This window comes from Borborobacter xinjiangensis (assembly GCF_047739745.1).
Classification (GTDB): Bacteria; Pseudomonadota; Alphaproteobacteria; order Rhizobiales; family Rhizobiaceae; genus Pseudaminobacter.
Genome location: NZ_JBLLVA010000002.1, coordinates 112,282 through 169,823, shown reverse-complemented (window position 1 = coordinate 169,823; position 57,542 = coordinate 112,282). Strand labels below are relative to the sequence as shown.

The 57,542-nt window shown below is 62.3% G+C and carries 49 protein-coding genes (2 of these 49 only partly in view); 14 read left to right on the top strand and 35 right to left on the bottom strand.

Annotated features, from left to right (window positions below; translation table 11 throughout):
* From ACLKMW_RS03000 to ACLKMW_RS02950, 11 genes are all read right to left on the bottom strand, one after another.
* Positions 1–562, bottom strand: the beginning of a protein-coding gene (locus ACLKMW_RS03000; protein WP_415722895.1) for a branched-chain amino acid ABC transporter permease. Its footprint begins 707 nt before the window's first position; only the first 562 of its 1,269 coding nucleotides appear in the window; it begins with the start codon at positions 560–562; its stop codon lies off the left edge, out of view.
* Positions 562–1,584 (bottom strand): branched-chain amino acid ABC transporter permease, encoded by a 1,023-nt coding sequence (locus ACLKMW_RS02995; RefSeq protein ID WP_415722894.1) that lies wholly within the window; start codon positions 1,582–1,584, stop codon positions 562–564. Before ACLKMW_RS02995 ends, ACLKMW_RS03000 begins: the two co-directional genes overlap by 1 nt.
* Positions 1,584–2,300, bottom strand: a complete 717-nt coding sequence (locus ACLKMW_RS02990; protein ID WP_415722893.1) for an ABC transporter ATP-binding protein — start codon at positions 2,298–2,300, stop codon at positions 1,584–1,586. Before ACLKMW_RS02990 ends, ACLKMW_RS02995 begins: the two co-directional genes overlap by 1 nt.
* Entirely contained in the window at positions 2,297–3,079 is a 783-nt protein-coding gene (locus ACLKMW_RS02985) for an ABC transporter ATP-binding protein (RefSeq protein ID WP_415722892.1), read from the bottom strand. Before ACLKMW_RS02985 ends, ACLKMW_RS02990 begins: the two co-directional genes overlap by 4 nt.
* Before the next feature lie 132 nt (positions 3,080–3,211).
* Positions 3,212–4,384, bottom strand: a complete 1,173-nt coding sequence (locus ACLKMW_RS02980; RefSeq protein WP_415722891.1) for an ABC transporter substrate-binding protein — start codon at positions 4,382–4,384, stop codon at positions 3,212–3,214.
* 251 nt (positions 4,385–4,635) lie between these two features.
* Entirely contained in the window at positions 4,636–6,261 is a 1,626-nt protein-coding gene (locus tag ACLKMW_RS02975) for an AMP-binding protein (protein ID WP_415722890.1), read from the bottom strand.
* 1 nt (position 6,262) lies between these two features.
* Entirely contained in the window at positions 6,263–7,420 is a 1,158-nt protein-coding gene (locus ACLKMW_RS02970) for an acyl-CoA dehydrogenase family protein (protein ID WP_415722889.1), read from the bottom strand.
* Position 7,421: 1 nt separating this feature from the next.
* On the bottom strand, positions 7,422–8,234 hold the full coding sequence (locus tag ACLKMW_RS02965; RefSeq protein WP_415722888.1) for an enoyl-CoA hydratase family protein: 813 nt from the start codon (positions 8,232–8,234) through the stop codon (positions 7,422–7,424).
* Entirely contained in the window at positions 8,227–8,721 is a 495-nt protein-coding gene (locus tag ACLKMW_RS02960) for a MarR family winged helix-turn-helix transcriptional regulator (protein ID WP_415722887.1), read from the bottom strand. The genes ACLKMW_RS02965 and ACLKMW_RS02960 overlap by 8 nt, the downstream gene beginning before the upstream one ends.
* Entirely contained in the window at positions 8,718–9,479 is a 762-nt protein-coding gene (locus ACLKMW_RS02955; protein ID WP_415722886.1) for an SDR family NAD(P)-dependent oxidoreductase, read from the bottom strand. The genes ACLKMW_RS02960 and ACLKMW_RS02955 overlap by 4 nt, the downstream gene beginning before the upstream one ends.
* Complete coding sequence (locus ACLKMW_RS02950) at positions 9,476–11,776, bottom strand: bifunctional salicylyl-CoA 5-hydroxylase/oxidoreductase (RefSeq protein WP_415722885.1); 2,301 nt, start codon at positions 11,774–11,776, stop codon at positions 9,476–9,478. Before ACLKMW_RS02950 ends, ACLKMW_RS02955 begins: the two co-directional genes overlap by 4 nt.
* A 167-nt stretch (positions 11,777–11,943) precedes the next feature.
* On the opposite strand from ACLKMW_RS02950, the gene ACLKMW_RS02945 reads away from it, so the two are divergent.
* Both ACLKMW_RS02945 and ACLKMW_RS02940 read left to right on the top strand, forming a co-directional pair.
* Positions 11,944–12,768: an alpha/beta hydrolase gene (locus ACLKMW_RS02945; protein WP_415722884.1), complete on the top strand. Its 825-nt coding sequence runs from the start codon at positions 11,944–11,946 to the stop codon at positions 12,766–12,768.
* Positions 12,769–12,806: 38 nt separating this feature from the next.
* Positions 12,807–13,043 carry an Lrp/AsnC ligand binding domain-containing protein gene (locus tag ACLKMW_RS02940; protein WP_415722883.1) on the top strand — a complete coding sequence of 79 codons (237 nt, stop codon included), beginning with the start codon at positions 12,807–12,809 and terminating at the stop codon, positions 13,041–13,043.
* A gap of 46 nt (positions 13,044–13,089) precedes the next feature.
* On the opposite strand, the gene ACLKMW_RS02935 is transcribed toward ACLKMW_RS02940, so the two are convergent.
* The 4 genes from ACLKMW_RS02935 to ACLKMW_RS02920 all read right to left on the bottom strand — a co-directional run bounded on the left by ACLKMW_RS02935 (position 13,090) and on the right by ACLKMW_RS02920 (position 25,325).
* Positions 13,090–13,854 (bottom strand): heme ABC transporter permease, encoded by a 765-nt coding sequence (locus ACLKMW_RS02935; protein WP_415722882.1) that lies wholly within the window; start codon positions 13,852–13,854, stop codon positions 13,090–13,092.
* A gap of 70 nt (positions 13,855–13,924) precedes the next feature.
* Positions 13,925–15,700: a glucan ABC transporter ATP-binding protein/ permease gene (locus tag ACLKMW_RS02930; RefSeq protein WP_415722881.1), complete on the bottom strand. Its 1,776-nt coding sequence runs from the start codon at positions 15,698–15,700 to the stop codon at positions 13,925–13,927.
* Between the two features lie 447 nt (positions 15,701–16,147).
* A complete protein-coding gene (locus ACLKMW_RS02925; RefSeq protein WP_415722880.1) occupies positions 16,148–24,706 on the bottom strand; it encodes a GH36-type glycosyl hydrolase domain-containing protein in 8,559 nt (2,852 codons plus the stop codon).
* Between the two features lie 274 nt (positions 24,707–24,980).
* The gene (locus ACLKMW_RS02920) at positions 24,981–25,325 is read right to left on the bottom strand and encodes a RidA family protein (RefSeq protein ID WP_415722879.1); all 345 of its coding nucleotides are present in this window, start codon (positions 25,323–25,325) and stop codon (positions 24,981–24,983) included.
* Positions 25,326–25,541: 216 nt separating this feature from the next.
* Here ACLKMW_RS02920 and aztA point away from each other — a divergent pair, with 216 nt between their 5' ends.
* The 5 genes from aztA to ACLKMW_RS02895 all read left to right on the top strand — a co-directional run bounded on the left by aztA (position 25,542) and on the right by ACLKMW_RS02895 (position 30,781).
* Positions 25,542–26,336: a zinc ABC transporter ATP-binding protein AztA gene (aztA, locus tag ACLKMW_RS02915; RefSeq protein ID WP_415722878.1), complete on the top strand. Its 795-nt coding sequence runs from the start codon at positions 25,542–25,544 to the stop codon at positions 26,334–26,336.
* Positions 26,337–26,345: 9 nt separating this feature from the next.
* Positions 26,346–27,212, top strand: coding sequence for a zinc ABC transporter permease AztB (aztB, locus tag ACLKMW_RS02910; protein WP_415722877.1), 867 nt, complete (start codon positions 26,346–26,348; stop codon positions 27,210–27,212).
* A gap of 21 nt (positions 27,213–27,233) precedes the next feature.
* Complete coding sequence (gene aztC / locus ACLKMW_RS02905; protein WP_415722876.1) at positions 27,234–28,187, top strand: zinc ABC transporter substrate-binding protein AztC; 954 nt, start codon at positions 27,234–27,236, stop codon at positions 28,185–28,187.
* Between the two features lie 108 nt (positions 28,188–28,295).
* Positions 28,296–30,368 (top strand): 3-hydroxyacyl-CoA dehydrogenase NAD-binding domain-containing protein, encoded by a 2,073-nt coding sequence (locus ACLKMW_RS02900; protein ID WP_415722875.1) that lies wholly within the window; start codon positions 28,296–28,298, stop codon positions 30,366–30,368.
* Positions 30,369–30,442: 74 nt separating this feature from the next.
* Complete coding sequence (locus ACLKMW_RS02895) at positions 30,443–30,781, top strand: protein tyrosine phosphatase family protein (protein WP_415722874.1); 339 nt, start codon at positions 30,443–30,445, stop codon at positions 30,779–30,781.
* A gap of 22 nt (positions 30,782–30,803) precedes the next feature.
* Here the strand turns inward: ACLKMW_RS02895 and ACLKMW_RS02890 are convergent, their stop codons facing one another.
* Positions 30,804–31,271 carry an Lrp/AsnC family transcriptional regulator gene (locus ACLKMW_RS02890; RefSeq protein ID WP_415722873.1) on the bottom strand — a complete coding sequence of 156 codons (468 nt, stop codon included), beginning with the start codon at positions 31,269–31,271 and terminating at the stop codon, positions 30,804–30,806.
* A gap of 130 nt (positions 31,272–31,401) precedes the next feature.
* On the opposite strand from ACLKMW_RS02890, the gene hppD reads away from it, so the two are divergent.
* Positions 31,402–32,514, top strand: a complete 1,113-nt coding sequence (gene hppD, locus ACLKMW_RS02885; RefSeq protein ID WP_415722872.1) for a 4-hydroxyphenylpyruvate dioxygenase — start codon at positions 31,402–31,404, stop codon at positions 32,512–32,514.
* A gap of 18 nt (positions 32,515–32,532) precedes the next feature.
* Here the strand turns inward: hppD and ACLKMW_RS02880 are convergent, their stop codons facing one another.
* The 3 genes from ACLKMW_RS02880 to hmgA all read right to left on the bottom strand — a co-directional run bounded on the left by ACLKMW_RS02880 (position 32,533) and on the right by hmgA (position 35,549).
* Positions 32,533–33,069, bottom strand: a complete 537-nt coding sequence (locus tag ACLKMW_RS02880; RefSeq protein WP_415722871.1) for a DinB family protein — start codon at positions 33,067–33,069, stop codon at positions 32,533–32,535.
* 15 nt (positions 33,070–33,084) lie between these two features.
* Positions 33,085–34,098, bottom strand: a complete 1,014-nt coding sequence (locus tag ACLKMW_RS02875) for a fumarylacetoacetate hydrolase family protein (RefSeq protein WP_415722870.1) — start codon at positions 34,096–34,098, stop codon at positions 33,085–33,087.
* 137 nt (positions 34,099–34,235) lie between these two features.
* Entirely contained in the window at positions 34,236–35,549 is a 1,314-nt protein-coding gene (gene hmgA / locus ACLKMW_RS02870) for a homogentisate 1,2-dioxygenase (protein WP_415722869.1), read from the bottom strand.
* A 143-nt stretch (positions 35,550–35,692) separates the two neighbouring features.
* Here hmgA and ACLKMW_RS02865 point away from each other — a divergent pair, with 143 nt between their 5' ends.
* A complete protein-coding gene (locus tag ACLKMW_RS02865; protein ID WP_415722868.1) occupies positions 35,693–36,139 on the top strand; it encodes a MarR family winged helix-turn-helix transcriptional regulator in 447 nt (148 codons plus the stop codon).
* A gap of 268 nt (positions 36,140–36,407) precedes the next feature.
* Here the strand turns inward: ACLKMW_RS02865 and tdh are convergent, their stop codons facing one another.
* From tdh to ACLKMW_RS02850, 3 genes are all read right to left on the bottom strand, one after another.
* Complete coding sequence (gene tdh / locus ACLKMW_RS02860) at positions 36,408–37,442, bottom strand: L-threonine 3-dehydrogenase (protein ID WP_415722867.1); 1,035 nt, start codon at positions 37,440–37,442, stop codon at positions 36,408–36,410.
* Positions 37,443–37,636: 194 nt separating this feature from the next.
* The gene (locus tag ACLKMW_RS02855) at positions 37,637–38,821 is read right to left on the bottom strand and encodes a glycine C-acetyltransferase (RefSeq protein WP_415722866.1); all 1,185 of its coding nucleotides are present in this window, start codon (positions 38,819–38,821) and stop codon (positions 37,637–37,639) included.
* 104 nt (positions 38,822–38,925) lie between these two features.
* Entirely contained in the window at positions 38,926–40,131 is a 1,206-nt protein-coding gene (locus ACLKMW_RS02850; RefSeq protein ID WP_415722865.1) for an acyl-CoA dehydrogenase, read from the bottom strand.
* Between the two features lie 205 nt (positions 40,132–40,336).
* On the opposite strand from ACLKMW_RS02850, the gene queF reads away from it, so the two are divergent.
* The 3 genes from queF to ACLKMW_RS02835 all read left to right on the top strand — a co-directional run bounded on the left by queF (position 40,337) and on the right by ACLKMW_RS02835 (position 42,979).
* Positions 40,337–40,798: a preQ(1) synthase gene (gene queF / locus ACLKMW_RS02845; protein WP_415722864.1), complete on the top strand. Its 462-nt coding sequence runs from the start codon at positions 40,337–40,339 to the stop codon at positions 40,796–40,798.
* A gap of 41 nt (positions 40,799–40,839) precedes the next feature.
* Positions 40,840–42,684, top strand: coding sequence for a DNA mismatch repair endonuclease MutL (gene mutL / locus ACLKMW_RS02840; RefSeq protein ID WP_415722863.1), 1,845 nt, complete (start codon positions 40,840–40,842; stop codon positions 42,682–42,684).
* 61 nt (positions 42,685–42,745) lie between these two features.
* Positions 42,746–42,979: a DUF2093 domain-containing protein gene (locus ACLKMW_RS02835; protein WP_415722862.1), complete on the top strand. Its 234-nt coding sequence runs from the start codon at positions 42,746–42,748 to the stop codon at positions 42,977–42,979.
* Here ACLKMW_RS02835 and lpxK read toward each other — a convergent pair.
* The 6 genes from lpxK to ACLKMW_RS02805 all read right to left on the bottom strand — a co-directional run bounded on the left by lpxK (position 42,976) and on the right by ACLKMW_RS02805 (position 48,630).
* Positions 42,976–43,998: a tetraacyldisaccharide 4'-kinase gene (gene lpxK / locus ACLKMW_RS02830; protein WP_415722861.1), complete on the bottom strand. Its 1,023-nt coding sequence runs from the start codon at positions 43,996–43,998 to the stop codon at positions 42,976–42,978. The genes ACLKMW_RS02835 and lpxK overlap by 4 nt on opposite strands.
* Positions 43,988–45,313 (bottom strand): lipid IV(A) 3-deoxy-D-manno-octulosonic acid transferase, encoded by a 1,326-nt coding sequence (gene waaA / locus ACLKMW_RS02825; protein WP_415722860.1) that lies wholly within the window; start codon positions 45,311–45,313, stop codon positions 43,988–43,990. The genes lpxK and waaA overlap by 11 nt, the downstream gene beginning before the upstream one ends.
* Positions 45,310–46,101, bottom strand: coding sequence for a lysophospholipid acyltransferase family protein (locus ACLKMW_RS02820; RefSeq protein WP_415722859.1), 792 nt, complete (start codon positions 46,099–46,101; stop codon positions 45,310–45,312). The genes waaA and ACLKMW_RS02820 overlap by 4 nt, the downstream gene beginning before the upstream one ends.
* Positions 46,101–46,352 carry a DUF4170 domain-containing protein gene (locus ACLKMW_RS02815; protein WP_415722858.1) on the bottom strand — a complete coding sequence of 84 codons (252 nt, stop codon included), beginning with the start codon at positions 46,350–46,352 and terminating at the stop codon, positions 46,101–46,103. The genes ACLKMW_RS02820 and ACLKMW_RS02815 overlap by 1 nt, the downstream gene beginning before the upstream one ends.
* Positions 46,353–46,484: 132 nt before the next feature.
* Complete coding sequence (locus tag ACLKMW_RS02810; RefSeq protein WP_415722857.1) at positions 46,485–47,288, bottom strand: 3'(2'),5'-bisphosphate nucleotidase CysQ; 804 nt, start codon at positions 47,286–47,288, stop codon at positions 46,485–46,487.
* Entirely contained in the window at positions 47,275–48,630 is a 1,356-nt protein-coding gene (locus ACLKMW_RS02805) for a TldD/PmbA family protein (RefSeq protein WP_415722856.1), read from the bottom strand. Before ACLKMW_RS02805 ends, ACLKMW_RS02810 begins: the two co-directional genes overlap by 14 nt.
* A 315-nt stretch (positions 48,631–48,945) precedes the next feature.
* Here ACLKMW_RS02805 and ACLKMW_RS02800 point away from each other — a divergent pair, with 315 nt between their 5' ends.
* Positions 48,946–49,362 (top strand): VOC family protein, encoded by a 417-nt coding sequence (locus ACLKMW_RS02800; RefSeq protein ID WP_415722855.1) that lies wholly within the window; start codon positions 48,946–48,948, stop codon positions 49,360–49,362.
* A 13-nt stretch (positions 49,363–49,375) separates the two neighbouring features.
* Here the strand turns inward: ACLKMW_RS02800 and ACLKMW_RS02795 are convergent, their stop codons facing one another.
* From ACLKMW_RS02795 to ACLKMW_RS02775, 5 genes are all read right to left on the bottom strand, one after another.
* Positions 49,376–50,218, bottom strand: a complete 843-nt coding sequence (locus tag ACLKMW_RS02795; RefSeq protein ID WP_415722854.1) for a patatin-like phospholipase family protein — start codon at positions 50,216–50,218, stop codon at positions 49,376–49,378.
* Positions 50,215–51,570: a M16 family metallopeptidase gene (locus ACLKMW_RS02790; protein ID WP_415722853.1), complete on the bottom strand. Its 1,356-nt coding sequence runs from the start codon at positions 51,568–51,570 to the stop codon at positions 50,215–50,217. The genes ACLKMW_RS02795 and ACLKMW_RS02790 overlap by 4 nt, the downstream gene beginning before the upstream one ends.
* A gap of 14 nt (positions 51,571–51,584) precedes the next feature.
* On the bottom strand, positions 51,585–53,009 hold the full coding sequence (locus ACLKMW_RS02785) for a M16 family metallopeptidase (protein ID WP_415723178.1): 1,425 nt from the start codon (positions 53,007–53,009) through the stop codon (positions 51,585–51,587).
* Between the two features lie 185 nt (positions 53,010–53,194).
* Complete coding sequence (gene rsmD, locus ACLKMW_RS02780; RefSeq protein ID WP_415722852.1) at positions 53,195–53,749, bottom strand: 16S rRNA (guanine(966)-N(2))-methyltransferase RsmD; 555 nt, start codon at positions 53,747–53,749, stop codon at positions 53,195–53,197.
* On the bottom strand, positions 53,730–55,724 hold the full coding sequence (locus ACLKMW_RS02775; protein ID WP_415722851.1) for a pseudouridine synthase: 1,995 nt from the start codon (positions 55,722–55,724) through the stop codon (positions 53,730–53,732). The genes rsmD and ACLKMW_RS02775 overlap by 20 nt, the downstream gene beginning before the upstream one ends.
* A 65-nt stretch (positions 55,725–55,789) precedes the next feature.
* On the opposite strand from ACLKMW_RS02775, the gene ACLKMW_RS02770 reads away from it, so the two are divergent.
* Positions 55,790–56,242, top strand: coding sequence for a nucleoside deaminase (locus ACLKMW_RS02770; protein ID WP_415722850.1), 453 nt, complete (start codon positions 55,790–55,792; stop codon positions 56,240–56,242).
* 38 nt (positions 56,243–56,280) lie between these two features.
* Here ACLKMW_RS02770 and ACLKMW_RS02765 read toward each other — a convergent pair whose 3' ends face one another.
* Together ACLKMW_RS02765 and ileS are read right to left on the bottom strand one after the other, a co-directional pair.
* Positions 56,281–56,958, bottom strand: a complete 678-nt coding sequence (locus ACLKMW_RS02765) for a hypothetical protein (protein ID WP_415722849.1) — start codon at positions 56,956–56,958, stop codon at positions 56,281–56,283.
* Positions 56,959–57,136: 178 nt separating this feature from the next.
* Positions 57,137–57,542, bottom strand: partial view of an isoleucine--tRNA ligase gene (ileS, locus tag ACLKMW_RS02760; protein ID WP_415723177.1) — the end only. It continues 2,591 nt past the right edge of the window; only the last 406 of its 2,997 coding nucleotides appear in the window; its start codon lies beyond the right edge, outside the window; its stop codon occupies positions 57,137–57,139.

Genomic DNA, 57,542 nt, shown 5'->3' with positions numbered 1-57,542 from the left:
GGCCAAGCGTGATACGGCCGATGAACCAGGCGAGGATTGCCGCGAAAAGACCCCCGACCAGCCAGCCCAACCAGACCGGCATGCCGAAGCCGCCAATGAATCCGGAATTCTGTTCGATCAATTCCGCTGCCGGGGTCAATGCCTCTTGCGCCATGAGATAGGTGACGAGCGCAGCCGCGACCGTCAGAACGGTACGGAGCTTCTTCGGCACGCCATAGCGATGGCTGCGGCTCAGGAGCACCGTGACCGCCCCTCCGATCAGGATGATCAGCGCCATGCGCATGAGCATGCCCGGCGCTTCGGATTGCCAGAATACCGGATTGACCGGAAACGAGACCAGCATCGAGCCGAAGGCAGCGATGGCAATGAACCCCATGATGCCCGCATTGAACAGGCCGGCGTAACCCCACTGCACATTCAGCCCAAGCGCCACAATCGCCAGGCAGCTCGCCTCGGTCAGCATCCGCAGCCCATAGGCGTTGCCCTGCCACAGGAAGATCAGCCCGACGATGACGGCCAGGCCGGCAAGCAGGGAAACCGTGCGCAGTTCGACCGCCCGCATCACAGCACCTTTCCTTTGAAGATTCCGTGCGGGCGCCAGATCAGAACGACGACCAGAATGACGAACGGCACCACGATCTTGTACTCGGTAGGCACGAAGGTGATGTTCGTGGGCAACTCCATCCAGTCAGCCACCAGCGGCTTCAGCGGCCGGAGCAGGATCGCCCAGTTGAACACGGCGATCGTCTCGGTATAGCCGACGATCAAACCGCCGACGATCGCGCCATAAGGCTGACCGATACCGCCGACGATGATGGCGGCCACGATGGGAAAAAGCAGATTGAAGCTCAAATCCGGCTTGAGGCTCACATCCATGGACAGGAGCGTTCCGCCCGCCGCCGCGAGGCTACCGGCGATGATCCAGGTCGTGCGTACGACATGCGCGGTGCCTATGCCCGAAATACGCGCGAGGTCGGCATTGTCCGACATTGCGCGCATCGCCTTGCCGGTGCGCGAACGGGTGAGGAACAGGTGAAGTGCCACAATGGCCAGGACAGTAAAGACGATCAAAAGCACCTGCGGCTCGGTGATGACGATGTCCCTGCCCCCGACGGGTATCCGATAGATATCCTTTGCCGTCACATACATCTGGCGGGGCGCGGTTCCGAAGAACAGGCGGATCAGCCCCTGCAGCATCAGCGCGACGCCGAATGAAGCGATAACAAGCGTGATCGGCTTGGGATTGGTCTTGCGCAGCGGCGCGTAGAAGCCCTTGTCGAGCAGAATGGTGATGAATGCCGTGACCGCCATGGCAATCGGCAGCACGACAAATGCGGTCGGCAAGCCGACGGGTGCCCCCAGCCACGGCATCGCCATCGTCAGCACGAAGGCGACGAAAGCCCCGAGTGTCATCAGGTCGCCATGGGCGAAGTTGGCGAAGCGTAGGATGCCCCAGACCAGGGTCATTCCCACCGCCCCGAGCGCGTAGACCGAGCCGATGATAAGACCCGAAATGACCACCTTGTTGATGAAGAAAACGAGTTCGTTGATCGGCAATGCCGACAGCAGGCCTACTTCTTCCATCAGTGTTTTGCCCCGCCGCCGAGGAAGCTCTCGGCCACCTCCGGATTGTCGAGCAACGCCTGCCCAGTATCGGTGAAGGAGTTGCGGCCGCTGGCGAGCACGAACCCCTTGTGCGCAATCGCGAGCGCCTGGCGCGCGTTCTGCTCGACCATCAATATGCCGACTCCTGCCTTGTTGATGGCGATGACCCGCTCGAAAATCTCGCCCATGTAGCGCGGCGAGAGCCCTGCCGTCGGCTCGTCCAGCAGAAGCAGCTTCGGCTCCATCATCAGCGCGCGTCCGATCGCCACCATCTGCCGCTGGCCGCCGGAAAGCTCGCCCGCCGGCTGCTTGTGCTTGTCGCGCAGCGGCGGAAAATATTCGAAGATCTTCTCGATCAGATGGCGGAAATCGTCGCGCCGCACATAGGCGCCCATTTCAAGGTTCTCACGAACGCTCATCGTCGGAAAAACGTTGAACTCCTGCGGCACGAAAGACAGCCCGGCGCGTACAAGCGCTTCCGGCTTGGCGTTGGTCACATCCTTGCCGTCGAAGGAGACGCTGCCTTGCGAAACGGTCAGCAGGCCGAACAGCGCCTTCAGCGTGGTGGATTTGCCCGCACCGTTCGGGCCGACGATGACGCCGATCTCGTTGGCTTCGATGCCGATATTGACGCCGTTCAAGATGTTCGCGCCGCCATAGCCGGCGTGAACGTCGCTCATGTTCAGTATGCTCATGATGCGCGCTCCACAGGCGCACCGCCGAAATAAGCCTCGATAACTTCGGGATTCTTGCGTATCTCGGCCATTGGTCCCTGAACCATCACCGCTCCCGCCGCCATGACGATGACCGGATCGCAAAGCCGCGCGATAAGGTCCATGTCGTGCTCGATGACGAAGAAGGTCAGTCCCTTTTCACGATTGAGCGTCTCAACCACCGAGGCGAGATCGTTGAGCAGGGTGCGGTTGACGCCAGCCGCCACTTCGTCGAGCAGTACGACGTTGGGGTCGGCCATCATCACGCGGCCAAGTTCGAGCAGCTTCTTCTGGCCGCCCGAAAGATTGCCGGCCCGCTCGTTGCGAACGTGGGTAAGCCGCAGCACCTTCAGGATTTCTTCGGCCTTGCGCCGTCCGGCAAGTTCGTCACGAACCACCCTGCCACGCCGGAAGCAGGCATCGAAAAGCGATTCCTCGGACTTTCGTCCCGTCACCACCATCAGGTTTTCGAGCGCCGTCAGATTGGAGAATTCCTGCGCGATCTGGAACGTGCGCGACAGGCCGCGCTGGAACAGTTCATGCGCCGGCAGTCCGGTCACGTTCTTGCTATTCAGCCAGATCGTACCGGAGGTCGGCGCGAATGCGCCCGCCACCATGTTGAACATCGTGGTCTTGCCCGCCCCGTTAGGGCCGATCAGGCCGGTGATTGTTCCCTCTTCCACTTTCAGGGAACAGTTATCCACCGCAAGCACATGACCAAAGCGCTTGCTGACATTTCTGACCTCGATGAGCGTGCTCACGCCACCCCCGTTGATTTCTTGGTTCTTGGACGTGCCGCGGGCAGTTTTCCCGGTATCCCCATATCGGGCGCCTTGCACGTCTGCCTGGAAAGAGGTCCGGACGTTGCCGGACCCCTCTCTTGGATGCGAGCCTTACTGAGTGGCTTCCTTGAAGCCCTTGCCTGAAACGACCATCTTGATGACGTTGCCGGGCACGTCGCCGTTCTTGTCGAACTCGTGGCTTCCGGAGGCGCCTTCGTAGTTGATGTCCTTGCCTTCGGCGAGCAACTTCTTGGCCTTTTCCCACTCGCCGGGGAGGATCACTTCACCAGGCTCGGACGACACTTCGCGCACAGCCGCGCTGAGCCCTTCCCGGGTGTCCTTGCCAACCTTTTGGATGGCGAGCGCGATCAGGAAAGCGGCGTCGTAGGACTGAGCGCCGAAGCTCGACGTCGGATCGAGGCCGGCCTCCTTGGCGAGGTTATTGTAGACCTCGGTGCCGGGACTGGTGGTGTTGCCGATGCGCACACCGATCATGCCGTCCAGCTTGCCTTCGCCGATATTCGTCACGATCGCGTCGCCGACCATGCCGTCGCCGCCAGCGAACTTGCTGAAGTCGCCGCCTTCCAGCGCCTGACGGATGATGGTCGAGCCGGAGCCGTCGACATAGGCAAGCACGACCAGGAGTTCGGCGCCCGACGCGGACAGCGAGCCGATCTCGGCGCGGTAGTCGGCCTTGTTGTCCTCATGCGCTTCCTTGGCCGAAACCGTGCCGCCCAGCTCCTTGAACGATGCCTCCAACGCGTCGGCAAAGCCTTTGCCATAGTCGTTGTTGACATAGGTGATGGCGATGTTCTCGTTGCCGTCTTCCTTCAGGAGCTTGGCGAGAATCTCGCCGCTATAGGCATCCGACGAAGTGGTACGAAACACCAGATCCTTGTCGTTGAGTGCGGTCAACGCCGGTGAGGTCGCCGCCGGCGAAATCAGCAGCACGCCGCCGGGAATGGCGGCATTGTTGGCGGCCGCGATCGTCTCGCCCGAGCAGAGCGGGCCAACCAGCGCAGTCACCTTCTCGGAGTTGACCATGCGGTCGGCGGCGTTCGAGGCAGCCGTCGCATCGGCGCAGGTCGAGTCGGCTGAAATGAAGTTGATCTTCTGGCCGTCGAGGATGCCACCCTGGTCATTCACATGCTTGACGGCGAGTTCAGCGGCCTTGAAAATCGGCGGGACAAGGCTTTCGATCGGACCGGTGAAGCCGCCGAGGAAGCCGACCTTGACGTCGGCGCTGGCGGGGGCCGCCCCGGCCAGCAGGGCGCTGCCGAGCATGGCCGAAGCCAACAGCCTTCTAGTGGTGCATTTCATAGCTTCTCACTCCCTGTGTGATACTTGATTGTAGTCCAGCTCAGCGCGATCCCCGCGCCTTCCTCCAAGTATGGCCGGTTGCGTTCCCAGGCGCCAGCCTGATTGAATTGAATATGCTCCCAGCCCTATTCTGCTCCTACAGAACTGCATCGCATCGAACAAGGCCCGGAATTTTGAGGCCCGCCGACGAAGCGACGCATACAACCATTTCCCGGTTATTTTGTTGCGTTTTTCTTGAGTATGAAGCGCTGAATCTTTCCCGTCGCAGTTTTCGGCAAAGCGTCCAGGAATTTTATCGAGCGCGGATATTTGTAGGGGGCGATCGTCTGCTTCACATGTTCCTGAAGCGTCTTGATCGTCAAAGCATCGGCGGCGGTACCCTCCATCAGTACCACATGCGCCTGCACGATCTCCCCGCGTGCGTCATCGGGCACACCGATTACCGCGCATTCGGCCACGAATTCGTGTGCGAGCAAGACCGCCTCCACCTCGGGGCCGGCAATATTGTAGCCGGAGGAAACGATCATGTCGTCGGAACGCGCGGCGAAATGGAAGTAGCCGGCCTCATCCTGCGAGAATGAATCTCCGGTCAGATTCCAGCCGTCGCGCACATAGGTTCTTTGCCGCCGGTCGGCGAGGTAGCGGCAACCGGTCGGACCGCGCACCGCAAGTTTTCCGATCTCGCCGCGCGGCTTCTCATTCATATCGTCGTCCACGACCTTGGCTTCGTAGCCTCGGACCGGCTTGCCGGTCGAGCCCGGCGCGGAGTCGCCGAAGCGGTTGGAAATGAAGATGTGCAGCATCTCCGTCGAGCCGATGCCATCGAGCATCGGCTTGCCGGTCTTCTGCATCCAGGCGTCATAGACCGGAGCCGGCAAGGTTTCGCCGGCCGACACCGCAGCACGAAGGGAACTGAGGTCCGCCCCCTCGTCCATGGCAGCCAGCATGACGCGGTACGCGGTCGGTGCGGTGAAGCTGATGGTGGCCTTGTAGGTTTCGATGATCTCGATCATCTTCGGCGGTGTTGCCTGTTCCAGCAGCGTTGCGGCGGCCCCGAAGCGCAGCGGGAAAATCGCCAGACCGCCCAGGCCGAAGGTGAAGGCCAGCGGCGGCGAGCCGACGAAGATGTCGTCCGGCGTTACCGAAAGCACCTCCTGGGCATAGGCATCGGCGATGATCAGCAGATCGCGATGGAAGTGCATCGTGGCTTTGGGCTCGCCTGTCGTGCCGGAGGTGAAGGCGAGCAGCGCCACATCATCGCGGCCTGTCGGCACCGCATCGAACCTCACCGGCTTGTCGAGTGCGACCCGATCGAGCTCGGCATCGTGATTGGCGGTGCCGTCGAAGCCGACGACCTGCTTCAGGAAGCGGCTCTCCTTGGCGCAGGCGATCAGCTCGTCCTTGATGCGTGTATCGCAAAGCGCAAAGCTGATCTCGGCCTTGTCGACGATCTTGGCAAGCTCACCTGCCCTCAACATCGGCATGGTGTTGACGACGACCGCCCCGACCTTGGTGGCGGCAAGCCAGCACGCGACCATGGCCGGGTTGTTGGGAGAGCGGATCAGGACCCGGTTGCCCGGCTTGACGCCGTAGTTCTCCACCAGGGCGTGAGCGATGCGGTTCGACCAGTCGGCAAGTTCCTTATAGGTGCGCCGACGGCCATTGCCGATAAGCGCGGTATTATCGCCGAAGCCCTTGGCGACCAACGCATCGGAAAGCTCGTAACCGGCATTCAGGATGTGCGGATAGTCGAACCCTTCGAGCAGGAAATCCGGCCATTCCTCCATCGGCGGCAGGTTGTCCCTGGTGAAGGTGTCGATATGCGCCGATGGTCCAAGCATTTCAGCCTCTCGCAAGTGTCTGGCGGGCGATTATGACCTTCTGGACGTCCGAGGCGCCCTCGTAGATTCTCAACGCACGGATTTCACGATAGAGACGCTCGGTGACGCCGCCCTTGCGAACGCCGTCGCCTCCATGGATCTGCACCGCCTTGTCGATCACGCTCTGCGCGCGGTCGGTGGCGTAGAGCTTGGCCATCGCCGCTTCGCGGCTGACGCGGGTAGCCCCGGAATCCTTGAGCCAGGCGGCGCGGTAGATGAGCAGCGCTGCGGCGTCGATATCGAGCGCCATGTCGGCGATATGGCCCTGCACCATCTGCAGCTCGGCCATCGGCGCGCCGAACAGCTCGCGCGAGGTGGCGCGCGCAACCGTCTCGTCCAGCGCGCGCCGGGCAAAGCCGAGTGCGGCGGCGGCAACTGTGGAGCGGAACACGTCGAGCACCGACATGGCGATGCGAAAGCCCTCGCCCGGCTCGCCGATCATTGCGGTTTTCGGCACGCGGCAGTTTCTAAACACCAGCCGCGCCAGTGGATGCGGCGCGATCACCTCCAGCCGCTCGGCAATCTCGAGTCCCGGCGTGGCGGCAGGCACGACAAAGGCCGAAATGCCCTTCGCGCCCGGCCCTTCGCCAGTGCGGGCGAAGACGGTATAGACATCGGCGATGCCGCCATTCGATATCCAGGTCTTCTCGCCGTCGAGTATGTAGCTGTCGCCTTCTGCGCGCGCCGAAAGCTCGAGATTGGCGACATCGGAACCGGATTTCGGTTCGCTAAGCGCGAAAGCCGAAAGCGCGGTGCCGGCGCGCGTCTTGGTCAGCCAGTCGCGCTTCTGCGTCGGCGTGCCGAACAGCGAGATCGCGCCAGTTCCGAGCCCCTGCATGGCAAAGGCGAAGTCGGCCAGCCCGTCGTGACGGGCAAGCGTTTCACGGATGATGCAGAGACTGCGCACATCGAGGCCGTTGCCCGGATGGTCGGGATCGACAGCGGAATATTCAAGCCAACCGCCCTCGCCCAGCCTCGTGACCAGCTCGCGGCAGGCCTCGTCGACGTCCGCGTGATCGATCCCGCTCAGGCTGACCGCCGCCCAGCCCTCAAGCACCTCGGCCAACTCGCGATGGCGCGGCTCGAAAAAAGGCCAGTCGAGAAAACTGCGGTCGGCCACCTCAGTCGCCTTTGAAAACCGGTTTCTGGCGTGCCACGAAGGCATCATAGGCGCGTTTGAAGTCTGCTGTCTGCATGCAGATCGCCTGCGCCTGCGCTTCGGCCTCGATCGCCTGCTCGATCGACATCGACCACTCCTGATTGAGCATGGTCTTGGTCATCATGTGGCCGAAGGTCGGCCCCTCGGCCAACCGTTTCGCCAGTGCCAATGCTTCGGCATCGAGCGAGCCGGCATCGACGATGCGGTTGAAAAAGCCCCAGCGTTCGCCTTCCTCGGCGCTCATGGTGCGGCCGGTGTAGAGCAGTTCGGAGGCGCGACCCTGACCGATGATGCGCGGCAGGATCGCACAGGCGCCCATATCGCAACCGGCAAGGCCGACGCGGGTGAACAGGAAGGCCGTTTTGGCTTCCGGCGTCGCCAAGCGTATGTCCGAAGCCATGGCAATGATTGCACCGGCGCCGACGCATACACCATCGACGGCGGCGATGACCGGTTTGCCGCAATTGACCATTGCCTTGACGAGGTCGCCGGTCATGCGGGTGAAATTCAGCAGGCCCTTCATGTCGAGATCGAGCAGCGGGCCTATGATGTCGTGGACATCGCCGCCCGAGCAGAAATTGCCGCCGTTGGAGCCGAACACGACAGCCTTGATGTCGTCCGCATAGACCAGAGCGCGGAACACATCGCGCAATTCCGCATAGCTGTCGAAGGTCAGCGGGTTCTTGCGCTCGGGGCGGTCGAGCGAAATGACCGCGATGCCGTCCTGCGCGCTCCAGCGGAAATGCTTCGCTACATAACCGGCCATGTCAGTCATTGCCGTCGATCCTCGCTGTGAGCTTCGGAGACTTCCCGACCGAGCCCAGAATGGCGATCATGCGTTCGCAGTCCTCCGACGGCAGATCCTCCAGTATGTCGCTGACCCAGATCGCATGCGCGTCGGCCATGCGCTCGAACTCCTCCAAGCCTCTCCTGCTCAGGCGCACCAGCGTCGCCCGCTTGTCGCCCTCCACCGGAACACGCAGCAGCAGACCATCGCCGACGAGGCGCTCCACGATGCCGGTGACATTACCGTTCGAAACGCGCAAGGCCGCCGAAAGCTCGCTCATCTTCAGTCCGTTTTCGAAACGGTAAAGGGCCGCCAGCACGTCGAAGCGCGGCAAGGTCGTGTCGAAATCCACCCGCAGATTCTCGCGGATCGTCGCTTCTATGCGCTTGGTCGCCTTCAACATGCGCAACCAGACGCGGACGCGCTGCCTGACCATATCCGGGGGCGACGTTTCCCCGACCTGCCTCATGTTCATATTTCGCCTCCGGAAATGGAAAGAGCCTGCCCGGTAACCGACGCCGAGTGGGGCCCGCATAGATAAAGCACGCTCTCCGCCACCTCTTCAGGCAGCACGAAGCGGCGCTGCGGATTGCTGCGCGTCAGTTCCTCCGTGACCTCCTGGCGGCTCCTGCCGGTTTTCTGCATGATGTTTTCGATCGAGCGTTCCAGCATCGGCGTCAGCGTGAAGCCGGGGCAGACGGCGTTGACCGTGATACCGGTATCGGCAAGCTCCAGCGCCAGCGAGCGCATTAGGCCGATGACGCCATGCTTTGCGGCACTGTAGGCGGAAACATAGGGATAGCCCTTCAGACCGGCGGTCGAGGCAACCGCAATCAGCCGGCCCTCACCGCGTTTCCTCATGCCGGCGAGCGCGTGCTGAAAGGTCAGGAACACGCTGGTCAGGTTCACATCGAGCATTCGCCGCCACAGATCGACGCCGGTGCGGTGGAAGGGTGCGCTCTCGGCGCTGCCGGCATTGGCGACGACGATATCGAGATCGCCAACCTCATCGGCAATGCGGGAAAACAACGCCCGCACGGAGGTCTCATCGGTGATATCGGCATTCATCGCCACAATGTGCCGCGAGCCGGCTGCCACTTCCGCAAGTGCCTCCATGCGTCGGCCGGCGATCACAACGGTGGCGCCGGCATCGGCAAGCGCCCTTGCGATCACCGCGCCCATGCCCGAGCCGCCACCGGTAACCAAGGCGCACTTTCCGGACAGGTCGCTCATACCGGCCGCTCCAGCGCTGCCGCCTCGGCGGCGCGCTCGGCAAGGCGCCGCAACTGGTCGCGACCGGGTAGATAGGGATCCGGCCAGGCCTCGATCGTATCGCCGAGCTGCGCCGCTGCGCGCAGGGTCCAGTAAGGATCGGTCAGATGCGGGCGGGCAAGGCAAACCAGGTCAGCGCGGCCGGCAAGCAGGATCGAATTGACGTGATCCGGCTCGTAGATATTGCCGACGGCCATGGTGGCCATGCCGGTTTCGTTGCGGATGCGGTCGGAAAACGGCGTCTGGAACATACGGCCATAGACGGGGCGGGCGAGCTGACTGGTCTGCCCCGCCGAGACGTCGCAGATATCGACGCCGGCCTCTTGCAGCATCCGCGCGACCTCGACCGCTTCCGGCGGGGTCACGCCCTCTTCGCCGACCCAGTCATTTGCCGAAATGCGCACCGACATCGGCTTCTCGCGCGGCCAGACCTCGCGCACCGCATGGTAGACCTCCAGCGGATAGCGCATGCGGTTTTCAAGGGCACCGCCATATTCGTCCGTGCGATTATTGGTAAGCGGGGTGATGAAGGACGACAGCAGATAGCCGTGAGCGGCGTGGATTTCGAGCATGTCGAAGCCGGCGCGGTTGGCCATCTCGGCCGACGCGACGAACTGGTCGCGCACACGCAGCATGTCGGCGCGGGTCATCGCCCGCGGCGTCTGGTTTTCCGCCGACCAGGCGATCTCGGAAACCGACATAACCGGCCAGTTGCCCTGCTTCAACGGTTTATCACCGCCTTCCCAGCCGACACGGGTCGAACCCTTGGCGCCGGAATGGCCGATCTGAGCGCAGATCTTCGCCTGCGTTTCGCGATGAACGAAGTCGACGATGCGCTTCCAGGCGACCTCATGCTCAGGCGCATAAAAGCCCGGACAGCCGGGCGATATCCGCCCTTCCGGGCTAACGCAGGTCATTTCTATATAAAGAAGCCCGGCCCCACCTTTGGCGCGTTCACCATAGTGCACCAGGTGCCAGTCGGTCGGCGTGCCATCCACCGCCTTGTACTGTGCCATCGGCGAGACGACGACGCGGTTCTTCAGCTCCATTTCACGCAGCCTAAACGGCGCGAACATCGGCGCGCGGCGCGTGCCCTTCGCCGCCCCTGCCCGCTCCTGAAACCAGGTCTCCGCACTCTCCAGCCACGCCTTGTCGCGCATGCGCAGATTTTCGTGGCTGATGCGCTGCGAACGCGTCAGAAGCGAATAGTTGAACTGCACCGGATCGAGGTGGAAATAGCGTTCGACCTCCTCGAACCACTCCAGAGAGTTGCGCGCCGCTGACTGCAGGCGCAGCACCTCGGTGCGCCGCTCGTCCTCATATCTGGTGAAGGCAGTTTCCAGCGACTTTTCCGTATGCACCAGCTCCGCCAAGGCGATCGCGCTCTCCAGCGCCAGCTTGGTACCCGAACCGATCGAAAAATGCGCCGTTGCCGCCGCATCGCCGAGCAGCGCGATGTTCTTGTAGGACCAGCGTTTGCACAGGACACGCGGGAAATTCAGCCAGGCCGATCCACGAATGTGGCCGGCATTGGTCATCAACTCATGACCGTCAAGATATTTGGCGAAGATGCGCTCGCAGACGCGGATGCTCTCCTGCTGGCTCATCTCACCGAAACCGAATTTCTCCCAGGTTTCGGTGCTGCACTCGACGATGAACGTCGCCGTGTCATGATCGAACTGGTAGGCGTGAGCCCACACCCAGCCGTGCTCGGTCTCCTCGAATATGAAGGTGAAGGCGTCATCGAACTTCTGATGCGTGCCGAGCCAGACGAATTTGCAGGCGCGCACGTCGATATCGGGCTCAAAGGCGTCGGCGAATTCGGCCCTTGCCCGCGAGTTCAGCCCATCGGCGGCGACCACCAGATCAAATTCATCGGCATAGCCGGCGACATGATCGACATTTGTCTCGAAGCGCAGTTCCACGCCGAGCTCGCGGGCGCGGGCCTGCAAAAGCAGCAGCAACTGCTTGCGCCCTATGCCGCAAAAGCCATGCCCGGTGGAAACCGTCCGCGCGCCTTTGAAATGAACCGCTATGTCGTCCCAATAAGCGAAATGCGCGCGGATTGCCGCGGCGCTCTCCGGATCGTTGGCCGCAAGATTGGTCAGCGTCTCGTCGGAAAGCACCACGCCCCAGCCGAACGTATCGTCCGGCCTGTTGCGCTCGATCACCACTATCTCGGAATCCGGCGCGCGCAGCTTCATGCTGATGGCGAAGTAAAGGCCGGCTGGTCCTCCACCGAGACAGGCGATCTTCATCAGCACCAACTCCGCTTCATCGCAAAAGGATGGCACTGCGCCGGAGTAATTTCAAGCATGAAGTTTCAAGCTTGAAATTATCCGAAAGCACCTTGCATTGGGTGCTCGCGGCGTGATCATTGATCGAAAGCGCGCGCGGTGCATCGCGCCTCGGAGCGAGCGGCGACATGATGAAAATTACAGACTGGGACGATGCCTATTCAAATGCTGCCCATATTCCCGACGGCCAGTCTTATGTCGGCCGCTGGACGGCGCAGGCCGCGGCGTTTCGGGAAAAACTTCTCCATACCACGAGGATGAGACAGGATATCGCCTATGGCGACCATGAGCGAAACCGCTACGATCTGTTTTTGCCGGAAGGAACAGCCAAGGGCCTCGTGGTCTTCGTTCATGGCGGCTATTTTATCGCGTGCGATAAGTCCATGTGGTCGCATCTGGCGGCCGGATCGCTGGCGCATGGCTATGCTGTCGCGGTTCCTTCCTATGTGCTCTGCCCCGACGCCTCCATCTCCAATATAACCAGGCAGATCGCTGTGGCGATCGCCGCGGCTGCCCGCGAAATCGCCGGCCCGATCTTTCTTACCGGTCATTCCGCGGGCGGGCATCTCGTCAGCCGGATGAGCACGACAACGACGCCCTTGGCCGCGGAAGTCGCCGGGCGCATCCGCAAAACCGTCTCGATCTCGGGACTTCACGATCTGCGGCCCCTGATCAATACCAAAATGAACGCCATGCTGCGGCTTGATGCTGCTGAGGCGCGGGCCGAGAGCGTTGCCCTTCTCGATCCTGTCGCGGGTACGGATATTACCTGTTGGGTCGGAGCGGAGGAGCGACCGGAATTTCTGCGGCAGAACGCGCTACTGGAAAATCTCTGGAGCAGTTTCGATGTCCGCGTGTCGAGCGTTGAGGAGCCTGGCCGCCATCACTACAATATCATCGATGGGCTGACCGACTCGTCTCACGGGCTGGTGCGAACATTGCTCGGCGTATAGGAACAAGTCTAAATCATCCGAGAGCCACCGGAGGTCCCGTGCAAACCGTATTCGTCCAGCTACAATGCAAACCCGGCCAGACCTATGCCGTGGCCGATCAATTGTATGAGCGCGAAGTCGCATCTGAACTTTATTCAACCAGCGGCGACTATGATTTGCTGATGAAGATCTATGTCGAGGATGACGTCGATATCGGCAAGTTCATCAACGAGAACATCGCCAATGTCGAAGGCATTGTGCGCTCGCTGACCACACTGACCTTCAAGGCTTTTTGAAGCAGCTTCGACCCTGCTTCGGGGGGCGCCGTTCAGCGCTGTGATTTCAGGAACTTTTCCTGTCCGCACGCCGTGCTGCAATATAGCGCATCACCATCACACGGCGGCGCATGATCTCGGTTCGCATGGCCATCAGGTGCAGCACGAAAAACAGCACCGTGAAGCCCACCGCCACGATTAGAAGCGGCCATAGCAAGCTTGGATGGATCGTCGGGCCATCCAGCCTGAACACCGAGGCCGGCTGGTGCAACGTGTTCCACCACTCGACCGAAAATTTGATGATCGGGATGTTGATGAAGCCGACCAGCGTGATGATCGCGGCCGCGCGCGCCGAGCGAGCCGGATCGTCCAGCGCCCGAGTGAGCGCGATGATGCCGAGATACATCAGGAACAGCACGAACACCGAGGTCAGCCGAGCGTCCCACACCCACCAGGTGCCCCACATCGGTTTGCCCCATATCGAACCGGTGACCAGCGCCAGCGCGGTGAAGACCGCACCGATCGGCGCCGCCGCTTTCAAGGACACGTCTGCCAGCGGATGACGCCACACCAGAGTGCCGAGGGCCGAAATCGCCATCAGCGAATAGCACATCATGGCGATCCAGGCGAAAGGCACATGGATATACATGATGCGGACGGTAATGCCCTGCTGATAGTCCTCCGGCGCCGCGAAGCCCAGATAGAGGCCAAAGGCCAGGCAGATTGCTGCTGCTGCCGCCAGCCACGGAACCACGGCATCGGCCAGCGCGATGAAGCGCGTGGGATTGGCGAGGTCCAAGAGGCGGCGCGGCCGTGAGGCTGTCTCAGTCATGCGGCCACACTAGACAGCCAACGCGAAATCGGCAATGCGGGAGCTCGCCGCAGGTGAGCCCCGCGAAGCCTCAGGCCGCCTCTTCGTGCAGCGACACGTGGCTGAGTTGACGCACATCCTCGTCGGTGAGCAGGCCACCAGCTCGCAGAAGCGCGGCGAAACGGCCATTCGTCTGCGACAGCTCGTTGAAACCGCCCATCTCGACGATGCGGCCATTGTCCATGAAGACGATCAGATCGGCGTCACGGACAGTGGTGAGGCGGTGAGCGATGATGAATGTCGTGCGCCCCTGGCGGACACAGTCGATGGCATCCTTGACGCGCGATTCGGTCTCGACGTCCAGCGCGCTCGTCGCTTCGTCGAGAATCAGGATCGGCGCGTTCTTGAGGACGGCGCGCGCGATGGCGATGCGCTGGCGCTCCCCGCCGGAAAGCTGCCCGCCGCGCTCGCCGACCTTGGTGTCGTAGCCGGAGCTTTTCATCAGGATGAACTCCTGCGCAGCGGCGGCTTCGGCTGCCGCATGCACGTCGCCATAGCTGGCATCCTCACGACCGACGCGGATATTCTCCTCGATCGAGCGATTGAACAGACCCGCGTCTTGGAACACCGTAGCAATGGACTGGCGCAACGACTTCTTCGTGACGCCGCGTGTGTCCATGCCGTCGATCAGGATGCGACCTTGGTCCGGCGTATGGACGCGCTGGAGCAGGTTGATCAGCGTCGTCTTGCCGGCGCCCGTCGGGCCGACGATAGCGATAGTCTGGCCGGCATGAACCTCGAAGGAAATGTCCCGCACGCCCTGCCCCGAATTGGGGAATTCGAAATTGACGTTCTCGAAGCGGACATGACCGGTCACGTTCTCAAGCTCGCGCAGGCCCTCCGGTTCCGTGCGAATGGCCACTGAATCCTCCAGCTCATAGAAGGTTTCGAGCTTGGCACGCGCCTCGAAAATCTGATTGACGAAATTCGATATCTGATCGAGACGGCCGATCAGCAGAGCGGCAAAGCCGGTGAAGGCCACGATGTCGCCGATGCGCAGCTCGCCGCGCGAAACCAGCCACGCCCCGATCATGAGCACGACCATCATCGAGATGGTGGAGGCAAGCCGATGCAATGCGCTGGCAAGCGCCCACCAGTCGAGCACGGGATACTGCGCCTTGAGCAGATCGCGGGCATGCTCCTTCAGCTTCTGCGTTTCCTGGCCGATGCGGTTATAGCTTTGCAGGATGGCGACATTGGTCACCGAGTCGGTCACGTGGGCGAGCACGTCATGGTGATGCCCCTCGACCTTGGCCTGACCGTCCTTGGTCTTCTGCATGACCACACGGCCGATCAGCACGTAGAGCGCACCAAGCGCAAGCAGCACCGCGGCCATGCGAACATCGAGGGAAATCGCGGTCGGCACCAGCAGCACCAAGGCAACGGCGGTGGTGAGGTGTTGGCGCATGAATTCAAGCCAGAGGCTGAACAGCGTCTCGACAGCGCGCAGCATCGTGTGAAGCGCATTCGACGTGCCGCGCTCATGGTGCCACGACAAAGGCATGGTAATGGTCTGTTCGAACGACCGGCACAGCACGCCGATGCGCAGCGAGTGCGCCAGCCTGTCGGCACCGCGCGCCACCAGCACATAGGCGACGATGTTGAACACGCCGAGGCTCGCCCACAGGGCAAGTGTCGGCAAAACTTCGCCTTCGTCCGAAATCGCATCGATCACCCGCCCGAACAGGATAGGTTCGGCGATCGTTACAATAGCGAGGACGATGTTGGCGGCGCAGATGAAGATCACGCGCTGTTTTTCGGCAGCAAGATACCGGAGCGCTCTAAAATAGACTTCCAGCAAGGACACGGGAACTCACCTCGTGAGATCTTAAAATTATGTGGCGTGCCGTTACCGGTTGAAAGCATCGCCTACGCCACCGCAAGACAATGCTCACATACAGGCTCAGTTCCGCTTTTTCGAACAACATACGACAACCGGACGAAATCTGTCGTGATTACGTAACAAATTGAGATTTAAGGAAAAATGTCACCCTTGCGGCGAAATCATGGCGGTCAGTTACGGCGCTCGCGGATTCTGAAAATATTTTCATCCGCCGCGATTTTTCCCGTTCTGGTGGAAATAGCCCGACTGTCGAGGGGGCGCGAACGCAATCCTTCCGCTTGTTTTGTGCGTCTTCGCGAACGCTCGGCGCACGTTTCGCCAGCGGCCGGGCCCAGGCGTAGAGCGCTGATTCTAACGCTCTGATTTACCTGGAGATTCGACCGGAACCGGCAGAACCAGGTCCGGACCGTCTCAGCCCGGAATCGCTACCCGCACGAGGATTTCGCCGCTGCCGACCAGATCGAGCCCGGGTGCCTCAATGCGCTTGCCATCCACCTCTATGAATGCCGTTTTCGTGCCTTTCCGGCGAACGACCTCGATATGGTAGACAGCGTCGGCGAGCTTCAGTCTCGCGCTGTATCCATCCCAATTCCCGGGCAGAACCGGATCGACGAAAAGGCGCTCGCCCTCGCGGCGGATACCTAGAATGCTCTCGACGGCGGCACGGTAAAGCCACCCGGCAGAACCAGTGTACCAGGTCCATCCTCCGCGACCGGCCTTTTCACCCTCCGAATAGATATCGGCGGCGACGACATAGGGCTCGACGCGATAATGCTCGGCGGCCGCTTCATCGAGTGAATGACTGACCGGGTTCAGCATGCTCAGGCAGCGATAGGCTTCTTCGGCTCGCCCCATTTCAGCCAAAGCGATGACAAACCACGTCGCCGCATGCGTATATTGGCCACCATTCTCACGAACGCCCGGTGGGTAACTTTTTATGTAGCCCGGGTCTTTTTCCGTGCCCGAGAAGGGCGGAGTGAACAGTTTGACGATCCGTGCTTCGTCGTCGACCAGCATTTTCACCGCCGAATCCATGGCGGTTTTCGAGCGTGAGGGGTCTCCCTCGCCCGACAGAACGCTCCAGGACTGCGCGATGGAATCGATCTTGCACTCGTCCGAGCGACGAGAGCCGACCGGTGTGCCGTCATCGAACCTGCCGCGCAGGTACCATTCGCCGTCCCACGCGGCGTTTTCAAGCGCCCGCTTCAGGGTGCGGGCATGCTTGTCCCATTTCGCCGCGCGCTTGGTGTCGCCTTGCGCCCGCGCCAGCGGCGTGAAATCGCCGAGGGTTTTCAACAGGAACCAGCCGAGCCAGACACTTTCACCCTTGCCGCTCTCGCCAATGCGATTCATGCCGTCGTTCCAGTCGCCGCCGAGGATCAGCGGCAGGCCCCGCTCGCTGGTGCGGGCGATCGCCAAGTCCAGAGCGCGCGCGCAATGCTCGTAGAGCGGTGCCTTGGTCTTGGATTGTTCCGGAATGAAGAAGGCGTCATGCTCGCCTTCATGCAGCGCCTGACCTTCGATGAAGGCAAGCTTCTCCTCCAATATCGAAACGTCTCCGGTAACCTGAACATAGCGTGCCGCGCCATATGCCAGCCAGACCACATCGTCGGAGATGATGGTTCGCACGCCGGCACCCGTGCGCGGCAGCCACCAATGCTGGACGTCCCCTTCGGGGAATTGCCGCTGGGCCGCATTCAGCAACTGGTCGCGCGCCAGCTTGGGGTCGTGCATCAGGAGCGCCAGGGTGTCCTGCAACTGGTCGCGGAAGCCGAAGGCCCCGCTCGCCTGGTAGAAGGCCGAGCGTGCATGAATGCGGCATGCCAGGCTTTGATAGGGAAGCCAGTGATTGATCATGGCATCCAGTGCCTTGTCGGGCGTTCTTACCTGGAGGGTGTCGAGGAAACCGCGCCAGTTGCCTTCGTTTTCGGCCAAGCGTTCGTCGAAATCGCGGCTGCGGTGGCGATCGACAAAGATGCCCGCCTCCTCGGCCGATCCGGCATCACCGAGAAGCCACAGCATCGAGATTTCGCCGCCGGCAGGCACCTCGATGTCGCGGGCCATTGCCGCGCACGGATCAAGACCGGCCTCGACCTTGCCGGAAAGCGTCAGGCCGCCGGTGACGGCACGCGGGTGTTCGACGGTTCCATGGCCGATGAATTCGTGGCGATCGACCGTCACGGACTGCGCATCGCCATCGGTGGCAAAAAACGCCACCCGGTCGCCGAAGTCCAGGCTGTAGCTGTTGCTTGCCAGCAATGCGCCCGTTGCCTTGTCACGCCACGGCACGATCGTTGGAGCCGACCTGGCGCGATTGTTGCCGAGCACCCATTCGGCATAGGCATAGACGCGCAGCTTCGCCGCAACGGTCCCTGAATTGCGGATGCGCAACCGTGAAATCTTGACCGGATCGACTGGATCGACGACCTGCGTGAGCTCCGCCGACAAGTTTGCGCGTGTCGTGCTGAACGTGCTCGTGCCCTGCCCATGCCGCGCTTCATAGACAATCGCCGGATCACGCAGAACCGCCGCAAATGGCGAAAACGCCTCGCCCGTGGCGAGGTCATGGATATAGACCGCCTCGCCCGGCCGGTTGCCTACAGGATCGTTGGACCAAGGCGTTAGCTGGAAGTCGCGGCTGTTGCGGCTCCAGGTGAACGATGCTCCCTCGGCCGACGTGTGAAAGCCGAAGGATGGATTGGCGACGACATTGATCCAGGGCTGCGGCGTCGTGCGGCGGCCGCCCAGACGCACGACATAGTCGCGCCCGTCGCGATCGAAGCCGCCGAAACCGTTCCATAGGTCGAGCCCGGAGCCGTCGGCGACGCTCTCGACCGGGGCCGGCGTCGCAACGCGATCCGCATCCGCCGCGAGCGCTGGAACCCCGGCAATCGCGATCAGTGAATCCCTGGCCTGCAATGCGTCCGTTTCGGCGCGCTCGATCTGGTCGAAGATCGTGCCGTTGCGGGTGTGCAGCGCGATGCGGGCGGATGATAGCAGGGTCTTGTAGGAGGCCTCATCCATGAGATCGCGCCGCACGGCGAAGATGTGCTGGCGCGGCCCTATTTCCTTGCCACGCAGACGGCTGTTCTCGCAAAGCGCCTCGATCGCCTGCTGCAGGTCCTGAACATAGGACGAGGCCTGCTCATTGACGATGACGAGGTCGGCGAGAAGCCCACGCGCGCGAGTGTATTCCTGGAAGCGCAACGCCTGCGCCACAATCTCCAGGTCGGCCACATCGCTGATGCGCACGCAGAAAATCGGAAAGTCCCCGGAAATCGCCATCGGCCACAAAGCGGACTGCCGCCCCAGCCCGGAAGCGACCGTCTCAGCCGGCATGCGCAGGAACGGATCGGGGTAGAGCAGATAACGTGCAAGCCGTTGCACATTGGCGGCATCCGCCAGGCTCAGACCGAAATGGCGTGTCTGCACCTGCGAGCGCGTCCAGGCAAGCATCGCTTGCCGCGAGAAGCTTTCGGTGTGGTCGAGCCTGGTCATCGTGGCCTCGACCTCTTCGCGATCGGCTCCGACGATGGTCCAGAAAGTCAGCGACACCTTCTTGTTGGCGGGAACACGGACCCGGCGGCGCAGCGCCATCACCGGATCGAGGACGAAGCCCGCGCTGCCGGAAAGTTTCGCATCGGCATCGAAAGCCGCGGCATCCGCTATGCTGCGGCCGCGGCCGATGAATGTGCGGCGGTCGGTCTCGACCTCGGTTTCCCGGGTGAGCCCGGATGCGTCGGTGACAAAGTGAGCCACGGCGATATCCGGTTCGTTCGCCGCTCTCTTGCGACGCGTGGCGAAAATGGCGCTTCCGTTTGCGGCAATTTCCGTTTCCACGAACATCTTCGAGAACGCCGGATGCGCGCTGTCGGCGGCCTCCGGTGCAAGCACCAGTTCGGCAAACGACGTGACTTCGATATAGCGGTCGGCGACGCCGTCATTGGCAATCGTTATGCGCCTGCCTTCGCCGTTTCCTTCCGACGCGACGATGCATTCAACCTCGGACCGCAGCGTGCCAACGGTCTTTATGAATGTGGCCTTGTCGTCGCAGAACAGGGTCTGCGCATGTTCGCCCGGTGCCTGCTTCGGTTCCGTGGTCGCCGACCACCAGTCGCCGGTGCTTGTATCGCGCAGGAACAGATAGGTACCTTGCCGGTCCTCGGTCGGATCGGACTGCCACCTGGTGACAGCAAGGTCGTTCCATCGGCTGTAGCCGGAGCCGGTTGCCGTCACCATGACCGAATAACGGCCGTTCGACATCAGATTGGTCGAGCGCAGGGCGTGGGCCGGATCGACGACCAGCCGCGTATCCGGGCTCTGTTCCACCAGTTCGGTCTTGCCGCGCTCGTCGGCTTCCGTCCTGACGGTCGCGACCGGAATATCGCGTGGCGCCCGCTCCTGCAGCAGCAGTTCCGCCGCCTCGATCACCGGATCGCTGTGGAACCGGTCGCGCATGCGGCCTTCGAAAATCGCATTTGCGACCGAGACGATCGACATGCCCTGATGATGGGCCATGTAGTTATAGACCACGGCGTGATCGCTGCCTTCCGGCACGCGCTGCGGCGTAAAGTCGACGGCATCATAGTAGCCATAACGGCCGAGTCCGCCGATCGCGCGCAGCCTATTGAGGTTGTCAACCGCCTCACGCGGCATGAATTGCGCCGCCAGAACGGTTGCGTAGGGCGCAATCACGGTGTTCTGGCCGAGCCCGCGCTTCAGGCCGAGGCCCGGCACCCCGAAATTCGTATATTGATAAGTCATTTCGCGGTCGCGGCCATTGTAGGCCGCTTCCGAGATGCCCCACGGAACCCCCTTCGAGCGTCCGTATTGAATCTGTCTGCGGACCACGAGCTTGCTGGTCTGGTTGAGAAGACCGCCGCGCGGCTCCTTCATCACCAGCGGCGGCATGAGATACTCGAACATCGAACCGGACCAGGACATCAGCGCGCCCCTGAAGCCGATCTCGACAATCGGGCGGCCGAGCCGGAACCAGTGCTCTGTCGGGATGTCGCCCTTGGCGATGGCAAACAGGCTGGTCAGTCGCGCTTCGGAGGCGAGCAGGTCATAGCAAGCCTCGTCGAGTTGATGTTCCTCCACGCGGTAGCCGATCGACAGCAACTTGCGCTCGCGCCGCATGAGAAATGAAAAATCCATTTCGAAGGCGAAGCGCCGGGCTCTTTCGCGCAAACCCTCCAGTCTCACGCGCAGCGCTTCAATCGCGCTTTCGTCGCTATGCGCGTCATGCACATGAGCTTCGCAAGCAGCCTCGAGTTTAACCGCCCAATCCGTGAGGATCTCGCTGCGCTGGGTGCCGACCTCGTTGTGGATAGCGCCGGCGAGTTTGCGGATTTCACCGGAAAGCACCGCCAGGTTGATGGTGCGGATCGACGCCATCTCGGGTTGCGCCTTGATGGTGTTGACCGCCCGTCGCATTCCCTCGATCCGGTCGCGCAGCCTTTGACGCAACGGCCGAAGCTGCCGGCGGTCGTCGGGCAGCGCGTTCAGGCTTTCTTCCAGGATGGCGACACTGTCGAGCAACCCGTCGAAATCGCCCTGCAAATGGACCGAGGGCGCTTCCTCCCACTCGCGACAGGCGGCGGCAACCGCCACCAGGTGACCAGCCAGATTGCCGCTGTCGACGCTCGACACGTAAAGCGGATGGAGCGGCAGCAGGGTCGCCGTATCGTACCAGTTGTAGAGGTGACCGCGATAGCGCGGCAGGCGCTCCACCGTGCTCAGCGTCTGTTCGATACGGTCGGTGGCCTCGGCAAGGCTGATCCAGCCGAAATCACGTGCCGACACGATCGACAGGAGATAGACGCCGATATTGGTGGGCGAGGTGCGGCGCGCGACCACCGGCGTCGGCGTTTCCTGAAAATTGTCCGGCGGCAGCATATTGTTGTCGGCCGTCACATAGGTTTCAAAATAGGCCCATGTGCGCCGTGCCACGACGCGCAGCCGGTCGATGTCGCGCTCGGAAACACGCAGGCGATCCTCGGTTTCGGCCGAGCGGCTGATCAGCCAGGCGAATGCAGGCGAGCCGGCCCAGAAAATCGCGAAGAAGAACGCAACGAAGCTACCGGTGGAATCCGCGGCGACCGGTATCGCCAGTCCGGCGATGGCGATGACGACGGCACCCCGCATCATCCGGTAGTAGGACAGCAGATCGTTGCCGCCGCTCTTGTGCGCCTGCGAGGCGGTGCGCCACTCAAGCAGGTTCTGGCGGCTGACGAACAGCCGATAGATGGTGCGCACAATGGCGTCGCCCATCATCCAGGCCGAGTGCGCGATCAGAACGATGCGCAGCACCACCATGGCCGTACCAAAGGCGACGTCGCGGCAGAGCGCGCTGAAGTGCCCCCGCGCCGTGGCTTCGCTGCTCTTCGGCAGGATCGCGTTGACGATATCGAATGTCGGGGCCATGAACAGGCTGAGGATCAGAAGCGCCTGCCATTGCGCGGCCTGGGTGAACGGCAGCAGCGTCCAGCCGGCGATCGCGGCCATGACCCAGAAGATCGGCGTCAGGCTGCGGCGCAGATTGTCCACCATCTTCCAACGCGACAGTGCCGGCACGCCTGATTTCGGATCGAAGATGAAGCCGAGAAGCTGCCAGTCGCCCCTTGCCCACCGGTGCTGCCTGGAGGCGTCGACCGCGTAGCGTGTCGGATAGTCCTCGACCACCTCGACGTCGGTGACGAGTGCGGCCCGCGCCAGCGCACCCTCCAGAAGGTCGTGGCTGAGGATGGAGTTTTCCGAAATCCGCCCCGTGAGCGCCGTTTCCATGGCATCGATGTGATAGAGCCCCTTGCCGGTGAAGGAGCCGTCTCCGAACACGTCCTGATAGAGATCGGACACTGCGAAGACGTAGGGATCAAGGCCGCGATTGGCCGAAAACACCCGCTGGAAGAAAGAGGCATCGTCACCGCTGGTCAGCGATGCGGTCACGCGCGGCTGCAGGATGGCGTAGCCGGCAGTCACGCGCCGCCGCTCGGCATCGAATTCAGGCCGGTTGAGCGGGTGGCAGAGCTTGCCGACGAGGCGTGCGACGGCGCCGCGCGTCATCCTGGTGTCGGCATCAAGCGTCATCACATGAACGACGCCCTCCGGCAGGGGCGCATCGGTCGGCAGGAAGGTGGTGTCGCCGTCGCCGCGCAGCAGTAGGTCGAGCTCGTGCAGCTTGCCGCGCTTGCGTTCCCAGCCCATCCACGTCTTCTGCGCCGGATTATAGAGCCTGCGGCGATGCAAAAGGTAGAAAAGCGGCGCGCCTTGCGATGGATACCGGGCGTTCAGCTCCGCCATCTCGGCACGGGCATATTCCAGGATTTCCATGTCGCCGGGCGTCTGCTCGGCATCGCTGTCCGGCCAGTCCGACAACAGCGCGTAGTGAATGGCGCCGTGCATATTGGCCAGGTGGTGCACTTCGAGCTGACGGATGTTCTCGTCAACGTCGTCGCGCGAATCGATCAGCGCCGGTACCACCACCAGTGTCTTGGCTTCGGCCGGAATGCCGGCCTTGAATTCATAGCCGATCAGCCGCGTCGGCTTCAGGAACTGAAGGACGATGGTATTGAAGAACGCCATCGCGCCCTCGCTCGCCGGTACGGCGAACAGGATGAGCATTAAGGTGATGGCTGGCTTCGACAGGCCGATGCCGGCAAGCGCGAATCCGGTCAGCGTAAGCAGCAGAACCGTCAGCGCCAGAACCGGAACGGCAATTCCCAGCCATCCCGTTCCGCGGAACGCCCGCATGAACCCGTCGGCAACGGTCGGGCGATAGCCGATCGCCTGCTCGAGCTCGCGGCGGCGCGAGCCGACCAGAAAAAAGCCGATGTCATTGCACTTGGACTTGTCGCCCACGGCGCCGGCATCGGCCCAAGCCAGATCGGGATTCTCCGTCATCTTCACCGCGCGCTCGGCGACCTCGAATTCGGTGAGCTCGGAGCGGCGCGCCAGTTCCTCGATGGTGTTGCGGTACTGGTCGCGCGAGTGGAAGTCCAGTTCGGTGAAATTCGCCCGCTTGCGCAGCAATGCATCGATGGGGCTGACGGATTCGAACCAGAGCGTCCAGTCAACGTCATTGATCAGCCGCAGGCCGCGAATGATGTTTCCGGTCGTCACATTGCCGCTGGACAGCGTCTGGTGTTCGCGGATGATGATTTCTTCCGCGTCGGAGCCGGATTTTTCGAGCTGATCCTCCAGCCACACCAGTGCCTTGCCGGAATTGTGCGAGCCGTCGCGCAGGCGGTAGAGCAGTTGCGTCGCAAAGGTGGTGTCACGAGCATGCGTCGTATAGCTTGCCAAAATGGCGCGGCGGTCGTCCCCCTCGGCGGAGGCCACGACGCGATCGGCGACGTCATTGGCGATCTGGCGCATCTGATGGGCCCGGTTCACGCGCACCGCGAGACGCCGCAGATTTTCGACCAGGACGAAGCGCAGCAACGAGGGCAGCGCCCACAGTTCGCCGATCCGCATCGGCTCGATGGACTGGTAGCCGTCAACCAGCACTTTGAACATTTCGGCCGATACGGCGCTGTCGCAGTGCGCAACGTAGATCCAGGCCAATGCCAGCGCTCGCGGCACGCTCGTTCCATCGGGCAGCTTGATGACCGGCAGCTCATGGTAGAACCGGCGCGGCAGGTCGCGCTTGATCTGGTAGATCGTCTCCTCAACCAGATAGTTGTTGTCCAGAAGCCACTGCGCGGCGGGCGTTATGGCGTCGCCGCGCGCCTGGGCAGCGTTGGTGGCGCGATAGACTTCCAGTATCTTCTCGGCGTTTTCACGGTTCCGGGCCTGAAAATCGAAAGGCGCGAGCCCGCTGAACTGCGTCAGCTCGTTGCGGGCCAGGCTCTCGCCGAGGGCGCGAAGCCGGTCTTCCGGCAAATAGCTCGATCGAATTGGCTGCTCTGCGACCGCCGGGAAATTGGCAACTGCTTCCTCGATTTTGCGGGGGTCGGTCTGAATATTCATAAATATCAACTTCCGCTCAACAGCACGGGCCCACGCAGCCGACGCAGCCATTATCCATTATAAGGCCGGAACCGTCATGAAGAAGATTGGCTGCATCGCAACAGGAAACCGAGGCGCTACTTTTGCAGTGCGGTATCAAATAGGTAGAATTGTGTCACAAACTATTTGGCCCGGGGAAAGACCGGATGACAGGCGAGAAACCCCGCCTGCATCGACCTGGCGAACCAGGGGAGACGCCGCCGCCGTCGGCGGCGTGAAACCTTAAAGTAAAATCTTAGATGGCCGCGGTAACGATGACTTCGACCTTGTAGTCCGGCGTGGCGAGCTTGGCCTCACCGGTGGCGCGCGCCGGCGTGTTGCCGGCCGGCACCCACTCATCCCATACGGCATTCATTTCCGCAAAGGTGTTCATGTCGGCGAGCCAGATGATCGCCTGGAGGATCTTGGTCTTGTCGGATCCAGCCTTGGCCAGCAGTGCGTCGACCGAGGCGAGCACCGCCTTGGTCTGCTCGGTCACGCTTGCGCCGGGCGCGCCGACCTGGCCGGCCAGATAGACAGTATTGTTGTGGATGACGATGTCGCTCATGCGAGCGCCGACATCGATGCGGCGAATGCTCATGGCTCGGTTCCTTCCTTTGTTGGTTGCCGCGCCTTCCATAGATTTGAGACCTCGTTCCGGCAAGGCCGCACCGAAGAAATTGGTTCGCCTTCCATTGTTGTGCACGGACTTCGCGGATGCGGAATCGGGGATATTTGCCGCCCCCACGTTGACTAATGTAATAACATCACATATCAACACGCCTCGTTCGAACCATCCACACCTTCAGATGGCGCCATGACCGATGCATGCCTGACATTCCGCGACCTGACGCTCGGCTACAACAGCCATCCGGCGGTGCATCACCTCAACGGCGCTGTCAGGGCCGGCTCGCTTACCGCGGTGGTGGGCGCCAACGGTTCGGGCAAGTCGACCCTCATGAAGGGCATTGTCGGCGTGCTAAAGCCGATGGCGGGCACCTGCCTGAAGGCAAACGGCGCTCGCATCGCCTATCTGCCACAGCAATCCGAGTTGGACCGTTCGTTCCCTGCGCGCGTCGTCGATCTGGTCATGATGGGCTTGTGGCCGAAACGCGGTCTGCTCGGTCGCGTCACAGGCGAGGACCGACATGCGGTGTCGAAGGCGCTGATGGCAGTCGGTCTCGAAGGCTTCGAGAAGCGGCCGCTCGATACGCTGTCGGGCGGCCAACTGCAGCGCACGCTTTTTGCCCGGGTTCTCGTGCAGGATGCCGAAATCATCCTCCTCGACGAGCCCTTCAATGCGGTCGATGCCAAAACGCTTGGCGACCTCATATCGCTAATCAAGCGCTGGCACGGCGAAAGCCGCACGGTCATGGTCGTCGTCCATGACCTGGAACTGGTGCGCGAACATTTTCCCGAAACGCTGCTTCTGGCACGCCAACCCATCGCTTGGGGTACCACGGCGGAGGCGCTACGGCCGGAAAACCTGCTGCGGGCGCGTCGTTTCGATGAAGCATGGCACGACGATGCGCCCTGGTGCGAGCCTGAAGGGCACGACCACGCGCATCACCACGACCACGCCGAACACACATCGGGCCCGCGAGCGGCATGAGCGACAAAAATGTATGATTTCCTGATCGCTCCGTTTTTCGAATTCGGGTTCATGCAGCGGGCGCTGGCCGGCGCGTTGATGTTATCGCTCGGCGCCTGCCCGGTCGGCGTCTTCCTGATGCTGAGGCGCATGAGCCTGACCGGCGATGCCATGGCGCATGCCATCCTTCCCGGAGCCGCCGCCGGCTTTCTTCTGTTCGGCCTGCAAATCGTTCCGATGACCATCGGCGGTCTCCTCGCCGGTGTGATCGTGGCGATGGGCGCCGGGCTGGTCTCCCAATTCACGGTGCAGAAGGAAGACGCCTCGATGGCGGCCTTCTATCTTATTTCGCTGGCGCTCGGCGTGATGCTGGTTTCACTGCGGGGTTCCAGCGTCGACCTGATGCATGTGCTGTTCGGCACCGTACTTGCATTGAACGACGACGCGCTGGCGTTGATCGCAACGATTTCGCTGGTCACGCTGGCGGTGCTGGCGATCTTCTGGCGCGCCATCGTCGCCGAGTGCCTCGATCCGCTGTTCCTGAGGTCGGTCAGCCGCCTTGGCCCGCCGGTGCATTTCATCTTTCTTGGCCTCGTGGTCCTCAATCTGGTGGGAGGCTTCCAGGCGCTCGGCACCTTGCTCTCGGTCGGGCTGATGATGCTGCCGGCCGCCGCCGCCCGGTTCTGGACGGCACGGGTCGGGCCGATGTGCGCGCTTGCCGTGGTCATCGGCTTCGCCTCCTGTATCGCCGGGCTGCTGATGTCCTATCATGCCGCCCTGCCCTCGGGTCCGGCCATCATTCTCGCGGCCGGCGTCGTCTATCTCGTCTCGACCGTTTTCGGCACGCGGGGCGTTCTCAACACGCGCGTGCGTCGCCACCGCCACAGAACCGCCTGAACACCTACCAAGGAGATCTTCATGCTCAAGACGATTCGGCTGGCCGCCCTTATGATCGTTATAACATCACTTCCCATTGGGATTGGCACGGCTTCCGCCGACCCGTTGAAGGTCGTCGCCAGCTTCTCCATCATCGGCGACTTCGCGAAAAACGTCGGCGGCGATCGCATTGAACTGACCACGCTGGTCGGTCCGGACGGCGACGCCCATGTCTATGAACCGAAGCCGGCCGACGCCGCTGCCATGGCCGGGGCCGACGTCGTGCTGGTGAACGGATTGCATTTCGAAGGTTTCCTGCAGCGCCTTGTCGAGGCCAGCGCCAGCAAGGCAACCGTCGTCGAACTGACCAAGGGCATCGAGCCTATCAAGGTGAGGCAAGAGCATGCGCATGCCGAGGACAGCGAGGCGCATGAGGCCGAGAGCGATCATCAGCACGATCACGGCGGCATCGACCCGCATGCCTTTCAATCAATTGCCAATGCCCGGATCTATGTGAAGAACATCGCCGACGCCTTTTGCGCCGCGGATGCCGAGGGCTGCGACAGCTACAGATCAAACGCCGAAGCCTACGAGAAGAAATTGAACGAGGCCGAAGCCGAGGTAAGGGCCGCCGTCGCCTCGATCCCGCAGGAAAGGCGGGTGATTATCACCTCGCATGACGCGTTCGGCTATTTCGCCCATGAATACGGCATCACCTTCCTGGCGCCGGAAGGCATCTCGACGGAAGCGGAGGCTTCCGCCGCCGATGTCGCGGCATTGATCAAGCAAGTCAGGGAGGACAAGGCGTCGGCGATCTTCGTCGAAAGCATCACCAACGCGCGCCTGATCGAACAGATCGCCACCGAAACCGGCCTGAAGATCGGCGGCACGCTCTATTCCGATGCGCTTTCGGACGCCTCCAGCCCTGCCCCGACCTATATCGACATGATGAAGCACAACATCACGACGATAAAGAACGCGGCGCTAGGTTCCTGAACACCGCGTTTGAGGAATGCCTCCCAAGGCGGTTGACCGCGCCATGGCGGCCACTGATGATCGATGAGATTTGATGCGCGAAACAAGTGTGCCGCAAGGAGCTTTGCCGTGACCGAAGCCGTGACCATCACTCGAGACGGGAATATCGCTGTCGTCACCGTCGACAATCCGCCGGTGAACGCGTTGAGCTTTCACGTTCGCGAACCCTTGCTGGCAGCGCTGGAGACGTTGGGCGGCGATGCATCGGTGGCCGCCATCGTGCTCGGTTGCGCCGGGCGCACCTTCGTCGCCGGCGCAGATATCACCGAATTCGGCAAACCGATGCGCAAGCCGGAATTGCGCGACATCATCGCGGTGCTTGAGACCATCCAAAAACCGACTGTCGCGGCCATTCACGGCACCGCGCTCGGCGGCGGCCTGGAACTGACGCTCGGCTGCCACTTCCGCGTCGCCGACGTGAATGCCAGGCTCGGCCTGCCGGAAGTGAAACTCGGCCTGCTGCCCGGCGGGGGCGGCACCATCCGCCTGCCTCGCCTGGTCGGCCCTGAAATGGCGTTGAAGGCAATCGTCTCGGGCACGCCGATGGCGGCGCCTGAAGCGCTGTCGGTCGGGTTGGTTGACGCGGTGTTCGACGGTGATCTCCTGTCCAATGCTATCGGCTTCGCGCGCCGCAAAGCGGCGGAGGGCGGATCGCTCGTGGCCGTGCGCGATCGATCCGAAAGGATCGCGAATGCCGATCTCGCGCGCTTCGACGCCGAAGCTGCAGAACTTGCCAGGAAAGCCCGAGGGCTCGAAGCTCCCCTCGCCTGCGCGCAATCCGTGCGCAACGCAATTACTCTGCCCTTTGACGAGGCGCTGGCGGAAGAGCGGGCGCTCTTTGCCAAACTGGTCTCGGGCGATCAGTCGCGCGCCCAGCGCCATCTGTTCTTCGCCGAGCGCGAAGCAGCCAAGGTCGCCGGCATCGGCAAGGAGGTGAAGCCGCGCCCGATCGCCCGCATCGGCATCGTCGGCGCCGGCACCATGGGCGGCGGCATCGCCATGGCCTTCGTCAACGGCGCCATTCCCGTCACCCTTTTGGAAATGAACCGCGAGGCGCTGGACCGAGGTCTTGCCATGATCGACAAGAACTACTCGATCTCGGTGGCGCGAGGCTCTCTCACCGAAAGCGCCAAGGCCAAGCGGATGGCGGGCCTGACCGCCACCATCAACTATGCCGATCTTGCGGACTGCGATCTGGTCATCGAAGCGGTGTTCGAAGACATGTCGGTGAAGAAGGAGGTGTTCGGAAAGCTCGATGCCGTGTTGAAGCCGGACGCGATACTCGCCACCAACACATCCTATCTCGATGTCAATGAAATCGCCGCTTCCGTGGCGCGCCCCGAAAATCTCCTCGGCCTGCATTTCTTCTCGCCGGCCAATGTCATGAAACTGCTTGAGATCGTGCGGGGAGAACAGACAGCACCCGAGGTGTTGGCAACCGCGCTCGCCCTGGCAAAGACAATCGGCAAGATCCCGGTTGTCGTCGGCGTCTGCCATGGTTTCGTCGGTAACCGCATGCTTTCGGCGCGCTCGCGGGATGCTGAAGCGCTGCTCATCGAAGGCGCTTTGCCCGAGCAGATAGACAAGGTCTTCACCGACTTCGGCTGGCCGATGGGTCCGTTCCAGATGTACGACCTTGCCGGCCTGGACATCGGCTGGCGCAACCGAAAGGCGCGCGGCGAGACTGCCGCGATTGCCGACGCGCTATGCGAACAAGGTCGCTTCGGCCAGAAGAGCGGCAAGGGCTTTTATCTCTATGAGGGCGGCTCGCGCATCCCCCTGCCCGACCCACATGTAAGAACACTCATCGAGGCGATCTCGGCGGAGCGTGAAATCGAGCGCCGGCCGATTTCAGCAGCCGAGATCATAGAGCGCACGCTTTATCCGATGATCAACGAGGGCACGAAAATCCTCGAGGAAGGAATTGCCGCCCGAGCCTCGGACATCGACATCGTCTGGGTCAATGGCTATGGCTTTCCCGTCGGCAAGGGTGGTCCGATGTTCTGGGCGGAGCTCGAAGGATTTGGCAAAATCGTCGAACGTCTGGAGCATTGGCATGAGCAAACGGCCAAGGACGTGTTCAAGCCCTCGCGGCTTCTACGCCGAGCCGCCGAAACCGGAAAATTGCCGGCGAATATCTGAGAGCGGGGTAGTCACGAAGCGTCGGCGCGCACTATATGTCTGGTCCAACGACCGAATCTTTGAAGAGAGCCGCCATGGAATTCCGCCAGATTTCCGACAATTACTCGGTTGCCGTACAGATCACCAGCGACCAGATCGCCACCATCAAGGCGGCCGGGTTCAAGAGCATCATCTGCAACCGTCCGGATAACGAACAGCCGGGCCAGCCTTCCGCGGACGAAATCCGCAAGGCCGCGGAGGCCGAAGGCCTTGGCTTCCGCCATGTTCCCGTGATCAGCGGTCAGCCGGCGACGCCCGACGACGTGGCGGCCATGGCCTCAGCCCTCAAGGAACTCGAAGGACCGGTCTTTGCCTATTGCCGCTCCGGCGCGCGCTCGACCAATCTGTTCCTCGCGGTACAGGCTGAATCCTGATCCGGTCGATCATCTGACCCGCTCATAGCGGCAAGGCTGACGTCTCCTTCAGCGTTTGCAGGACGATCGCCGTTTTTACGTGTTGCACGGATTCGTGCGGCAGGAGGACGTCGTTGACGAAATCGGCAAGCGATTTCAGGTCCGGCGTCACCACCTTCAAAATATAGTCCATCTCGCCGGTGAGCGCGTGTGCCTCCTGCACCTCGGGAAGCCGTGACAAAAGCTCGGCGAAGCGCTGGGCGTTGTCGCGATTATGGGTCGCCAGCGTCACCGAGATGATGTTGACCAGCGGAAAGCCGAGCCGATCCCGATCGAGCCTCGCGCTATAGCCCTGGATGAAACCATCCTCCTCAAGCCGCTGGCGCCGCCGCGAGCACTGCGAAGCCGACAGGTTCACGCGCTCGGAGAGCTCGTTGTTGGTCAGCCTGCCATCGGCCTGAAGAAATGACAGGATTTTGCGGTCAAACTGATCGATATGCGTATCGTCCATAATGTTTGCCCATTTGGCGCATGACTTATGCACCAAAACAACATTTAGGCTCTCCGAATGCAAGCACCATGCATAGCAGCGGGAGTATCATGACACTCATCGGAAATTGCCGCGCAGGCAGGAGGAGATCATGGGTCCGTTTCCGCACGATGCACCGCCGGCAACCATCAGCAAGACCAATCCGGCCGGCACCGATGGCTTCGAGTTCGTCGAATTCGCCCATCCGGAGCCAGAAAAACTGTCCGAGCTGTTCAAGCGCATGGGCTATGCGCCGGTAGCAAGGCACCGCACCAAGAACATCACCGTCTGGCGGCAAGGCGACATCAATTACGTCGTCAATGCCGAAACTGGCTCCTATGGTATGAAGTTCGTCGAAAAGCATGGTCCCTGCGCGCCTTCGATGGCGTGGCGCGTTGTTGACGCCAAACATGCATATGACCGCGCGGTGGCGAAAGGCGCGACGCCTTATGACGGCGATGACAAGACGCTCGATGTGCCGGCCATCGTCGGCATCGGCGGCTCGTTGCTTTACTTCATCGAGACCTATGGCGAGAAAGGCTCGGCCTATGATGCCGAATTCGAGTGGCTGGGCGAGCGTGATCCTAAGCCGGAAGGTGTCGGCTTTTATTATCTCGACCACCTCACCCACAACGTCTATCGCGGCAACATGGACAAATGGTGGGCCTTCTACCGCGACCTTTTCGGCTTCAAGCAAATTCACTTCTTCAACATCGCCGGCAAGATGACCGGGCTGATCAGCCGTGCCATCACTTCGCCCTGCGGCAAGATCCGTATTCCGCTCAACGAATCCACCGACGACAAGAGCCAGATCGAAGAATATCTGCGCAAGTACAAGGGCGAAGGCATCCAGCACATCGCGGTCGGAACCGAAGCGATCTACGACGCCACCGATCGGCTGGCGGACAACGGGCTGCAATTCATGCCCGGACCACCCGATACCTATTACGAGATGTCTCATGAGCGCGTGAACGGCCATGACGAACCGATCGACCGGATGAAAAACCACGGCATCCTGATCGACGGCGAAGGCGTGGTCGATGGCGGCATGACAAAGATATTGCTGCAGGTGTTTTCGAAAACCGTCATCGGCCCGATCTTCTTCGAGTTCATCCAGCGCAAGGGCGATGAAGGCTTTGGCGAGGGCAATTTCCGCGCTTTGTTCGAGTCCATCGAGGAAGACCAGATCCGCCGCGGCGTCATCAAGATCGAGGCGGCGGAATAGGCGTACGGAGCGACTGGTCTATAAGGCTAGCCGCTCCACCTCTTCCCGCCGAAATCTCAGATCATAGTCGAGGAAGAACTCATCGAGTTGCGGCGGGGCAACCGAGGTGCCCGACAGCATGGCGTGCACCTGTCCGCGATGGTGGATCTGGTGCAGGAAAAGATGCGTTAGCAGGTCGCCGATGCGCTCGGGGATGATGCCGGCTTCGTCCCTGTCCGTCGAGACACGACGCTCCAGATCGGTTTCGGCAAGCCCGTCGCAGAAAACGACCAGTTTTCGGTCGAAATCGGCCTGCGCCGCGGCGAGCTTGCGAGGATCATCGTAAGCTATGAAACCGTCGAGCAGTCCAAGGCCCACGCCCTTCTCTTCCAGCATGTCGAAATAGAACAAATCGATCAGGTGGATGTGGTTCAGCGTTTCCTTGATGGAGGGAAAGAAGCTGGTACGCTCCGCCTCGAACTCGCCTGGTCGAAGCGCAAGCACCGCACGGTAGAGCCTGTCGTTGGACCAGAGATTGTTCCGTGCCATCCGGCGGTTGTGGCTCAACAGGTCCATGCATACGCCTCGTGTTCAGGCCTCGTATTTATGCACCACCTGCTCGATGGCGCCGAAGATCGAATGGCCGTTCCTGTCCTTCATCTCGATGCGCACGGTGTCGCCGAAGCGAAGGAACGGCGTCTTCGGCGCGCCACCTTCAATGGTCTCGATCATACGCATTTCGGCGATGCAGGAATATCCGGCGCCGCCCTGATCAATCGGCCTTCCTGGCGCCCCATCGAGCTTGTTGGAAACCGTGCCGGAACCGATGATGGTGCCTGCCGCCAACGGGCGGGTCTTTGCCGCGTGGACGATCAGACGCGGAAAGTCGAACGTCATGTCCACACCGGCATTCGCCCGGCCGAAAGGCTTGCCGTTGAGATCGACAGTGAGCGGCAGGTGAACCTTGCCGCCATCCCAGGCCTCGCCCAACTCATCAGGCGTGGCGGCGACCGGCGAAAAGGCGGATGCCGGTTTCGACTGGTAGAAGCCGAAGCCCTTTGCCAGTTCGTCCGGGATGAGCCCGCGCAACGACACGTCATTGACCAGCATGATCAGCCGGATCGCCTCGCGCGCGGCATCGATGCCGGCGCCTTGCGACACGTCGTCCACTATAACGGCCAGTTCGGCCTCCAGATCGGCGCCATACGCCTCGTCGGCAAGCGGGATCGGGTCGCGCGGCGCAAGAAACGTGTCCGAACCGCCCTGGTAGATCAGCGGATCGGTCCAGAAACTTTCCGGCATCGCCGCGCCGCGGGCTTTGCGCACCAGTTCGACGTGGTTGACATAGGCCGAGCCGTCCGCCCATTGGTAGGCCCGGGGCAGCGGCGAATGCGCGTCATGTTCATGAAAGCGCGTGGACGGCACCGCGCCGGCTTCGAGCGAACCGGCAAGCGCCTCCAGGTGGGGCGCGATGCGGTGCCAATCATCAAGAGCCGCCTGCAGCGTCGGAACAAGAAAGGAAGCGTCGGTACAGCGCGTCAGATCACGCGAGACGACGACCAGTTTTCCATCCCGCGTGCCGTTCTTCAATGTCGCCAGTTTCATCGGCCTCGTGTCCCCTCCAGCGTTCTCATGACGCGCCGGGTTCGGCCGCCAAGCCGCAGCTTAGAGCATCGTTTGGAAAAGTGGGAATGGGTTTTCGGCGAAAACGGCCTCCGACGGAATTGGGAGCTACATCGAAGTCAGCTCCAATCGCCTTCAGGGGTGCCGTTGAACCGCTTTTTCAGGTCCTTCCAGCAGTCGATGTAGTTATCCTGCCTTGCGTCAGTTTCGGCCGCAAAATGCGTCAGCATCTGCGGAAAGCGCGTTTCGAACATGAAGGCCATGGTGTCGTCGAGTTTCACCGGCTTCAGTTCCGCCCTGGTCGCTTTTTCGAAACCTGATGCATCCGGCCCGTGCGCCAGCATCATGTTGTGCAGGCTGATGCCGCCAGGCACGAAGCCTTCCTCCTTGGCGTCGTACTGGCCGCGGATAAGCCCCATGAATTCGCTCATGACGTTTCGGTGATACCAGGGCGGCCGGAAGGTGTTTTCCGCTACCAGCCAGCGCGGCGGGAAAAGCACGAAGTCGATATTGGCAGTGCCCTCCTCGCCACTCGGCGCCGTCAATACGGTGAAAATCGACGGGTCGGGATGGTCGAACAGGATCGCGCCAACAGGAGAATAGGTGGAAAGATCATACTTATAGGGCGCGTAGTTGCCGTGCCACGCGACCACGTCGAGTGGTGAGTGATCAAGTTCGGTGACGTGGAACCTGCCGCACCATTTCACGATTAGCCGGCAGGGTGTCTCCTTTTCCTCGAACCAAGCCGTCGGCGTCTTGAAGTCTCGGGGATTGGCGAGGCAGTTCGCACCGATCGGCCCGCGATCGGGCAGCGTAAACTTTGCGCCGTAATTTTCGCAAATGTAGCCGCGAACCGGCCCGTCGATCAGTTCGACCTTGAACACCAGCCCGCGCGGCAACACGCAGATTTCACCCGGCTGAATCTCGATCGCGCCCATTTCAGTGCGCAGCCGCAGGCCACCGACTTGCGGCACCAACAGCAATTCTCCATCGGCATTGAAGAAATGATCGTCGTCCATGTCGGCGCTGGCTGTATAAACATGGGCAGCCATGCCGGTCTGGCCAAGCACGTCGCCGGCCGTCGTCATGGTTCGAATGCCCGTCAGAAAATCCATCGGCCTGCCGGGCATCGGAACCGGGTCCCAGCGGTATTGGCCAAGCGCAAGTTCATGGTCGCCGATATTTGGAGCGCTCTTCCAATATGGATAATCCACTGGTTTGAACCGTCCCGTATGCTTCACACTCGGGCGGATACGATAGAGCCAGGACCGCTCGTTGGCGCCGCGCGGCGCGGTGAAGGGCGAACCGGAAAGCTGTTCGGCATAGAGCCCATAGGCCGGCCGCTGGGGCGAGTTGCGGCCTTGGGGCAATGCACCGGGCAGGCTCTCTGTCTCGAAGTCATTGCCGAAGCCTGGCATATAAGAAAGGCCCATGGCATCTCTCCTTTTTGCTGGCTTGCAATTATTGACTTGTCTTCGTTACATTCGTAACCATCGGATTTGTAACTATCAACGTTTCCGGCCGGGCGGGGTTGCACACGGCCGCGAAGCAGCAGAACCGATGGAGATCAATTTCGATGTCAGGCGACGACATTCTCGAGCTGGAAAATTTTCTACCCTATCGACTGAACCGGCTTGCCGATGCTGTCAGCCGGCGATTTGCCAAGACCTATCGGGATCTTAACGGCCTGACCCGGCCTGAATGGAGAACTTTCGCCACGCTCGGTCAGTATGGATCGATGACGGCAAGCGGCATCGGCGCCCATTCGACCATGCACAAGACCAAGGTTTCGCGCGCCGTGGCAGCGCTGGAACGGCGCAAATGGCTTACCCGCACGCCCGATCCGGTCGACCGCCGCATCGAGCATCTGAGGCTGACGAAGGCCGGCATCGCCGCCTATCGCGAGATGGTGCCCTTGGCGAGGGGATTCGAGACCGATCTTCTGGGGCATCTCGACGAGCAGACGCGGCGGGCGATCGTGCAGGGGCTTGCCGCACTCGAACAGGCGGCTGATGTGGACTAGGACCAATCGACATTCAGGATTTGAGGCGTGGTATGAGCAAAAATCGTTCAGTTCGAGGAGCGGAGCCGACGGCGCAGTTGCCCTGCGTCGAGGCTTCGCGACGCGGAAATGGGCGATTTTGCCATATCCTGCGGGACGCGGCGGATTGCGGCCCTGAATGCGTCGAAAATGCTCGACGGTGGTCGACACCGCCTTGCGCTTTTCTCCTGTTCAGGACCGAAATCCGGCTCGCGCCACGCCCAAACCCTGAATGTCGATTGGTCCTAGCTCACCAGTCCATCACCACCTTGCCGGAATTGCCGCTCTTCATCGCCTCGAAGCCGCTGATGTAGTCGTCGATGCCGAGCCGGTGCGTGATGAGGCCCGAGACGTCCAGAGGTCCCTGCACCAGCGCGATCATCTTGTACCAGGTCTCGAACATTTCGCGGCCATAGATGCCCTTCAGGTGCAGCATCTTGAAGATGACCTTGTTCCATTCGATCTCGAAGCCGGTCGGGGCGATGCCGAGAATGGCGATCTTGCCACCATTGTTCATCGTGTCGATCATGTCGCGGAAGGCGGGCGCGGCACCCGACATTTCAAGCCCGACGTCGAAGCCCTCGGTCATGCCCTCCTCGCGCATCACGTCTCGCAGCTTCTGCTTCGACGCATCGACCACATGATGAACGCCGAGCTTGCGGGCAAGCTCAAGCCGCACGGGATTGATGTCGGTGATGACAACCTTGCGCGCGCCGACCGCCTGCGCCACCAGCGCGCCCATGATGCCGATGGGACCGGCGCCCGTCACCAGCACGTCCTCGCCGACCAGATCGAACGAAAGCGCGGTATGCACGGCATTGCCGAGCGGATCAAAGATCGCCGCGATTTCGTCAGGCACGTCGTCGGGGATCGGCACGACATTGTGCTGTGGGATGGCCAGATATTCCGCAAACGCGCCCGGCCGGTTGACACCGACGCCGAGCGTGTTTCGGCATAGATGGCCGCGTCCGGCGCGGCAGTTGCGGCAATGGCCGCACACGATATGGCCCTCGCCCGAAACGCGCTGGCCGACCCTGTATTCGGTTACGGCCGCGCCGAAATCGGCCACTTCGCCGACGAATTCATGGCCGGTGACCATCGGTACCGGCACCGTCTTCTGCGCCCACTGGTCCCAATTGTAGATGTGGACGTCGGTGCCGCAGATCGCCGTCTTTTTGATCTTGATCAGCACGTCGTTCGGGCCGATCTCCGGCACCGGAACCTCTTCCATCCAGATCCCCGGCTCGGGCTTCGCCTTCACCAGTGCGCGCATCATGTTGGACATGATCTTGTTCCTCTTGATCCGGAGACTTTCAATGTAGTGCAGGGCTGCCGGTCATGAAATGCAGTTGAATATCCTCTCACCCAACCTCCGCTTCGCGGTCGCCCCAAAAAGGGGAGAGGAGCGTCTCCGCCCGCCTCTTCTCCGCGCCGGAGAGCAGGTGGCCGCGACGCGGCCGGATGAGGGCTGACTCCGCATCAGATCACACCCAATTCCTTTCCTACCGCATCGAAGGCCTCGACCGCACGGTCGATGTCTTGCGCGGAGTGCGCGGCGGACATTTGCGTACGGATGCGCGCCTGGCCCTTGGGCACGACCGGAAACGAGAAGCCGATGACGTAGATGCCGTGATCCAACAGTCTTGCCGCCATGTCCTGCGCCAACGCCGCATCTCCAAGCATAACCGGAATGATCGGATGATCGGCGCCGGCGAGCGTAAAGCCAAGTCTCGACATGCCGGCGCGGAAGCGGGCGGCATTGTCGTAGAGCTTGCTGCGCAGCCCCTCGCCTTCGGCAATCAGTTCGAGCACCTTGATCGAGGCGCCGGCGATAGAAGGGGCCAACGTGTTGGAGAACAGATAGGGCCGCGAGCGCTGGCGCAGCCAGTCGACCACCTCTCTTTTGCCGCTGGTGTAGCCACCCGAGGCACCGCCGAGAGCCTTGCCGAGCGTACCTGTGAGAATATCGACGCGGCCCTCGACGCCACAATATTCGGGCGTGCCTCGGCCGTGCTGCCCGACGAAGCCGACGGCATGACTGTCATCGACCATCACCATCGCATGGTATTTTTCGGCGAGATCGCAGATGCCCTTCAGATTGGCGATGATGCCGTCCATGGAAAACACGCCATCCGTGGCGATCAGCCGGAACCGGCTGTCTTTCGCCTCCTTCAGCCGGGCCTCGAGATCGGCCATGTCGTTGTTGGCGTAGCGCAGCCGCCTGGCCTTCGACAAGCGCACGCCGTCGATAATTGAGGCGTGGTTCAACGCATCGGAAATGATGGCGTCCTCGTCCGAAAGCAGCGTCTCGAACAGGCCGGTATTGGCGTCAAAGCAAGAGGAATAGAGAATCGTGTCTTCCATGCCGAGGAAGGCCGAAATCTTCCCCTCCAGTTCCTTGTGCTCCTCCTGCGTGCCGCAGATGAAGCGCACAGAGGCCATGCCATAGCCATAGCGGTCGAGCGCCGCTTTCGCCGCGTCACGCAGCTCGGCACTGTCGGCCAAGCCGAGATAGTTGTTGGCGCAAAAGTTTAGCAGCTTTTTGCCGCCGACCGCGATCTCGGCTGATTGCGGTGAGGTGATGACGCGCTCGGATTTGTAGAGCCCCGCTGATTTGAGGCCGTCGAGCTCGGAAGCGAGATGAGAGAGGAAAGCGTTGGTCACGAAAAATCCCTCGATTGGTCAACCGACCTTCGCGCCACCGGCTCGAAAAATCCATCCGAAATCACCTTCCCTCGGCAAACGAGGGAAGGTGACCAGCATCGTTTTCAGAAGAACGCCTGGATGCCGGTCTGTGCGCGTCCCAGGATCAGGGCATGCACGTCATGCGTGCCCTCATAGGTGTTGACGGTTTCGAGGTTCTGCGCATGGCGCATGACGTGATAGCCGATCTGGATGCCGTTGCCGCCATGCATGTCGCGGGCCTGCCGGGCGATGTCGAGCGCCTTACCGCAATTATTGCGCTTGACCAGGCTGATCATTTCCGGCGCGAATTTATGCTCATCCATCAGCCGCCCGACGCGCAGCGAACCCTGCAGGCCAAGTGCAATCTCGGTCTGCATGTCCGCCAGCTTCTTCTGGTAGAGCTGCGTGGCGGCGAGCGGCTTGCCGAACTGCTTGCGATCGAGGCCATATTGGCGTGCTCGATGCCAGCAGTCCTCGGCGGCGCCCATGACCCCCCATGAAATGCCGTAGCGGGCGCGGTTGAGGCAGCCGAACGGTCCCTTGAGCCCTGAGGCGTTGGGCAGCAGCGCCTCCTCACCGACTTCGACGCCATCCATGACGATCTCGCCGGTGATCGACGCCCTCAGCGAAAGCTTGCCCTCGATCTTCGGCGCCGAAAGGCCCTTCGTGCCTTTTTCCAGCACGAAACCGCGGATCTGGTTGTCGTGGCCCACCGATTTCGCCCATACGACAAACACGTCGGCGATCGGCGCATTGGAAATCCACATCTTCGAGCCGGAAATGCGGTAGCCGTTCGCCGTCTTTTCGGCACGGGTCTTCATGCCGCCGGGATCCGAACCGGCGTCGGGTTCCGTCAGCCCGAAGCAGCCGATCCACTCGCCCGAGGCAAGCTTGGGCAGGTACTTTCGGCGCTGCTCTTCCGAGCCATAGGCATGGATCGGGTACATGACCAGCGAGGATTGCACGCTCATCATCGAGCGGTAGCCGGAATCGACCCGTTCGACTTCGCGCGCCACGAGCCCATAGGTCACATAGCCCGCGCCCAAGCCGCCATATTCCTCCGGAACGGTGATGCCGAGCAGACCCGCCTCGCCCATCTCTCGAAAAATCGCCGGATCGGTCTTCTCGCTGAGATAGGCGTCCTCGACGCGGGGGCTTAACTTGTCGGCGGCAAACGCGGCCGCCGCATCGCGGACCATGCGCTCATCCTCGGTCAGCTGGCCTTCCAGCAAAAACGGATCGTCCCAGACGAAGGAGGCCGTGTCCGCCGCCCTTTTTTCGATGTTCATGGCGCCTTCCGAATTTATTTGAAGCTTGAAATATTACTGTAGCGCGGATTGCCCGCGAGGGCAAAACGCTTTTGCCGCTTCGCGATGGGCCAGAAGCGGAAAACTCAGGGACACACTTATCTTCTGGTTCCCCCAAAATGCGTCTATAAGCGCTAACAAACGCGCATCCGAAGCCCGAAACAGCGCATCCATCGAGACGACCAAAATGACCATAACCGACAGCCTCACTCAGCTTGGCGCGCCTGTGGCGACGCCCGCTTCGCCGGAAACAGCCGTCCTGGAGACGGTGCCCTATTCGCGTGGCGATGGCCCGCCGGCGATCGTCCGCTTCACCTGCCCGGAATTCACCTCGCTCTGCCCGGTGACCGGCCAGCCGGATTTTGCGCATATTGTCATCGACTATGCGCCCGACGCCGCCCTGGTCGAATCCAAGTCGCTGAAGCTGTTCCTGGTTTCCTTCCGAAATCACGGCGCCTTCCATGAGGATTGCACCGTCATGATCGCCCGGCGCGTCGTCGAAGCAACCAAGCCGCTCTGGCTGCGCATCGCCGGCTACTGGTATCCGCGCGGCGGCATTCCGATCGACGTCTTCTGGCAGACCGGCACTCCGCCCGAAGGGGCATGGCTGCCGGACACCGGCGTGGCGCCCTATCGCGGCCGCGGTTGATTGGCTTTTCCGTCGCGCTCGAATCCGCATATGATATCCAGATGCCGATCCGCCACCTCTCAGAAACGATGATCAACCAGATCGCTGCCGGCGAGGTCATCGAGCGTCCGGCAAGTGTCGTCAAGGAACTGGTTGAAAACGCGCTCGATGCGGGCGCCACGCGGCTGGAAATCGTTACGGCGGGCGGCGGGCTCAACCTGATCCGTGTCGGCGACGATGGATCGGGCATTCCGCCATCCGAGCTGGAACTTGCGGTGTCGCGGCACTGCACCTCCAAACTCTCCAACGACATCCACGACATTCGATCGCTCGGCTTTCGCGGCGAGGCCCTGCCCTCGATCGGTTCCGTAGCGCGGCTAACGATCCGCTCGCGCACCGTTTCCGGCGATGCCGGCGCCGAAATCGCGGTGGAGGGCGGCCAGGTCTCGGCGGTACGGCCGGCCGCCGCCAATCGCGGTACTTCGGTCGAGGTGCGCGACCTGTTCTTCGCCACGCCGGCGCGGCTCAAGTTCATGAAGGGCGAGCGCGCCGAGTCGACGGCGATCAGCGACGTCGTCAAGCGCATCGCCATCGCCTTTCCCGCCGTCGCCTTCACGCTCTCCGGCCCGGATCGTACACGCCTCGAACTGCCAACCGCCGGCGACGGGGAGGATGGCCGGCTGCGCCGCATCGCCCAGGTAATGGGCGAGGAATTTCCCGAAAATGCGCTTGCGATCGACGCCGTGCGCGAAAACGTGCGGCTCACCGGCCATGTGTCGATCCCGTCTTACTCGCGGGCCAACGCGCTGCAGCAATACGCCTATGTCAATGGCCGCCCGGTACGAGACAAGCTGATCGCGGCCGCCATTCGCGGCGCCTATGCCGACGTGCTGGCGCGCGACCGCAACGCCGTGACCGTGCTGTTCCTGACGATCGACCCAGCCCATGTCGACGTCAATGTCCATCCGGCCAAGGCCGATGTGCGCTTCCGCGATCCGGGCTTGGTGCGCGGGCTGATCGTCGGCGCCATCCGCGAGACGCTAGCCAATGCCGGCATCCGGCCGGCAACGTCAGCCGCCTCGGCGATGATGAACGCCTTCCGCCCCGGAGCCGCAGCCTACGGACATCCCGGTCCCGCCAACGGGCACCGCAGCTTCAACCCCGGACTGCGAGCCGCCGCTGCCGGCGGTTTCGATGTCGCCCGCTCGCCCTACCGCCCGCTGGAACCGAGATTTTCCGAAAGCAGTCAGGCGGCGTTCGACACGGGTCCAGGCGTCAGTGCCGACGCGCGCGCCGGCTACGGAGAAGTGCCGGAGGTGATGCTGCGGACCGAGCTCGGCGCGGCGCGCGCGCAGGTCCACGAGAACTATATCGTCGCGCAGACCGCGGATTCGCTGATCATCGTCGACCAGCACGCCGCCCATGAGCGGCTGGTCTATGAGGCGCTCAAGCAGGCGCTCGATGCGCGCGCTCTTCCGGCACAGATGCTGCTTTTACCGGAAATCATCGATCTGCCGGAAGACGACGTCACGCGGATTGTCGCGCATGCCGACATGCTGCGCCGCTTCGGGCTCGGCGTCGAGCGCTTCGGGCCGGGCGCCATCGCGGTGCGCGAAACACCGGCCATGCTCGGCGAGACCGATGTCGGCCAGCTTATCCGCGATCTCGCCGACGAGATCGCCGACAACGACACCACCGAGACGCTGAAGGCGCGGCTGCACAAAATTGCCGCCACCATGGCCTGTCATGGCTCGGTTCGCTCCGGCCGCCGGCTGCTGCCCGACGAGATGAACGCGTTGCTGCGCCAAATGGAAGCAACTCCTGGTTCCGGCACCTGCAACCATGGCCGGCCCACCTATATCGAGCTGAAGCTGGCCGACATCGAACGGCTGTTCGGCAGACGATAGCGCTGCTTGACCGCGACTGCGTTTTGTGGCGGAACAGTTCGGCAAACAGGTTTGAGCCAAGATGATGAACCGCTTTGAGGGGCCCGGCGCAAGGGAAGCCCGCATCCGCTATCTCGACGGAGATTTCCAGGTCACCAGCCCGGGGGCCTTCGTGCGCTGTGCGGTCACCGGTGAATCCATCCCGCTTGACGAGCTCAAATATTGGAGCGTCGCGCGCCAGGAGCCGTATCTCAACGCCACGGTGGCGCTCAATCGCGAAATCGAAGCCAATCCCGAATTGCGGAAGCGTCGTTAGCCTAACCGCCGTCGGCGCCAGGCTTCGAGCGTCGCGCCAATGATGCGTTCGGGCACTTGCCCCACCTCGAAAACAGTTTCGATCTCCAGAACGGCGAGCATTTCCAGAAATGCCTCGGGGGCGGCTCCATGGCGCAGGCGCGCGGCATCCTTGGTCGTCGTCACCAGTTCAAGCCCGTCGGCGCGCGCGGCCGCGGCCAGCTCGTCCAGATCGTCGCGGCTGTAGAAATGGTGGTCCGGGAACGAGCGTTTGGCGGCAACGATGCCGCCGGCCTTCGCGACAGTCGTGAAGAATTTCTCAGGGTGGCCGATGCCGGCAAAGGCAAGAAAGCGTCGGCCGGCGAGATGTTCGCCGTCGCGCGGCCGAACCGCTGCCTCGAATATCGGCTTGCCGGCGCGTGAGGCTTTGCGCACAGTCTGATCGGCCGCGAAGCCCTCGCCCATCTTCAGCACCGCATCGGCGAACCGCAACTGGTCGACCAAGGGCGCCCGCAGCGGCCCCCCCGGAATGATGTGGCCGTTGCCGATGCCATAGCGCGCGTCGACCACCAGCAGGGCGTAGTCGATGTGAATGCGCGCACTCTGGAAGCCGTCGTCCATGATGAGGAAATCGCAGCCGCGTTCCTGGAGCAGCTTCGCCCCGGCAACCCGGTTGGCCGTCACCGCTACTGGCGCGTGTTCGGCCAGAAGCAGTGGCTCGTCGCCAACATGCCTGGCGCTGTCGTGGTGCGCATCGACGATATGGGCTTGCGAAAAACTGCCGCCATGGCCGCGCGACAGGAAACCCGGCTTGAGCTTCATGCGCCTGGCCGAGTTGGCCATGGCAATGGCAACGGGTGTCTTTCCAGTGCCGCCGACGGTGAAATTTCCGATGCAGAGCACCGGGAGATCGGCATGCACGCGCTTGGCCGAGGCCATGCGGCGCGCAGCCGCCAGCCCGTAAAGCGTGGAGAGCGGCGACAGCGCCAAGGCGCGCCAACCGGGCTTCTCCCACCAGAACGGCGGCGCTTCACTGGTCACGAAGCGAACCCGTTCCCTTGAGGCGGGACTTGACGATCAGCGGCTGGATGAAGGGCTCGAGCGCCTTCAATGTCTTGGCGAGCGCTCCGCGCATCTCGTTGACCGTGGTGACGCCTGCCGCCATCATGTCGTGGCGCGCCCTCTCGTTGAGCAGCAGGAAATTGACCGCGCGGGCCAGCATGTCGCTGTCGCGCACCAGCCGGGCACCGCCGCTTTCAATCAGCCGCTGATAAGTATCACGGAAATTCTGGACATTGCGCCCGGACAGGACCGCCGTTTCCAGCATCGCCGGTTCCAGCGGATTCTGTCCCCCTTCCGACGTCAGCGAACGACCGACGAAGGCGATTTCCGTCAGGCGCAGATAAAGACCCATTTCACCGATCGTGTCGCCAAGCAGAATGTCGGTGTCGGCCGTCACCGCGTCGCCGGTGCTGCGCCGCGCGACCTTCAGACCGCGCTCTGAAAAATCGGCAATCAGCGCCTCCGCCCGGTCGGGATGGCGCGGCACTATGATCGTCAGCAGGCCGGGATGGCGATCCCGCAACAGAAGGTGAAGGTCGGCGGCCACCTGCTCCTCGCCATTGTGCGTGGAGATGGCCGCCCAGTTCGGCCGCTTGCCGATCTGCCGCTGCAAGGTGGCAAGCTCCACATCGTTCGCCGGCGGCGGATTGGTGTCGACCTTCAGATTTCCCGAAATGGTTACCGGACGCGCCCCAAGGGCGGCGAAACGTTCGGCGTCCACCTCGGACTGGGCGACCACGTGCGCCATGTTCTCGAACAGGGCTTCAGCCAGATAGGGCCGCTTCTTCCATGATTTGAAGGAGCGATCGGACAAGCGCCCGTTGACCAGAACCTGCGGCACGCGGCGGGCGCCAAGTTCCAGGATCGTCATCGGCCAGATTTCCGACTCGGCGATGATCGCCAGATCAGGCTGCCAGTGGTCGAGGAAGCGGCTCACGGCGGGCTTCAGGTCGAGCGGCACATATTGGTGGATGACACGGCTGCCGAGCCGCTCCTGCGCTACTTTTGCCGAGGTGACCGTGCCCGTCGTCAGCACCACATGCATTCCATAGCCCAGTATGCGCTCGATGAGCGAAACCACCGCCACCGTTTCACCGACGCTTGCCGCGTGCACCCAGATCACCGGACCTTCCGGGCGGGGGTGGCCGGCACGACCGTAACGTTCGCGCCGCCGCCTGTGATCTTCCTTGCCCCGGCTGGAACGCCAGGCGACATAGGTGCCGATCACCGGATAGGCGAGCGAGCCTGCCAGGCGATAGGCCGACAAAAGGGTGCGCGCCCAGCGTTCGCTCATTTGCGCTCACCATCGGCCAGGCGATATGCCGTCTCGGTCGCTACGTTCAACGTGTCGGTGAGTTCCTGCCGCTTGCGTTGCATTTCAGCCTCGTCGGCATCCGCCGCGACATGGATCGGATCACCGACGACGAGGCCACAACGCCCGAAAGGCAGGTTGATCGTGGTCTTGTCCCAGGTCCTTTCGAGCACCTTGCGTCGGCTGGTGGCGATCGCCACCGCGATTATCGGTCGACCTGAAAGACGCGCCAGCGTGACGATGCCAAGCCCTGCCTGACGCGGGGTGCCGTGTGGAATATCTGCGATCATGGCGACATTCTTGCCGGCATCGAGCGCCCTTTTCAGGGCAATCAAGGCGCGCGCGCCGCCTTTTTCGACATTCTGAGTGCCCTCGCGTCCGCCCGAACCGCGCACCGCCTGAAATCCGAGCTTCTCGACGACCAGCGCATTGAGTTCGGCATCGGCGCTGCGCGATACCATCGCCACGAGGCCCTTGGCCTTAGGGTAGATGCATGGCGCCAGCAAATGCTGGCCGTGCCACAGTGCTACGATTGCCGGGGTCAGCGTGGCGTGGGCCTCGTCCAGGTTGGAAGAGCCCTTGGCAAGCGGATTGGTCAGCCGGATGAATCGCAGCGCCTGCGCAAGCAATGTGGCAAGGATGCCCTTGACCAGGCGCGACTGCGCCAGCGGCTTGCGAATCCTTCGCCAGAACCGCTTGCCCGCGCCGGTCTTGCGGTCCTTTCCTGCCGCGACGGCAGCGAAGGGCTGGGCTGTGTGCCTTTCCGTCATCAGCTCCGGCCAGGTGTGTTGTGATCAGGGTCGAGAAGCCGATGCAGATGAACGACGAAATAGCGCGTGAGGGCATTGTCGACGCTGGCCTGCGCCTTCGCCTTCCAGGCTGCCTCGGCCGAGCGGTAGTCCGGATAGATGCCGACAATATCCAGCGCGTCGAGATCACGGAATTCGGTCGAGCCCAGGCTCTTCAGTTCTCCACCGAACACCAGATGCAGGAGCTGCTTTTTGTCGTTTTCCTCAGCCATGTCCTAGTCCTGAATCATGTTGGGCAAAATTGCCATCGTCTCTAGCGCAAAACGTGTTCGAGTGGAATCCACTTGAACGAAGCGATTTTACGCAGATTCAAAGTCTTACAGCGCCGCCGCGCCTCGATCGCTTCAGGCGTTAGCCTCGGCGACAACCCCGGCGATGACCTTCAGCAGGGGGCCGCTTCCGGCCACCAGTACGCCATGTTTCGACACCCGGCCACCATAAGACGGCGGCTTGCCAAAAGCATCGAGCATTTGGCCGCCAGCTTCGCGCAGGATCAGGTCGGCGGCGGCGATGTCCCAATCATGCGCATTCGACCTGACGAAGGTTGCGTCGAGCCTGCCCTCGGCAATCATCGCCAGGCGATAGGCCAGTGACGGAATATGGGCGACGCGCCGGACACGCTGTTGCCAGTGCCGTGGCATGGCGTCGAAAAAATGCTTCGGCCCGCCGATCTCGACCAGTTCACCCGCCTCACGCACATGGATGACCTCGCCGTTTCTGCGAGCACCCCGGCCGGGCAGAGCGGAAAATATCTCGCCAAGCGCGGGACAATCGAGAACGCCCGCGATAGTCTGGCCGCCTTCCACCACCGCGACGCTGACGCACCAAGTCTCCAGTCCCTGGATGAATGCGCGTGTCCCGTCGATCGGATCAACCACGAAGGTGCGCCGCGCTTGGAGCCGCGCGGCATCGTCCGCCGTTTCCTCCGACAGCCAGCCATAGTCCGGCCTGGCTGCCATAAGCGTCTCGCGCAGGAATTTGTCGGCCGCGTAGTCGGCTTCACTCACCGGTGACTGGCCTGCCTTCATCCAGACTCGCGGGTCTTTCTTGAAATAGCGCAATGCGATCTCGCCGGCTTCGCGCGCGGCTTCCAGCAATAGCGGCAAATCATCGGCGGCAGCCGACACGAACGGCTCAGCTTCCGGCAAGCGTCATTCCTCCAATCAGGAGGGTGGGAGCAGCCGTGCCGAAATTGCGATCGATGTCGTTTGCCGGCACCATATTGAGGAACATATCCTTGAGATTGGAAGCAATCGTCACTTCCGATACCGGATAGGCAAGCTCGCCATTCTCGATCCAGAAGCCCGAGGCGCCGCGGCTGTATTCGCCGGTGATCATGTTGACGCCCTGGCCAAACACTTCGGTGACATAGAAGCCGGTCTTCAACGAACCGATCAGGTCCTGCGGGGAGCCGACGCCGGGTTCGATGGAAAGATTGGTCGAACTTGGGGAGACGGAGGAACCGCTGCGGGCGCCGCGCCCGTTCGTCTGAAGCCCGAGTTCCCTGGCAGCGGAAGTTGAAAGAAACCAGTGTTTCAGCACACCGTTTTCGACCATCACCAGCCTTTCGCCGGCCACGCCCTCGCCGTCGAAAGGCCGCGAGGCCGGGCCGCGCGGGCGCTGCGGCTCATCGATGACGGTTATGCCGCCTGCCGCGACCTGCTTGCCCATCATGTCTCGCAGAAAACTCGTCTTGCGGGCAACGGAAGCGCCGTTGATCGCACCCGCAAGGTGGCTTGCTATGCCACGCGCCACGCGCGGGTCGAAAACAACATCGATCGGGCCGGTCCGGGCCTTGCGGGCATTCAGCCGCCGCACCGCCCGCTCGCCGGCGCTCACTCCAATCGTCTCAGGCGTATCGAGATCGGCGAAATGCAGCCGCGAAGAAAAATCGTAGTCGCGCTCCATGCCGGTGCCCTCACCCGCGACCATACTTACCGAACGCGAAAAGCGCGTGCCGACATAATGGCCGAGAAATCCGTGCGAGGTGGCCAGAACCAGCCCGCCGAAGCCGGCACCGGCGCCGCTGCCGCCGGAATTGGTGACGCCCGGCACCGCAAGTGCTGCCTCCTCGGCCGCCAGCGCATCGGCTTTCAACTGCTCGGCCGAAACCGCTGTGTCATCGAAAAGATCGAGTTCGTTCACCACCTTCGCCAGAAGCGCCGCGTCGGCCAGCCCCTGGAACGGGTCTTCGGGAGAAACCCTGGCCATGGCAACCGCACGTTCGGCCAGTGTCGCCGGGTCCGAAGCGGCCGTCGCCGAAACGCTGGCGACGCGCTTGCCGATAAAGACCCGCAGCGACACATCCTCGCTTTCGGAGGCTTCCGTTCCTTCTACCTTGCCAAGCCGCACGGAAACGCTCGCCGAGCGGCCGCGCACCGCCACCGCGTCGGCTGCATCCGCGCCTGCACGCTTTGCCGCCTCCACGAGAGCGGAAACGCGATCGGTCAATTTCTGGGGATCGCGTGCGTCGTGATCGGTATCGGTCATATGAGCTTTCCTGAACCAGATCGGTTTCTTCGCGGCGGTTGGCGCGAAACCCTGCCGCACCATCTATTGTTCCGCCTCTGCTTGTGCAATGGCTGAGAGCCGTTTTGACAATTCCGCTCCGGCGGACATCTGCGGCGGTTTTCTATGCTTCCGGTGTTCATGGACCAAACGTCCACTGCGCTCCGGTTCTCGAAAAATCGCCCCATCTGTCTCGCCGGAATGGTTTCTCAAAAAAGGCTCTAAAATCTTACTCAACCCGAATGGATAGTGGCCTTTGCGCACCCCTTCCACTTCGGATCAACGGGAATCATCGGCATGACGCCCTTTCACCTCGCCTTTCCAGTCCACGACCTCGAAGCAACCCGCACCTTCTACCGCGACGTGCTTGGCTGCGCCATCGGCCGCTCGTCGGAGACCTGGGTCGATTTCGATCTCTATGGCCACCAGATGTCGGCACATTTGCGACCCGGAACCGCAAAGGCCGCCAATGACGGTCAAGTTGGCGGCAAGCTCGTGCCCATACCGCATTTCGGCGTCGTCCTGACGATGGACGAGTGGGAGGCGCTTGCCGCGCGCCTTAAGGCTCGCACCGACATCGACTGGCTGGAAAGGCCGATGGTGCGCTTTGCCGGCGAACCTGGCGAGCAGGCCACCCTTTTCATCCGCGATCCTTCTGGCAACGCGCTGGAGTTCAAGGGCTTTCGCTCCCTGGATCAGGTTTTCGCGCATTGAGGCAGCATCGCGGCTAGCCCCTCAGCCGCCTTTCCCTTTGATGCAAGGCAAAATCGACGGCGCGCTTCAACTCATCCTTGATGGGGGTTGTCTCGGCCATGACCGCATCGATCTTGAGAAAGTCCAGCGCGCGGAACCTGGACGAGGGCGAGCGCAGAAAAATTTCGGGCCGGCTCTGGCTGAGCTTGATGGCGGTGATCGACTGCATCATCAATTGACTGGCGCCGAATATCAGGTCGAGCGAGTTGGGTCGCTTGCGGCCGGTCTCGCTCGGTGCGCCGACTACATCGATCGCGATGACGATATCGGCATCGTTTTCGACCAGATCGAATGGCACCGGATTGTATATACCGCCGTCGATCAAAAGCTTGGAGCCGCGCTTGACCGGACGGAACACCGCCGGAATGGCGGCCGAGGCGGCAAGCGCCGAATGCAGATCGCCTTTCTGTATGACCTCGAGCCGGTGGCCGAAGAAGTCCGTCGCCGTTACCTTCAGCGGTATCTTCAGCTCGGAAAAGTGATCCGGAACCTGGATCGGCAGGAAAGCCTTGAGAATGCGCTCGATGTTGAACTGACTGATGCGAATACCGCCCATCATCTCGGAAAACGTGCCGGGCCGCGCGCGCCACATGCGGCTTGCCACTTCCGAGCGTCTGCCAAGGATCGAGCGGGCGTATTCGTGTATTTCCTTGCCGGTCATACCGGCGGCCATGCCCGCGCCCATGATCGCGCCGATCGAGGATCCGGCGATCACCACAGGCCGGATGCCGAGTTCATCCAGCGTCTCGATGACATGGATATGGGCAAGCCCGCGCGCGCCGCCGCCTCCGAACGCCACGGCGAATGTGGGGCTCATTCCTTGCCTCCACCGGGAGGCGGCCCGACGATCAACACCGCCGGTTCGGCGCGCAGCAGCCTTTTCGCCGCTTCGCGCGTGCCCTCCAGCGTCACCGCCTCGATCAGCGCGGCACGGCGGTCGATATAGTCGATGCCGAGTTCCTCGATCTGCAATTCCAGCAGCGTCCTGGCGATCGCACTCGAGGAGTCGAGATTGTTGATGGCGTAGGCGCCGATCAGGTACTTTTTCGCCGCATCGAGTTCCGCCTCCGTCGGGCCTTCTTCGGCCATGCCACGCACGATGTCGCGAATGACATTCAGCGTTTCGTCAGCCCTGACGGCGCGCGTCGAGGTGCCGATGACCAGCGCGTTGGCATGATCGTAATTGACGAGCGACGAGCTGATGCCATAGGCGAGCCCCCGCTTTTCGCGCACTTCATCGAACAGCCGCGAAGTGAACGTGCCGCCCCCCAGAATGTGGTTCATCAGCACCGCGTCGAAGAATGCGGGATCGTCGCGCTCGATGCCCGGATAGGCGAGTTGGATCAGCGCTTGCGGCAGTTGATATTCGAAACGGACCTCCTGCCCGAGCTTCGGCTGCACGTCGGCAATCGGTGTCAGGGTCGGTTTCTGGGGAAGGTCACCGAACAACCGGTCGAGCTCACCCTTCAGCGTTTCGGCGTCGATTGCTCCGACGACCGCCACCTTCAGATTCTCACGGGCAAAGATCGCCTTATGAAATGCCCGCAGATCATCGGCGGTGATCGTCGCCAGCGTCTCCTGGGTTCCCTCATCGCGACGCGCATAGGGATGGTCGCCATACAGCGCGGCCGACCACTTCACCTGCGCCGCCACTTCCGGATCACGCGAGCTGGAAATGATGTTGGAAACGATCTGTGACCGGATACGGTCGATCGGCGCCTGGTCGAAGCGCGGCTCGGTGATGGCCAGCCGGAGCAGTTGCAGCGCCTCGTCCTTCTGATCGGCCAGAAGGCGCATCGAGCCATAAAGAGTGTCGCGCGTCTCGCCAAAACCCATTTCGGCTCCGGCATCGTCCAGGCGCGACTGGAAGGCCTCACTGTCCAGATCGCCTGCCCCTTCGTCAAACAGGCCGGTCATCAGGTTTGCAAGCCCCTCCTTGCCCCTGGGGTCCTGCGTGAAACCACCCTCGAAGGCAAAGCGGATGGAAATGAGCGGCACGGAATAGTCTTCGACCAGCCAGGCGCTGACGCCCTTCGGCGACGTTACCTCCTGTATTTTCATTTCGGCCCGCGCCGGTGCGACCGACGATAAGGCCAGCGTCAAGACCATGACTGTCGCGGCGATTGCGACCGCCAGCGGCCGGATGTGCGTTTCGATCGAATTCATCATGGCGCTTATCCCGATCAGTTGGCAGCGCCGGCGCCGGTGGGCGCGGCTTCGATCGGGCCCGGCTCGTCGGCCTTCCCGGTTTCGGGTTTGATCATTTCAGGCGGAATTTCCGAGGCTTCCGGCCTGCTATCCTGCGCCGGCAGCAGATAGCCACTCACGGAAACGTCCGGGTTCAGATATTTGACTGCAACCGCCTTGATCTCCGCGGCGGTGACGGCGCGAATCTTGTCGGGCCACTGCTGCACCTCTTCCACGGTACCGCCGGTGGCAAGCGTGCTGCCGTAGATATTGGCCATGCTGGATTGATCGTCCCGGGCGAAAATCGTGCTGCGCACGAAACGGTTCTTGGCCTTCTCCAGTTCCGTTTCCGTCACGCCATCCCGAATGATGCGAGCGATTTCGGCATCGACGGCTTTCTCCACCGCCTCCAATCCGTTTGCACCGCGCGGCGCGCCGTAGACCGTGAAACTGGTGTCGTCGAGGGTCGTGCCTTCGTAATAGGCACCGGCACCGGCGGCAATGCCGGCTTTGACCACCAGCGCCTGGTAGAGCCGGCTTCTCGTGCCGCCACCCAGTATCTCGGACAGGAGATCGAGCGCCTCGGCCTCTCCAGGCGTCGCCCGATGATAGGAGGGCACCACCCATGACCTGGAAAAACTCGGCACGGTTACGCGCCTGTCGGTAAGCGTCACGCTTCGCCTGGTATTCTGCTCGGGTTCGGATGGGCGGATTCGCGGCGGCAGATCCGGGCCGCGCGCAACCTTGCCATAGGTCCTTTCGGCCATCGACCTTACCGTATCGGGCTCGACATCGCCCGCGACCACCAGAACCGCGTTGTTCGGCGCATAATAGCGATCGTAGAACTCGACGGCCTCGGCCCGGTTCAGCTTCTCCATTTCATGCATCCAGCCGATTATCGGTATGCGGTATGGATGGTTCTGGAACAGCGTGGCTTGTACCTCTTCCTCGAGCAGAGCCTGTGGGCTGCCTTCGACACGGGAGCGGCGCTCCTCCAGGATGACGTCGCGTTCGGGTCCGATCACCGCATCCGTCAGGATCAGGTTGCGCATGCGGTCGGCCTCGAAGCTCATCATCGTTTCAAGTGCATCCGGCGTCACCGTCTGGAAGTAGGCCGTATAATCGTAGGAGGTGAAGGCGTTCTCATGGCCGCCAATCTCGGCGATCCGCGCTCCGAACTCGCCCGCCTTGTGCTTGGCGGTTCCCTTGAACATCAGGTGCTCGAAAAAATGCGCAATGCCGGATTTACCCGCAGGTTCGTCGGCGCTGCCGACCTTGTACCAGACCATGTGGGTGACGATCGGGGCGCGGTGGTCGGGAATGACCACCACCTCCATGCCATTGTCGAGGACGAACTGGGTGACGTTCGCACCGGCTTGTCCAGTTTCAGCCATGGCGGAAGATGGCAGTGCCAGCAGCATGATGGATGCGGCCAGCAGCCTTCTTCCCCGTCGCGCCAGAAGCCCAGCCTTGAAAATCATCCAGCGCTCCTTGCAGCTTCGCGCAATCCTGCATCCAAACTTTCGGCCAATGTCACTGACGCCGGAAAAAGGCCGAAGCTGGACCATGCACCAAAAAAGCGAGACCGGCATCCGCGCCGGGCGTATCAGGTGCTTTCCATCAGGCGAATGATGGTCTCGCCATAGCTGCGCTCGTCGATCACCTTAAAACCCGCGCCGGGATCAAACGGGGCGGCCGCCGTTTCCTCGACGACGCAAAGCGCGTTGGCTTGCAGCCAGCCGCCCGTTCGAGCCGAGCGCAGTGCGGCTTCGCCAAGTCCCTTGCCATAAGGGGGATCGGCAAACACCAGGTTGAACGGCTGCACCGTGCCTGCCGGACCAAGGCCGGTCGCATCGCGGCGGAAGATCTTGGTGCGGCCCTGCAGGCCGAAGGCATCGACATTGGTGCGGATCAGGCCCCGACCTTCCGCGGAATCCTCGATGAACATGCAAAACGAGGCTCCGCGCGACAATGCCTCGAGGCCAAGGGCACCCGTTCCGGCGAAGAGGTCGAGCACGCGCGCGCCCTGCAGCCGCTCGCCGAAACGATGCGTCAGCACATTGAACAGCGCCTCGCGAGTGCGGTCGGTTGTCGGGCGGATGGCGTTGGTGCGCGGCGTGGCGAGCGGCCTGCCGCGAAATTCACCGCCGACGATCCGCATCGCTCTTGCCCCCGCGCGGTCCAGACGGGCGCGGCCCGCCTGAACGCGGACCATCCCCCTGCCCGTTGCCGCGCTCGTCGTCGTGACGCCTTGGCTTGCCGAAGCCGGATTTGCCACCGCCGGGCTTTTCGAAGAAGGGCTTGCCGCTATGCTTGTGATGTCCAGCACCATGCGCCTTCTTTCCGCCTTCCGCTTTTTCGGCCGCGGCCCTGCCGGCACCGATCGGACGCGCTCCCGGCGCCATCCAGACATTCGCCTTCCGGCCGCCCGGCGGATCGACAGGCCGCTGCTCGCGCGCGGCGGGCTTGCCCACACGCGCTGGCCGCTCGCCTCGTTCAGGCTTGGGGCCACGCTCGGGACCTGGCCCACGCTCCGACTTGAAGCCTCGATCCGGTTTCGTCTGCAACCGTCCGAGCACGTCTTCGCGATGGCGTTCATCGTCGCGCCGGCGATTCTTGATCAGCCCACCCTCGCCGACGTTCAACGGTCGCGGACGGCGCGGTGCGCGCTGTGAGGCAGCTTCGTCGGTCGGCTTGTCATGTTCGCGCCGTGCCGGCTTGTTGGTGAAGGGCTTGACGATATCGGCCTCGAAATTCGCGCCCGATTCTTCGATCAGCCGTTCACCAAGCTGGTCGCGCAGCGTACGGCCGCTCAGTTCCTGGACGTGCCCTTCCGGCAGTTCGCCAAGCTGGAACGGCCCATAGGAGACGCGGATCAGCCGGGTCACGTCGAGGCCGAGCGAGCCAAGTATGTTTTTCACTTCGCGGTTCTTGCCCTCGCGTAAGGCGAGCGTCAGCCAGGCATTGCTGCCCTGCTCGCGATCGAGCGTGGCTTCCACCGAACCGTAGAAGACGCCGTCGATCGCCATGCCGTCCTTCAAGCCGGCAAGCCGATCCGTATCGACCTTGCCGTGCACGCGCACCCGGTAACGGCGCAGCCAACCGGTGGCCGGCAATTCCAGCACGCGCGCCAGCCCGCCGTCATTGGTCAGGAGCAGCAGGCCCTCGGTGTTGATATCGAGTCGGCCGACCGTCATCAGTCTCGGCAATTCAGCCGGAAGCGCGTCGAAAATGGTCTTGCGTCCTTCCGGGTCGCGATTGGTCGTGACAAGACCGGCCGGCTTGTGAAACAGGAACAGCCGCGTCCGCTCGATCGGCGGAATGAGATTTCCGTCAAGTTCGATCCGGTCATCAGGCATTACGTTGAAGGCGGGCGAGCCCAGCACCTTGCCATTGACCTTGACGCGGCCTGCCGCAATCAACTCCTCGGCATCGCGACGCGAGGCAATGCCCACCCGCGCCAAGCGCTTGGCAATGCGCTCGCCCGGCGCCTCTTCGACGGCCTTTGCACGTGCAAATGGTTTGCGCTCCGCGTCAGGTCGCTTGAACCCGTCGGACTTCGGACGCCGCTCGAAACCGCCTTCGCGCGGGCCCTGCGACCTGTCGAAGCGCCGGGCTGGCCTCTCGCTGGCCGTTTCCGCTTCACGCTCAGGGCGGCGGACAAAGGGCTTGCGGTCATCACGCGGACCGGAATCGAAGCGCCTTTCGCGGCGCTCACCGGTTTCCGAACCCCGCTCCCTGGCGTTATGGGGGCGGTCGCCACGCTCGAACCGGCCTGGGCGCGACGCACCCTGCCCTTCGCGCTTCTCATAGGGCTTGCCGTCGGGGCGCGGCCCCTTGCGAAACTGCGCCCCGCTGCGCTGCGGGCGCGCGTCGTCGCCGTCGCGTGGCCGTTCGTCGCGCCTGAACTCACGTTTCGGCCGCTCCGCACCAGATGTTTGAGATTCGGCGCGCCGTTTGGCAAAGGGCTTGCTCGCGCCGGTGCGGTCGCCCAGTTTCTCGGACGGCTTGCCGCCTTCGAACCGGGACTTTCCGGCAAGACCGAACTTGCCGCCCTTGCGCGGAGCGTCCTTGCCGCGCGGTCCGCCCGGTTTTGGCCCGCCTTTGCGCGGAAATTTCTTACGATCGTCATCCATGTGGCGTTTGCCTTTCCGAGGCGGTAGATAACAGGAACATTCTGGACTTGCGAGGGAATAACGGCTTGAAACGCCCGGATTTCATGGCCTTGGCTCTTGCCGAGGCCGAGGCCGCCGCCGCACGCGGCGAAGTGCCGGTCGGCGCGGTCGTCGCCCGCGGTACAAGGATCGTTTCACGCGCCGGAAACCGCACCCGGGAACTTAACGATCCGACTGCTCACGCCGAAATGCTGGCGATCCGCGAGGCCTCGCAAAAACTATCGGCCGAGCGGCTTACCGATCTCGATCTCTATGTGACGCTGGAGCCTTGTGCCATGTGCGCGGCGGCGATTTCCTTCGCCCGCATCAGGCGGCTCTATTTCGGAGCCAGCGACGAAAAAGGTGGTGCCGTCGTCAACGGCGTGCGGTTCTTCGCCTCGCCGACCTGCCATCACGTCCCCGAGGTCTACCCCGGCATTGCCGAAAGCAGTGCAGCCGGCATCCTCAAGACATTCTTCCAGGCGCGGCGCGATCTGTGACTACGTGAACCACTGCGGCATGTTCGCAGCGGCTTCTCTTACCACGGCAATATATCGCGCCAGCTCTTGCCGCCCTTCTTGGCTTCGGCCTTGAGGCGTCTTTCCTTCTTCAACTCGTCCTCACCGACGTCGCCCACCGGCGCGGTGGCAGCCGGCTGGCGGTAGACCAGCGGCGGCTCGCTCAGATATTTGCGCGTCGTTTCGCTGCCTTGCCTGGTTTCGGCCAATCGCTTGTTGAACGCCTCGCGCTGCTGCTGTCGCATCGCGGGCGGCTCGATTCCGGATTCGAGTCGCCTCTGCGACGCGCCAAGCGGCGCACTAGGCGCCGATGAGGCAGCATACACATCGGATTCGACCTCCGGCCGCCAGCCGGGCTTGTCGCGATTGGCGGTTGCATCGGCGCGAATGCGGGCTCGCTTCTGTTCCGGCGATTCCGGCCATACATCGCTACGCGCGGTGACGATGTTGTCCTGCGGCGCGGGCAGATTGGCCGCCTGACCAGGCTGCGGCTTGACCAGTTCAGGACGCGGCTTGTAGTCGATCCTCTCGCGGCCCTTTGGCGCGATCGACAGAATTCCCGTCACGTCACCGACAAGCTGCTCGGTCGCGGTCTTGTCGGTGCCATAGGTCGGCGAGCCCACGCATCCCGAAAGGGCGAGACTGGAAGCCATGAGCGACGTCAACAGCGCCGCGCGCCTCCGCGTCTTTTCAGTCATGCCAGAAAATCCCACTACAAATTGCCTCTGGAAAAGTAATCCAACCGGAATCCGGCCACCGCCCGCACGCTCATCCGACGAGAATCCGGCGACAATTTGTCGTCCGAAGTCCCGCGCTTTTAACGCATGGCGCGTATAAGGGCAACGACCGGCCGCATGTGAATCTCGCTGACGAGCCTCAAAGCCGACCCAGCGCGCGCAATTCGCGCAGCACCGCCGCGTCCCGCGCAGAGACGTCGGGAAACTCCGAATCTGCACCGACATCGTCGGTAAACCGCCAGGAACGCGCACATTTGCGCAAGCCGCGCTCCTCGGCTTTCGTCACGAGGACCGCCACGCCTGGAACCTCACGGAGGGAGAAGGCCTCCTCCGGTGCGGTGTCATGCGACACGACAAGATCGCTCGTGATGCAGATTTCCGCCATGTCGATCCCGGCAAAAGCTTCCTCAAGCGCGGCGTCGGTCATGTAGACGGTCGGGACGGCGTCCAGCGAGGAGCCGATCGTCTTTTTTGCCCGCTCAAGTTCCAGTGCGCCAGTGACGACGCTGCGGACTTGACGAAGCTTGCGCCATTTTTCGGCAAGT

Coding starts and splice junctions, on each gene's coding strand:
- ACLKMW_RS02995 (WP_415722894.1), bottom strand. CDS start 1,584: ATGGAAGAAGTAGGCCTGCTGTCGGCATTGCCGATCAACGAACTCGTT.
- ACLKMW_RS02990 (WP_415722893.1), bottom strand. CDS start 2,300: ATGAGCATACTGAACATGAGCGACGTTCACGCCGGCTATGGCGGCGCG.
- ACLKMW_RS02980 (WP_415722891.1), bottom strand. CDS start 4,384: ATGCTCGGCAGCGCCCTGCTGGCCGGGGCGGCCCCCGCCAGCGCCGAC.
- ACLKMW_RS02975 (WP_415722890.1), bottom strand. CDS start 6,261: ATGCTTGGACCATCGGCGCATATCGACACCTTCACCAGGGACAACCTG.
- ACLKMW_RS02965 (WP_415722888.1), bottom strand. CDS start 8,234: ATGACTGACATGGCCGGTTATGTAGCGAAGCATTTCCGCTGGAGCGCG.
- ACLKMW_RS02960 (WP_415722887.1), bottom strand. CDS start 8,721: ATGAACATGAGGCAGGTCGGGGAAACGTCGCCCCCGGATATGGTCAGG.
- ACLKMW_RS02955 (WP_415722886.1), bottom strand. CDS start 9,479: ATGAGCGACCTGTCCGGAAAGTGCGCCTTGGTTACCGGTGGCGGCTCG.
- ACLKMW_RS02950 (WP_415722885.1), bottom strand. CDS start 11,776: ATGAAGATCGCCTGTCTCGGTGGAGGACCAGCCGGCCTTTACTTCGCC.
- ACLKMW_RS02945 (WP_415722884.1), top strand. CDS start 11,944: ATGATGAAAATTACAGACTGGGACGATGCCTATTCAAATGCTGCCCAT.
- ACLKMW_RS02935 (WP_415722882.1), bottom strand. CDS start 13,854: ATGACTGAGACAGCCTCACGGCCGCGCCGCCTCTTGGACCTCGCCAAT.
- ACLKMW_RS02925 (WP_415722880.1), bottom strand. CDS start 24,706: ATGAATATTCAGACCGACCCCCGCAAAATCGAGGAAGCAGTTGCCAAT.
- ACLKMW_RS02920 (WP_415722879.1), bottom strand. CDS start 25,325: ATGAGCATTCGCCGCATCGATGTCGGCGCTCGCATGAGCGACATCGTC.
- aztA (WP_415722878.1), top strand. CDS start 25,542: ATGACCGATGCATGCCTGACATTCCGCGACCTGACGCTCGGCTACAAC.
- aztB (WP_415722877.1), top strand. CDS start 26,346: ATGTATGATTTCCTGATCGCTCCGTTTTTCGAATTCGGGTTCATGCAG.
- aztC (WP_415722876.1), top strand. CDS start 27,234: ATGCTCAAGACGATTCGGCTGGCCGCCCTTATGATCGTTATAACATCA.
- ACLKMW_RS02895 (WP_415722874.1), top strand. CDS start 30,443: ATGGAATTCCGCCAGATTTCCGACAATTACTCGGTTGCCGTACAGATC.
- ACLKMW_RS02890 (WP_415722873.1), bottom strand. CDS start 31,271: ATGGACGATACGCATATCGATCAGTTTGACCGCAAAATCCTGTCATTT.
- hppD (WP_415722872.1), top strand. CDS start 31,402: ATGGGTCCGTTTCCGCACGATGCACCGCCGGCAACCATCAGCAAGACC.
- ACLKMW_RS02880 (WP_415722871.1), bottom strand. CDS start 33,069: ATGGACCTGTTGAGCCACAACCGCCGGATGGCACGGAACAATCTCTGG.
- ACLKMW_RS02875 (WP_415722870.1), bottom strand. CDS start 34,098: ATGAAACTGGCGACATTGAAGAACGGCACGCGGGATGGAAAACTGGTC.
- hmgA (WP_415722869.1), bottom strand. CDS start 35,549: ATGGGCCTTTCTTATATGCCAGGCTTCGGCAATGACTTCGAGACAGAG.
- ACLKMW_RS02865 (WP_415722868.1), top strand. CDS start 35,693: ATGTCAGGCGACGACATTCTCGAGCTGGAAAATTTTCTACCCTATCGA.
- tdh (WP_415722867.1), bottom strand. CDS start 37,442: ATGTCCAACATGATGCGCGCACTGGTGAAGGCGAAGCCCGAGCCGGGG.
- ACLKMW_RS02850 (WP_415722865.1), bottom strand. CDS start 40,131: ATGAACATCGAAAAAAGGGCGGCGGACACGGCCTCCTTCGTCTGGGAC.
- queF (WP_415722864.1), top strand. CDS start 40,337: ATGACCATAACCGACAGCCTCACTCAGCTTGGCGCGCCTGTGGCGACG.
- mutL (WP_415722863.1), top strand. CDS start 40,840: ATGCCGATCCGCCACCTCTCAGAAACGATGATCAACCAGATCGCTGCC.
- ACLKMW_RS02835 (WP_415722862.1), top strand. CDS start 42,746: ATGATGAACCGCTTTGAGGGGCCCGGCGCAAGGGAAGCCCGCATCCGC.
- waaA (WP_415722860.1), bottom strand. CDS start 45,313: ATGAGCGAACGCTGGGCGCGCACCCTTTTGTCGGCCTATCGCCTGGCA.
- ACLKMW_RS02820 (WP_415722859.1), bottom strand. CDS start 46,101: ATGACGGAAAGGCACACAGCCCAGCCCTTCGCTGCCGTCGCGGCAGGA.
- ACLKMW_RS02815 (WP_415722858.1), bottom strand. CDS start 46,352: ATGGCTGAGGAAAACGACAAAAAGCAGCTCCTGCATCTGGTGTTCGGT.
- ACLKMW_RS02805 (WP_415722856.1), bottom strand. CDS start 48,630: ATGACCGATACCGATCACGACGCACGCGATCCCCAGAAATTGACCGAT.
- ACLKMW_RS02800 (WP_415722855.1), top strand. CDS start 48,946: ATGACGCCCTTTCACCTCGCCTTTCCAGTCCACGACCTCGAAGCAACC.
- ACLKMW_RS02795 (WP_415722854.1), bottom strand. CDS start 50,218: ATGAGCCCCACATTCGCCGTGGCGTTCGGAGGCGGCGGCGCGCGCGGG.
- ACLKMW_RS02790 (WP_415722853.1), bottom strand. CDS start 51,570: ATGATGAATTCGATCGAAACGCACATCCGGCCGCTGGCGGTCGCAATC.
- ACLKMW_RS02785 (WP_415723178.1), bottom strand. CDS start 53,009: ATGCTGCTGGCACTGCCATCTTCCGCCATGGCTGAAACTGGACAAGCC.
- rsmD (WP_415722852.1), bottom strand. CDS start 53,749: ATGCGGATCGTCGGCGGTGAATTTCGCGGCAGGCCGCTCGCCACGCCG.
- ACLKMW_RS02775 (WP_415722851.1), bottom strand. CDS start 55,724: ATGGATGACGATCGTAAGAAATTTCCGCGCAAAGGCGGGCCAAAACCG.
- ACLKMW_RS02765 (WP_415722849.1), bottom strand. CDS start 56,958: ATGACTGAAAAGACGCGGAGGCGCGCGGCGCTGTTGACGTCGCTCATG.